This window comes from Thalassovita sp. (genome assembly GCF_034670005.1).
In the GTDB taxonomy this organism is placed as follows: Bacteria; Pseudomonadota; Alphaproteobacteria; order Rhodobacterales; family Rhodobacteraceae; genus Thalassobius.
Map to the genome: position 1 here is coordinate 55,479 of NZ_JAXMOH010000005.1, position 56,863 is coordinate 112,341.

A 56,863-nucleotide genomic window follows, 5' to 3' on the forward strand; every position below is an offset into this window, starting at 1 on the left:
AGGATCGAGGAGCCCGAGGGCCGAGCGGTTGTCGCGGACCCATGACTCATCGCCTTCCGCTTCGTCATAAATTATTCGCCGCGTTGCGGCAACCGGGCGAAAGTACCGTATCGCAGGAATTGGTGGTTATCCTGCCCTTATTTGCTCTTCTTGCCAGACCATATTGACCCGCGGAACGCCGAACAGATGCCCTTGCAGGCAGTCGATTCCATGATCGGACAGCCACAGCGCTTCTTCGCGGGTTTCGACGCCGCAGGCGACGGTCAGCATCTCGAAATGTTCCGCGATCATCCGCAACCCCGACACCAATACCTGATTGTCGGGGGTCCGGTGGATCGACCGGCTGAACCCGCCGTGGATTTTCAGGATGTCGAAACTGAAGTCGCGCAGATGGCTGAGTGACGTGATCCCGGCACCGAAATTATCCAGCGCGAAAGCGACATTCTTACCCCGTACATGATCCATGAACGGGGTTACCAATTCCGGCACCATCATCGCCGAGGCTTCGCTGATTTCCAGGATCAGCCGTTCCCCAACCGTGGCATCCCGGGCCAACCCGCGCTCCAGACTTTCCATCCAGCGCGGATAGCCCGCCGAACGGAGCGACATATTGACGGAAAGACGGACATGCGGGTGATCGGCCAGGGTTTGCAGCCCCTGTTCCAGCGCAACGCAATCGATCAGCCGCCCGACTTCGGTGTCTTCGACATGGTCCATGAATTCGCGGGCCGGAATGACCCTTTTGGTGTCATCGAAGATCCGCATCAGCCCTTCGTAGAAGGCGATTCGACCGGTGTCGCCCGCCTCGACCACGGGCTGAAATGCCAGCGCCGCTTCGTTATGGCGCAGGGCATTCTTGACCATTTCCAACACGTTGCGGTCACGTTCAAACACGGCATAGGACAGCGCGCTGTCCTGCCCGTCCGGAACGTCTGCCATTTCCCCGAATCTTCTATCCGACATAGTCACCCCCTTCTGATGCTAGGCAGGGGTACCGTGCGGCAAAGGTTCTAATGGTGCCTTAAAATTAAAATTTGAATGTTTTTCAGACTCAAATCTCCATTTTTTCTACCAAGGCATCGCGAAACACCTGCGGTCGCGATGCCAGATCGGTCAACTTTCACTGGCGATCAGCGCTTCGATTAGTGCCCGCGCCTCGGTACCGCTCCAGTCCGCATCGCCCATCAAACGGCCGATTTCGCGTCCCTCAGGATCAAGCAACACCGAAACTGGCAATCCCATCACGGCCATGCCGCGCGCCAGCATCTGCTTGGGATCGCGGTGCAGGGGCAGGTTTTCAACCCCGGCATCGGCAAAGAATTTCTTCATGGCCGGCGGCGGATTGTGACCGGTGGCGATGGTGACAACCTCGAAGCGATCACCGCCATAGCTTGCCTGCAATGCGTCCAGCATCGGCATTTCGGCCCGGCAGGGCGCGCACCAGGTAGCCCAGAAATTCACCAAGACATACTTGCCTTGATAATCCTGCAGCCGGGCCTCTGCACCGGTTTCCGACATGAATCCCACATCCGGCAGCGGTTTTGGCGTGCTGTGGAAATTCATTTTCTTCATGTCGCCCTGGCGCAGCGCCGACAGCGCGGCGGTGTCCGCCGCCAGCGCGCCATTTGCACCAAGCAGAAAGGCCGTATAAAGGACCAGTGAAACGATTTTGCGCATATAACCTCCCAAGGGGCAGACATGAGTGACACTTCCTCGAACCAGATGTGGGGCGGCCGCTTTGCCGCCGGTCCGGACGCGATCATGGAGGCGATCAATGCCTCTATCGGGTACGACCAGCGCATGGCAGCGCAGGATATCGCGGGTTCAAGGGCCCATGCCGCCATGCTGGCGGCGACGGGCATCATAACTGATAGCGATGCCGACACCATTCGGGAAGGGCTGCTCACGGTCTTGTCAGAGATCGAGACCGGCACATTCGAATTTTCCACCGCGTTGGAAGATATTCACATGAATGTCGAGGCGCGGCTGAAGCAGATCATCGGCGAACCGGCGGGCCGGCTGCACACCGCGCGGTCGCGCAACGATCAGGTCGCGACCGATTTCAAACTCTGGGTCCGCGATCAGATCGACGCCGCAATCGAGGGGATCAGGGCGCTGATCGCCGCGCTGATCGGTCAGGCCGAGATTGGCTGCGATTGGGTGATGCCCGGATTTACCCATTTGCAGACCGCACAGCCAGTGACCTGGGGTCATCATATGATGGCCTATGTGGAAATGTTCGGCCGCGACCTGTCCCGTTTTCAGGATGCCCGCACGCGGATGAATGAATGCCCGCTGGGTGCTGCGGCGCTGGCCGGGACCTCTTTCCCGATCGACCGCCATATGACTGCCGCTGCCTTAGGGTTTGACCGGCCCAGTGCCAATTCGCTGGACGCGGTGGCGGATCGCGACTTCGCTTTGGATTTCCTCGCCAGCGCCTCAATCTGCGCCATGCACCTGTCACGCTTTGCCGAGGAACTGGTGATCTGGTCCTCGGCCCAGTTCCGCTTCGTTACCATGTCGGACAAATGGTCGACCGGGTCCTCGATCATGCCACAGAAACGCAATCCGGATGCGGCGGAGCTTCTGCGTGCCAAGATCGGCCGCATCTTCGGGGCCAACGTGGCGCTGATGACGGTGATGAAGGGGCTGCCCCTGGCCTATTCCAAGGACATGCAGGAAGATAAGGAACAGGTGTTCGACGCCGCCGACAACCTGATGCTGGCACTGGCCGCAATGACCGGAATGGTCAGCGACATGACCGGAAATCGCGATGCATTGGCCGCCGCCGCGGGATCGGGTTTTTCCACCGCGACCGATCTGGCCGACTGGCTGGTGCGGACGCTGAACATGCCATTCCGCGATGCCCATCACGTCACCGGATCGCTGGTGGCGCTGGCCGAATCCAGGGGTTGCGACCTGCCTGACCTGACGCTTGAGGATATGAAATCGGTGCATGGCGCGATCACCGCTGCCGTATTTGACGTGCTCGGGGTTGATAATTCCGTCGCCTCGCGCATGTCCTATGGCGGTACTGCCCCGGCACAGGTGCTGGTGCAGATCAAGCGTTGGAAAAAGGTGCTGGAATGAAACCTGTCCTGATCGTGATTGCGTTGTTGGCTCTGGCCGGTTGCGGGGCCGATGGTGAACCGACGGCGCCGGCGCCGAAAACGTCTCAACCCGGCATCACAATCAGCGGCGAAGCCACGATTGGGGTCGTGCTCTGATGTCGCCGCTGCGACTGGGATATCTGATACTGGCGATCTGGGGGGCGGTGCATCCGCTGGCGCTGCTGCTGCCCTGGCTGCGACAAAACGGCCTTGATCTTGCGGCGTTGATCGCGGCCTGGCAGGCCAATGGCGCTGTGGCGGGTCTGTTTTGGGACCTGACCATCACCGCCATCGCCCTGACCCTGTGGATTTTCGCTGAGGTCAGCATTCGCCGCAACTGGTCGGCGCTGCTGGCCGTCCCGGCAACCTTCCTGATCGGGGTCAGTTGCGGACTGCCGCTTTACCTCTTCCTGCGCACCCGTCCGGTGTGAGACGCCCATTGGGGGCCAGCCCCCAAACCCCCGGGATATTTTTGAACAGAAGAAGGGGATTGGGGCGCCCGTTTCACGCTGATGTATATGTGCCTGCCGGAGGCGAAACAGCTATGGGCACACCAGGGGCGTGCCTTTTGATCAATTGAATTGCGGCGCGGCTCTGGCTAAGAGGCATGAGACGCAAGCAAAGGGCGGGTGAAATGGATCATTTCCTGTATAAAGACGGGGCGCTATACGCCGAGAATGTACCGGTGGCCGAGATTGCCGCTCAGGTCGGCACGCCGTTCTATTGTTATTCCACCGCCACGCTGTTGCGCCATTTCCGGCTGTTCGACGAGGCGCTGGCCGGGATGGACCATGTGGTCTGCTACGCGATGAAGGCGGCCAGCAATCAGGCGATACTGACCACGCTGGCGCAAGCGGGCGCGGGGATGGACGTGGTTTCGGGCGGCGAATACGCCCGCGCGATCGCAGCCGGTGTACCGGGGGACAAAATCGTGTTCTCCGGCGTTGGCAAGACCCGCGATGAAATGCGCGCCGCGCTGGCGGGGGGCATTCGGCAGTTCAATCTGGAATCCGAACCCGAAATGGAGGTGCTGAACGAGGTCGCCACCGCGATGGGCGTTGTTGCGCCGGTGACGGTGCGGGTCAATCCGGATGTGGATGCCAAGACCCATGCCAAGATCGCCACCGGCAAGAGCGAAAACAAATTCGGCATCCCGATCGCACGCGCACGCGCGGTCTATGCCCACGCTGCGCGTCTGCCGGGGCTGAAAGTGGTCGGTATCGATGTGCATATCGGCAGCCAGCTGACCGAACTGGAGCCATTCCGGCAAGCCTATCGCAAAGTGGCCGACCTGACCCGGACCCTGCGCGCCGATGGCCATGGTATCGACCGTCTCGATCTGGGGGGTGGTTTGGGAATTCCCTACACGCGTTCGAACGAAGCGCCTCCTCTGCCAATAGAATATGGTGCGATGATCCGCGAAGAACTGGGCGATCTTGGCTGCGAAATCGAAATCGAACCGGGGCGGCTGATCGCGGGCAATGCCGGGATCATGGTGTCCAAGGTGATTTACATGAAATCCGGCGAGGGCCGCGATTTTCTGATCCTTGATGGGGCGATGAACGATCTGGTCCGTCCGGCGATGTATGAGGCGCATCATGATATCATCCCGGTGATCGAACCGGATGCCGGGGTCGAACAACGCCCCTATGATATCGTCGGTCCGGTTTGCGAATCCGGAGATACCTTCGCCAAGCAGCGGATGATGCCGCCGCTGGCGGCTGGCGATCTGGTCGCCTTCCGCTCGGCCGGGGCTTACGGTGCGGTGATGGCCAGCGAATACAATACCCGGCCTCTGATCCCAGAAGTTTTGGTGCATGAAGATCAATTTGCGGTTATTCGCGCACGTCCGACCTTTGACGAAATGATAAATCGAGATACCATTCCCGAATGGCTGTAGCGCGATCCCCGCGTATGGCCGTTGGGATCAGGTATGGCGACACCCGAACGCGCGTTTGAAACCACTATCCGCTGGCCGCTGCGACTGACCTGGGCTGGGTTGATCGCTGAACGTGCGACCCGCGCCTTTTGGCCGTTGTGGAGCATCGCAATGGTCTGTCTGGCGCTGCTGATGCTGGGTCTGCAGCAGTCAATGGCGGTGGAACTGGTCTGGGCCGTGGTAATTGTGGCCGCGCTGGCGCTGATCTTGGCCGGCCTGTATGGGCTGTGGACATTCCGCTGGCCGCGGCGCGCCGACGCGGTAGCGCGGCTGGATGCCACACTGGCCGGGCGGCCCCTGCAAGCGGTTCACGACGCGCAGGCCATCGGTATCGGTGATCCTGCGTCCCGGGCGTTGTGGCAGGCCCATCAGGCGCGCATGACAGCGCGGCTGAGCGAGGCGCGCGCGGTGCGGCCGGATCTCAAGGTGTCACGCAACGATCCTTTCGCGTTGCGCTATGTCGCCTTGATGGGGATTGCGGTCGGGATACTTTTCGGGTCGCTGGACCGGGTGGGCGAAGGCGGCACGCTGTCCCCGGGTGGCGCGGCTCTGGCGGCTGGACCGTCCTGGGAAGGCTGGATCGAACCGCCAAGCTATACCGGGTTGCCGGTTCTGTACCTGCCGGATCAGACCGGCGAATCGCTGGATATTCCGCAGGGCAGCCGCATCATCCTGCGCTTTTATGGTGCTGTCGGCCGTTTGACCCTGGCCGAAACCGTGTCGGGGCGCCGCGGTGAAGTGCCGCCTGCCTCGGACCCCGAACAGCAATTTACCGTCGCGCAGGGTGGCCGGTTGGATATCAACGGCACCGGCGGCCGGTCCTGGGATGTCGCCCTGTTGCCGGATGCTGTGCCCAGCGTGGCGCTGACCGGTCCGTCCGAGACGTCGTTCGATGGGCGGATGAGCCTGCCTTACCGGGCAGAGGATGATTACGGGGTGGAGTCCGGCCAGGCGCGAATCGACTTGGATATTGGCGCTCTCGACCGGCGTTACGGGTTGGCGCTCGATCCCGAATCGCGCCCAGCGATCGAAAGGGACCTGACGCTGCCGATCACCGGTAGCCGGGCGGAGTTCAGCGAAAACCTGATCGACGATTTTTCGCAACATCCCTGGGCCAATCTGCCAGTGACCGTCAGCTTGCAAGTGACCGATGCCGCCGGGCAGACTGGTTTTGCGCAGCCTGTCACGATGGTTCTGCCGGGGCGGCGGTTTTTCGATCCGCTGGCCGCGGCCGTCATCGAACAGCGCCGCGATCTGCTATGGAACCGCGACAATGCCGCACGGGTGGGGCAGGTGCTGCGGGCTGTTTCATGGAAACCCGAAGACCGGTTGTTCCGGTCCGAGGCAACTTATCTGCAATTCAGGGTGATCCTGCGCCGACTGGAAGGTTTTGCCAAAGCCGGGATCAGCGCCGAACAGCGCGATGAGATCGCGCAGGCGCTGTGGAATCTGGCGGTGCAGTTGGAAGATGGCGATATCGACGACGCACGCGAACGTATGCAGCAGGCGCAGGAACGGCTGAACGAGGCGATGAAGCGCGGCGCCAGCGAAAACGAAATAGCCGAACTGATGCAGGAATTGCGCGACGCGACACAGGATTACATGCGGCAATTATCGCGTCAGGCGCAGCAACAGCAACAACAGAACGAAAATTTCGACAGCGCCGAGAACCAACAATCCATGCAGATGGATATGAATGATCTGCAACGCATGATGGACCGGATTCAGGACCTGATGGAACAAGGCCGCATGGCAGAAGCGCAGCAGGCGCTGGAAGAGCTGCAACAGTTGATGGAAAACATGCGGGTGACGCAGGGTGGCGAAGGGCAACCTTCGCCCGGGCAGCAGACGATGGACAATCTGGCTGAAACCCTGCGCGATCAGCAGGGCCTGTCGGATCAGTCGTTCCGCGATCTGCAAGAGCAATTCAATCCCGGTGCCAATCAGGGCCAGTCGCAGAACAATCAGGGCCGCAACGGCGGCGAAGGACAGGGACAGTCACATGACGGTCAGGGCGACGGTCAGCAAGGTGAAACCGGCCAGCCTGGGGAACGCAGCCTGGCCGAACGGCAGAACGATCTGCGCGAAGAATTGAACCGCCAGCGCGGCAACCTTCCGGGACAGGACACTCAGGCGGGGCAGGCCGCCCGCGACGCCTTGGAACAGGCCGACCGCGCCATGCGCGGGGCCGAGGATGCGCTGCGTCAGGACGATTTGGCCGGTGCGATTGACCAACAGGCCGAAGCGATGAACGCCTTACGCGAAGGGATCCGCAATCTGGGTGAAGCACTGGCCGAAGCTGAACAGGAACGTCAGGGCGGACAGGGTCAGGCACAGGGCAATGCCCGGTCGGCAGAACGCGATCCGCTGGGCCGCAGCCCGGGGACCGGCGGGGCGCTGGGGGGCGATCAGGACCTGCTTCAGGGCGAAGATGTCTATCGCCGGGCGCGTGAATTACTGGACGAAATCCGCCGTCGGTCCGGCGAAGGGGCCAGATCGCGCGAAGAGCTGGATTATCTCAAGCGGCTGCTGGAGAGATTCTGACCTGCCCGGCGATCGGCAGATCAATCCACAATTCACAACTGTCAGCGTGCCGTTTACCGGTGCCGACACCGATGCGACCGTTCATCGCCTTTGCATAAGCGCCTGCAATTGCCATCCCTATCCGGCTGTCCGCCCCGAGATTGAAGCTCGTATCAAGCGGTTCGTCGAACCGGAAAAGGTTTTCGCGTTCGCGTACCGGTATGTTTGGGCCATTATCGCTGACCGAAAGCCGCATGATTTTGTCGCCAGAGATCAGCTCAATCCTGATCTGTCCACCCTGTGTCGCGTTGCTAATTGCGCGGTCGATCAGATGGAACAGGGCTTCGGTCAGCATGGCGGGATCGGCAAGGACACGGATCCCCTCGGCCTTGATGATCTTTACCTTGATTTCTTTCAGTGCAATGTCGTCTTGTAATCTTTCGATGGCCTGTCCGACATGGTAGTTCGGATTGACCTCCTGCGGCACGGCTTGCACCGATCCGGACAGCAGGCGTGTAAGAGCGGTGGTGCGCTCGGTCTGCGCCAGAATATCCAGCCCGGCGCTGCAAATCGCTTCGGCGGTGCGCCGGATTTCAGGCGGCGCATCGGGGTGGTTCTGCAACAGTTCCGACGCTCCGATGACCGCATTCAGCGGCGTCCGTATTTCGTGACTCATCGAAGACAGAAAGGCGGTCTTAGAGCGCCCCGCTTTCTTTTCTGCGCGCAGAGCCTTGCGCAGGGCCAGATCGTATCGCTGTGCGATCCAGTTATAGAGAGTGAAATCCAGCAACACGAAAATCACCGTATAGGCCGCATAGACATAGCGATAAGCGACTGCCTGATCTTGCCCAACTTCGACATAGGCCAGATTGCCGAAATTGGTCGCCTGCAGGATCAGCCAGCAGATGATCGGCAGGATGGCGAAGGCCAGGACCAGCGCCCTGTTGTCACGCCACGACAGGACCAGGAAAGGCAAACCGACATAAAGATAGAAATGATACCAGTAGTTGCTGTCGGGATGGATGGTCAAACTGCCCAGTAAGGCGCCGAGATTGAGCATGCTAAGCAGTATCAAACGTGCACTCAGGTGCCGGCCACGGCGATGCAGGAAAACCCCGGCCACCGCGCCGATCAAGACCAAGAGGCTGCCAATCGCCGTCATATATGCGCCCGCTACGAACAGGGTCAGCATTTCGATGAAGGCAATGATCGCGATACTGATGGCAATGTTGAACGCGGCGCGAACCTGGCGTCGGTTCCTGGCCGGTTGCGGATAGAACCGAAGCGTACCGTTATCAAAGCGCTCGAACACGTCTTGCTTGCCTCCTGTTGGTTCGCGTTACCATCGCGTCGCGCGGCTGATTGTTTGTGTAACTCTAGTTAAACGTCAAATCCGCATTTTTTTTCAGGCGACCGCCGGTATCAGGCACGGCCAGCGCCGTGGCGCTTCGTTTCATTGCGGAAAAGCGACTAATTGTCAGCAATCGGCAGCTCGACCCAGACATGGGCGCCGCCATCTGCACAGCTGCTGATTCCGATATCGCCCGACATTGCTTCGACATAGGCTTTGGCGATGGTCAGGCCAATGCCACCGCCCGGTTCCGTCCCCAGAGATTGTTCCAGACGTTCGAAGGGTAAAAACACCTTCTCTCGTTTGTTCCGCGGGATGCCGGGGCCGTTATCCTTGACCGAAATGCGCAATTTGTGGTCCAGCCCATGAGCTACAACGATCCGGATTTTGCCATTTTCCGGCGAATATTTTGCTGCGTTGTCAACTAGTTGAGAAAGCGCTTCCTTAAACATCCGGCTATCGGCCAATACCAGATCGAAACAGGTCCGCGTGGTATCGATATGGATATTTTTCGATTGGACGAGGTCCTTGGACTGGTCAAGAACCGAAGAGATCAATTCCATTGGATCTTCGTGCCGCAGCGTGACATTAACCTCGCCGCCGCTGATACTGGCGTAGGACAAGCTTTTTTCCATCAGGGACAGGATGTCCTGTCCGGCTTGGCCGATATAGGTCGCCAGCCTGAGCGTGTCCGCGGTCGCATCGGGATGGTTGCGCAACAGCTCTGCGCCGCCAATAATGGTGTTCAGCGGTGTCTGCAGTTCATTGTTCATTGATGACAAGAACGCGGTCTTGGCCCGGCCCGCCTTTTTCTCTGCGCTCAGAGATTGGCGCAACGCCTCGTAATAGCGATGCGTCACGAAATCGAAATAGCCGAATTCCAGCGCGAGGAAGACAAACACCAAGAAGGAATGCCAGTAGGAAAAGGCCTTTGACGTCTCAACATCAATCTCGACATAGGCACCGTTGCCATAATTGGTAATGAGCAGAATGTTCCACAGGATCAACGGCAGGACCGACAGGCCCATCACGACTTTCTGGTTCTCGCGCCAGGAAAAAACGATGAAAGGAAGGCCGACAAAGGCCAGCATGATCAACGAAGCATTGCCGACCGGGTCTTCGAAATAGCAGGATACAAACAGCAGCAGGTTGGAAATCAGCAGCATCAGAACCCGCCCGGCGGTATGGAGGCCGACGCGGCTCAGCAGTCCCGAAACAGCAAGTCCAACCAATCCAGCCACTGACAAAGCGGTCGAAACCGGCGCGCTCAGCAGCGCGTTAGTGATTATCGAGTAAACCGCAAAACCGATCAGGATCAACAGGACCGTATTCGACGTCTTCTCCCGCCGCCCGAAACGGGCCGGCACGGGCAAGGAGCGATATTCGCCGAAGTTGAATCGCTGGAACACCGCTTTTCACTCCTAATAGCAGCAACACAAAAGCCTGGCGCAGCATTCCAAGACCTGGTGAAAGGTCCGGAAAGGCGTCCAAGCCCACTCAAAATCAGAGAGATAATAGCATTTCCGGAAACAGGGGAACGAAAATATATACCAAAGGGTTAAAAAAGAAGCCCCGGGAGAACCCCGGGGCTGTCTAATGGATGCATCGCGATTGGATCAATGAACGTCTTTGTAGTTAATCTCCCGGCGGTCTCCACCAGGCGATGTTTTTTCACGTCTTACGATCAATCTGTTAAGGGCGTGTATATAGGCTTTCACGCTTGCCACAACCGTATCCGTGTCGGCCGATTGTCCGGTCGCGATTCTGCCGTCTTCTTCGATTCGGACCGAAACCGTGGCCTGTGCGTCGGTGCCTTCGGTGACCGCATGGACCTGATACAACTGCAACTTTGCATTGTGCGGGTACAGCATTTTGACGGCGTTGAAGGCTGCGTCGACCGGGCCGTCGCCAGTGGCGTCGATGGTCTTTTCCTCGCCATCGACACTCATCGTCAGTTCGGCTTCCTGCGGGCCCTCGGTGCCGCAAACGACCCGCAGCCGCTTCAGTTGCAGCACGTCCGTGCCACCCTGCACGACCTCGTCCTGCACAAGCGCGATCAGATCATCGTCAAAGACTTCCTTCTTGCGATCGGCCAGTTCCTTGAACCGCACGAAGATGTCATTCAACTGATTGGCAGCCAGATCGAAGCCAAGCTCGTTCATCTTGGCGCGCAGCGCGGCGCGGCCGGAATGTTTGCCCAGCGGCAGTGAAGTGCCCGCGATCCCCACATCTTCGGGACGCATGATTTCGAAGGTTTCCGCGTTTTTCAGCATACCGTCCTGGTGAATGCCGCTTTCGTGGGCAAAGGCGTTTTTACCGACGATGGCCTTGTTGAACTGCACCGGGAATCCCGACACGGTCGCGACCCGCCGCGAGATATGCATGATCTTGGTGGTGTCGATCCGGGTCTGGTAGGGCATGATGTCGTTGCGCACCTTGAGCGCCATCACCACTTCTTCCAGCGCGGTATTGCCAGCCCGTTCACCCAGACCGTTGACGGTGCATTCGATCTGCCGCGCGCCCGCTTCGACCGCGGCCAGCGCGTTGGCGGTCGCCATGCCAAGGTCATTATGGCAATGAGTGGCGAAAATTACCTCGTCGGCACCGGGTACTTTTTCGATCAGCATCCGGATCAGATCGGCGCTTTCGCGCGGCGCGGTATAGCCCACGGTGTCGGGAATGTTGATCGTTGTAGCACCGGCCTTGATCGCGATCTCGATCACCCGGCACAGGTAATCGTGTTCGGTGCGCGTCGCGTCCATCGGCGACCATTGAACGTCGTCGCACAGGTTGCGCGCGTGGGTCACCGTGTCGTGGATTTTCTCGGCCATTTCATCCATCGACAGGTTGGGAATGGCCCGGTGCAGCGGCGATGTGCCGATGAAGGTGTGGATGCGCGGCTTTCCAGCGTGTTTCACCGCTTCCCAGCAACGGTCGATATCCTTCAAATTGGCACGCGCCAGCCCGCAGATCACGGAATTCTTCGACCGCTCGGAAATCTGTTTCACCGCTTCGAAATCGCCCTCGGATGCGATCGGGAAACCGGCTTCGATAATATCGACGCCCATATCATCCAGCAGCTCGGCGATTTCCAGTTTTTCGTCATGGGTCATGGTTGCGCCGGGGCTTTGTTCGCCGTCGCGCAGGGTCGTGTCAAAGATCAAGACTTGGTCTTGCTTGGTCATATCGGTCATGTCGGGTCTCTTTATCTAATCTTGCTTAAGCCTGGGCGCGAAGGAACACATCCTCTGAGCGGTCGCGCCGGGGCTGGCACGCTCAGAGGCGGCTTAGCAATAGCAGGGCAGCAAGCGACAGCGCGCCGTCAATGCGGCGTGGTGCGGTCGTGATATGGCCCTTGGTCATCATGGGATCATTTTATAGCCGCTGAGCTGTGAAAGAAAACCCTCAATCGATAGATTCTCCACTCCGCCATATCCAGATGGATCAACGAAGGAGGCGTTCTTGGGGTTTTACCTTTGCCCGGAATAGAAAAACCGCCCCGGTATGGGGGCGGTTATCAATCGAAACTTCTGTGGCTCGAGGCTCAGAGCAGGCTCAGATCCACCGCGCTTTCACGACCGTCGCGGCCCGATTGCAGATCGTAGCTGACCTTTTGATCGTCTGCCAGCCCGGTCAGGCCGGACCGTTCCACTGCGGAAATATGGACAAAAATGTCCTTTCCGCCGTCGTCGGGGGCGATGAAGCCATAGCCTTTGGTGGTGTTGAACCATTTAACAGTGCCGGTGGGCATGTCGTGTCTCCTTTGATAGTGCTGCCCGCGGAATTGCGGCAGCTCGGCTCGTCAGTCCAAGATCGAAAAACTGAGCCGTCAAAGGGCCGTGGTCGATAGAGAGTAACGTCGCCCTGAAAATATGAGCGCAGTATTGAGTCATGGCAAGTGTGATCTTGATCTGTGGTCTTGTCGTTTTGCCGGGGCTTATTATATTCGAAAATGAATATATGAACAAAGGAGGCCGTGATGGCGCCGAAAAAAATCACCTGCCTGGACTGCGGTCAGGTCAACCGCGTTCCCGAAGATAAACTCACCGCAGCGCCGAAATGCGGAACCTGCGGCGCAAAGCTGATTTCCAGCAAGGCGGTCGAGATTGATTTCGACACGCTGCAAAAGGCAGCGCGCAACGACGACCTGCCTCTGGTGGTTGATTTCTGGGCACCGTGGTGCGGTCCCTGCCGGATGATGGCGCCGGAATTTTCCAAGGCGGCCGGGGTGTTGAACGGTCAGGCGCGGCTGGTCAAGCTGAACACCGAAGCCCACCCCAAGGCCGGAGCGGCCTATAATATTCGTGGCATTCCGACCATGGCGGCCTTTGCCAACGGTCGTGAAAAGGCGCGCCAATCGGGGGCAATCCCGGCCCCGGCCATTGTCGATTGGGTCAAAGCTGCGGTTTGACTTGATCGGTTTGGCCCTACAGCGTCGTCAATTGAAACTGTAGGCCACGTCATACATGACCGGCTCGAAGCTTTTACACAGATCGGCAATCTTGCGATTGCGGCTGCGCATCTCCTTGGTGCGCAGCATTGCTTGAAAATCCTCGCGCTTGCGCCATTGCGAATAGCTGGCGATCCGGGTCTGCGCATCATTCACATGCAAACCCGCAGCGATGAACCCCGGTTGCTTTGAGATGAAGCTTTGATAGGCATCCGTCAGCGCCTCAAGCAGGTCCTGACAGGTGCCGGGCGTCATTTCAAAGGTGGTGAGGACCGTCTGAAAATCATTATCTTGCGAGATCTTGGGCATTTTTTTCCTCCCTTTGATGCCTTAGCCTAGCACCGGGGCAGGAAAATCCAAAAGCGCGAAATCTTTAATTCGCTATTTACTAAAATCCGTCAGAGTTTGCGGAGGAGCGGAGCGATGCGCAAAATCCTCTTGGCGATCTGTTTTGGATTGATCCCCGTTATAGCCCCGGCGGGGGCGTGGCTACGTGAACAGGGAACGGGTTTCTTTTCTTCAAGCGTTTACCTGATCGATCCCAATTCGGGCGGCAATCACTATGCCGGTCTCTATCTGGAATATGGGGTGGCGCCGCGGCTGACCTTGGGGCTTGATCTGGGTCGCGGCGTGTCGGGCAATACCAAAACCATCGGTTTCCTGAAATTTCCCATCGGGTCGACACAGGGTCCGCATCATGTCGCGCTGGATTTGGGATTCGGGGAAATCGCCGGCAATCCGACATTCCGTCCTGGATTATCCTATGGACGTGGGTTTTCCAGCCGCTTCGGGGACGGATGGATATCGCTTGAAACCGCGATCGAGCTGAATCTGCGCGATGAAACCTCCGATTTCAAAGCCGACCTGACCTTCGGGTTGAACCGCGATGACCGCCATAAAATCATGCTGCAACTCCAAAGCGGCAAAGCGGTGGGCGATCCCCCGTTCTTGCGACTTGTTCCCTCGGTGACACGCGCAATCGGCAACGGCTGGCTGTTGGAACTGGGCGTTACCCAAGAAGTGATCGGCGGCACTGCAAGCGGGTTGAAATTCAGCCTGTGGCGGGATTTCTGAACTCCGGCGGGGCAGGGCGCATGGCCGCCCTTGTCCTTCAATCGTCATCGCCCTAGCGTTCTCCCATGCCTGATCTGATCCGACCGACCGATGACGACGCCCGCCAATTGGCCCGCGATCTGCTGGACAGCGCCCGTTACGGCGCACTGGCCGTGCTCGAACCCGACAGCGGTCAGCCGCTGGTCAGCCGTGTTGCCGTGGGAACCTCGCCACAGGGGCAGCCGGTCAGCCTTGTTTCGGACCTGGCGCATCACACCCGTGCCCTGCAGAAAAACCCCGCCTGCTCTCTGTTGGTGGGGGAACCGGGGGACAAGGGCGATCCGCTGACCCATCCGCGCCTGACATTGCAGGCGCAGGCCCGTTTTCTGGGCCATGGCGACCGCGGACATGCCGAATTGGCCGCGCATTATCTGCGCGACCACCCCAAGGCAAAGCTCTATATCGGCTTTGCCGATTTTTCATTTGTCTTGTTCGACGTATCCGGGGCGTTTCTCAATGGCGGGTTCGGTAGGGCCTTCACCCTGACACCTGATGATTTGCGCCTCTAAACTCAATCATTGTCCATGCGCACGGTGACCGCGACACTGCCCTGAACCGGTTGCGACCAGAACAGTTGTATCTGGTCCCGATCAGCCCCCTGTTCGACGGCTATATACGGCATGTCATAGACGGCGACATTCGCGGCATTCTTGATCTTGGACCGTGTCACCAGACTTTGAACGTTCTGGGCGTAGCCGCCAAAGGGTAGCGGGCCTTCGCAACCAATGGTCCAGACACCGGCTTCGGTATTCTGCTCGAACTGCAAAACGGCCGGATTGGAGCAGCCCTGGCTGATCGCATTGAACATATTGCCTTGCACGGTGATGTTGCGCATGCGGCTGTAATCCAGATCGGAATAGGTCGTGTCCACATGTTCGACCCGGTCCAAGGTGCCATGGATCGCCCGGAAAATATTGCCGGTGATGTTCAAGCCGCTCACAAAATGGCCCGCCCCATGTGGTTTGACCACGATGAAGCGGAACCAGGGCGCCGACCCGATGGATTGGAAAATATTGTCGGTAATGCTTAGCGCGCTGAAGGAAAATTCATTGCTGAAACCCGGTTCGTGGTCATGTTCGTTGGTCCATTCGACCGAACAGTTGTCGATATAGTTGCCGTTGATCGTGGCGCGGTTATGCGGGCTGGTCAGAACCAGCCCGGCGGTGCGCACGCCTTCGTCCTCATCGTCGCCCTGAAACCAGTGATTGCCGGTGATGATCGAACTGGTCCCGCCAAGAACCGCGAAATGGCGGAACTGAGTGATCCGGTTGCTGCGCAGCTTGACGTCATTGGCGTTGGCGTTCAGCGCGATCGACACCCGGTCCTGCACCCGCATCCCGGTTTCGTTCGACAAAAACTGACAGCGGTCGATCAGCATGCCCTGACAGCCTTCGCCGATTGAAGTGATCCCCCGGTTCCGGGGCGCGGTCATGAAACAGTCCCTGAGGTGAAAAATCAGCCCGACCGGGGCCAACATGATGCCGCTGGCCCGCCCATTGCACAGAAATTCGATATCCGACATCGAAAATTTTGACAGCTTCTGAAAACCGCTGAAATCCAGCAGGTATTTGTAGCGGGTGAAGGTGTAGGTCTGGGTCCCCACCGCATCGAAAATTGGGGCTGACAAGGTGATTTGCTGGGCGGCCACGTTTTTGGCGCGGACATAGACCTCGCGCCCGACCCCATTCCCGGTGACCAGCGCACCGATAGGGATATTGGCGACGTTGGCGACATTGCTCAACCGCAACGGATCGGACGTTGAATAGCTGGCGGTCGAGGTGAAAACCTCGGTGTCCCAATCGCTGGATTCTTCGCAATAGAACTGACCGTTGCGGATATGACGCCGCTGGGCAAATTCGGTGCGGTTGGGCACCGCTGCCTGCATGTCGATCGGCCCGGTAACGCTGATCCTGAGCCCGCCCAGATCCAGCGATTCATGATCGGAATTGTTCAGCAGTGATTGAAACGCTTTGCGGAAGGCCTGCATTTCATCGCCGAAAGCATCCACATAGGTCGGCAGGTCGAAATTCTTGGTCAGTGACAGGATCGCGCTGTCGGGCATCACCAGGGTGCCCTCGAATTGGGTCGGGGCGGACAGTGTCACGCTTGATCCCAGATAATAGCTCCCCCGCGACACCAAAACCCGGCGTCCGGCGGCGGCGTCGTTCGCCGCTTCAAAGGCGGCGCTGTCATCGGTGACCCCATCGCCAACAGCACCGTAATCGCGCACATCGACCCAGTTCATCAAATTACGGTGGAACACGTTGGTGATATCTTCGATCTCGATATCGTCGATCCTGATCACGCCGCCATTTGGCCCGGTCAGGTCCAGCCCGAAATGGGCGTAAACCGGCACATTGCCCCAGACCATATCGACCCCGCCACGATTGCCCGATCCGACAATTGCACTGACCTCTACGACCTGACCATAATCGGTCAGCGTCACGCTGGGTCCGGCCTCGGTCAACCCGGTGACATGGGTTTCGCTGCCGGTCCCGGCCCAGCCCGCGATTCTGACCGACGGCAGGTTGCCGCTGATGGCCTTGATCCTGGCGCGTATCCGCAGATAGCACCCCGGAAAAAGCGGCGTCTGGCCCATATAGCGCAGCTTCTGCGAAGATGCGGTTTTCTGCAATTCCAGACACCCGGCGAAATCGGCATCGGCGGGCACATAGGCGGCATTCGCCGCGTTTTCATATGTATCCGATCCTGGCGTGCCGTCACCGCTGGACCAGACATCCAGCCCGAATTCAAACGCGGGAGGCATGAATACCACCCCGTCGGTAATCGCCTTGTTCATACTCTGTCCTTTTCTCAGGCCCTCACGCGGTCAGGCGCAGTGCCGGGCATCCTTGCGTAATCCGGGTCGTTCCCGGGCTGGTGAGGGGATAACAAATGAGGCGTTAACGACAGTTGAGACCACCGTGACGCGGGGGGCGACCTTGAATCGACAACTGGAATGAATAGATGACAAGAAATTCCGAAATTATAGCGCAAAGACAATGGCCTATCGCCTGACCCGCAAAGACAATTCACTGCAATCCGCACTGCGCCGGATCGCGTTGGAACAAATTGATGCAGGATTGCGGGAACTGGCCGACCCGGCAATGGATCGAAAAATCTTGGTTCACAACCTGCGCAAACGATGCAAGAAACTGCGCGGGCTGATCTGGCTGGTGCATCGCGGTTTCCCACAGGCCCGGCGAGAAGACCGCGCGATCCGCGATCTGGCGCGCCTGTTGGCGGATCGCCGTGACCGGACGGTCCTGCTGGACACCCATAGCCGTCTCGGTGGTGATGCGGTGTCATTCCAAGAGAAATCTCTACCCAATGAGGTCGGGGGCCGTTTGCGCGCCCTGCGCGCCCGCGCGGCCCATTGGACGCTCAAGGGCAAGGATGCCGCCATCCTCAGGGCTGGCCTGACCGAAGTGGCGGGGCGGATGAATGCCGCTTTGAAAAAGGCGTTGAAAAAGGACAGCCCGGAAAACCTGCATCAATGGCGCAAATGGGCGAAGTACCACTGGTATCATGCCCGGCTGATGCAATCGGCCCGGCCCGGCCCGATCCGCGCCCGCCGGTTCGAGGCGCAGGCGCTGGCCGAGGCGCTGGGCGATCATCACGATCTCTCAGTTTACCGCAACAGGCTGGATGGGCAGCCGGCCGCGGATCGCGACGCGCTCGACGCCCGCGCGCACAAGCGGCAGAAGAAGCTGCAAAAACGCGCCTTCGATCTGGGCCGCGGTTTCCGGGCCGACAGGCCGGAGAATCTGGCCAAACGTTGGGTCAAATGGTGGGCACTCAGCCGCCAAAGCTAGGCGCCACGAACCGGAACGCCCGCCGCAGCATGGCCGTCCGGCGGCGGTCAGCAGGATTGTGTGCGCCTTTCGGCGCACGCTTTATGTCTCAGAAAAATGCTTCCAGCCTTTTTCTTCGGACTTTGCCTCCGGCGGGAGTAGTTGGGCCAAGAAGAAGCATGAAAACACCTTTGTGTTTCTTCTTGGTGAGAAACTCCGGGGGTTTGGGGGCTGGCCCCCAATCTGCTTTGCCTATGGGGAAAGCAGACACGGCGCGCCCTGAAAGAGCGCACCGCTTGGCGTCAGAAAGGGCAGGGTGCCCGGCTTAGCCCAGATCGCCTGCCAGCGCCTTGTCGATCAGCGCGATGGTTTCCTCGATGCCGTAAAGCGCGATAAAACCACCGAAACGCGGGCCTTGGCTGGCGCCCAGCAGAACTTCGTACAGCGCCTTGAACCAATCGCGCATCGGGTCGAACCGTTCGCGGCCGACGCTGAATACCAGCCCCTGCAGTTCCTCGGCATCCAACCCGCCATCCCATTCGGCCAGCTTGTCGCGCAGCTCGGTCAGCGCTTCGCGTTCCAGATCGCTCGGCGCGCGGAACACCTTGGTGGGTTTGACGAAATCGTTGTAATAGCGCACCGCGAACCCGGCCGCCTGATCCATATCGGCATTGGTTTCGGGCGACGCATCGGGCGCATAGCGGCGGATAAAACCCCACATGGTTTCGGTGTCCTCGGCGCCGGAAACAGAGGCGAGGTTCAGCAGCATCGAGAACGGCACCACCATGGTCGAGGCCGGCGGGTTGCCGCCGTGGATATGCCAGACCGGGTTGTTGACCTTCTGCGCCGCGTCCTGATCTGGATAGGCGCGCAGCTGCTGGTGATACTCGTCCACCGCCTTGGGGATCACGTCGAAATGCATCCGCTTGGCGGTTTTCGGCTTCTGGTACATGAAATAGGACAGCGACTCGGTCGAGGCATAGGTCAGCCATTCGTCGATGGTCAGCCCGTTGCCTTTTGACTTGGAAATCTTCTCGCCGTTCTCATCCAGGAACAGTTCATAGGTGAAGTGCTCCGGCTTCTTGCCGCCGAGTATTTCACAAATCCGGTCATAGATCGGCGTGTTGGTGCTGTGATCCTTGCCATACATTTCGAAATCCACGTCCAGCGCCGCCCAGCGGGCGCCGAAATCGGGCTTCCATTGCAGTTTCACCTGGCCGCCGGTCACCGGCAGGGTCCATTCGCGGCCGTCTTCGTCGTCGAAGGTGATGGTGTAATTTTCCGCATTCACCTCTTTCATCGGCACGTAAAGCACGCGGCCGGTTTCGGGATGGATCGGCAGGAAGATCGAATAGGTCTGCTGGCGTTCTTCACGCAAGGATTTCAGCATCACTTTCATCACGTCGTCATAACGTTCGACGGCACGTTTCAGTACCTCGTCAAACTGGCCCGACTTGTAGAATTCGGTGGCCGAATAGAATTCGTATTCGAATCCGAACGTGTCGAGGAACCGGCGCAGCATCGCGTTGTTGTGGCCGCCGAAACTGTCATATTCGCCGAACGGGTCGGGCACGGCGGTCAGCGGCTTCTGGATATTGGCGTGCAGCATGTCCTGGTTCGGAACGTTTTCCGGCACTTTGCGCATGCCGTCCATGTCATCGGAAAAACAGATCAGGCGGGTCGGGATGTCACTGATCAGCTCAAAGGCGCGGCGGATCATCGTGGTGCGCGCGACCTCGCCGAAGGTGCCGATATGGGGCAAGCCCGACGGGCCATAACCGGTTTCAAACAGGACATGGCCTTTCTCGGGCGCCTGTTTCTCGTAACGCTTCACCAGCTTCCGGGCTTCTTCGAACGGCCAGGCTTTCGATTTCAGGGCGGCGTCACGCAATTCGGACATCGGTAGTCTCCAACAGGTCAGGGTCCGCCCGCGCCCCATGCGCGGCAGACCGCCGTTTCCTATGTCGCAACGGAACGCCAGTCAACATGGCCGCGACGCAACAGATTGCCCCATTGCGGGGCGCAGCGTTGGCAAAGGAATGAACCCCTATGACAAAACCCGTGCCGTGGCGTCGCGATACCTTGTCGGCAGCAGGTCGAAGGCTTATCTTTCCTATGAAAGCGCCCCGGTACATTGATCGGGCGAAAACGGAAGGAAAACCGGTGTCCGAACAGATTTCTCATCCACTTAGCCCGCAGGATTGCCTTGTTGCGGTGATGATTGCCGTGTCGGCGTCGGATGAAAACATGCGCACCGCCGAATTGCTCAAGATTCAGAACGCGGTCAATCACCTGCCGGTTTTCGCATCCTACGATATCGACCGGATGACCAAGATGTCACAAACAGTGTTCGATCTGTTTTCCGAAGAGGACGGTCTCGATGCCCTGTTCGGCCTGATCCGCGATAACCTGCCGGAACATCTGTTTGAAACCGCTTATGCGCTGGCTTGCGATGTGGCCGCTGCGGATGGTCATATTCTGGAACCGGAATTGCGCCTGCTGGAAGAGATCCGCTACGAGCTGAATATTGACCGTTTGCACGCCGCTGCGATCGAACGTGGTGCCCGCGCCCGGCATCTGAGCGGTTAATCCCCCTTCTGTCAGCAGCAACCATTCTCGGCCATCCCCCGGTCAGGCCCCGTAAAGCGTTCCCCAGCGTTCCAGCAATGTCTGTTGCAGCCGCTTGGATTTCCGGATCCAAGTGCGGCTGCCCGTGGGCCGTTCCCGGTCGTCTTTGCCCAACGCGCTGCGTCTTTGCTGATCGGCGGTGAAAATAGCAAATGCCAGTTCCGATCCGTCAGTCGCGGTCACATATCCGGCCAGGGCGCTTGCGAAATTCAGCGTGCCGGTCTTTGCCACGACTTTCAGCGGATGGTTTTTATTAGGTTTGCCATCGGCATGGCGCAGGGTGATCTGTTTCAGGATCGGCTTCAACTGCTGTCTGGCCACCGGGGTATCGAGCGCGCGAACCATGTCGGCGGCAGTCACCCGCGACGCATCCCCCAAGCCGGAATGATCGACGAAACGCGCTTGGGTCATGCCCAGATTGGCGCGGGCCCAGCGGGTCATCGCCTGACCCGATGCCACCAGGGACGCGGCTTTGGGGTCTTCCACCCGGGTCGCGGCCAGACCGATCATTTCCGCGCTCAGGTTGGTCGAATATTTCAGCATCAGACGCAGTATATCGCGCAGCACCGCGCTTTGATGCGTGACCACCGTGGTCCCGGCTGGCAAAGCGTCCGTGATGGTTTCCGTCTTCAATTGGATGCCATGAGCGCGGGCCAGGGTGCGGAACACGTCGCCGGCATATTTGTCAGGCCGCCGCACCGGCAACCAGCGCGATCCGCCATTGCCCAGCGCGCCACTGGCCACCGTCCAGTGATCGGTGCCGCCCCGGCTTTCATAGGTATAGACCGGGAGCTGCCGGTTCTTGACCGTCATTTTAGCGACCACGACGTCCGGGCGATATTTGGCGCTGCGCGCATCCATGCTGACACCCCAGCCCTTGCCGCTGCGGCGCCATTCGAAATGGACCCGGTTGAAATTCAGCGCCAGTCCGGAAATGGACGGGTTATAGCCGACATGGTCGGGCTGATTCTGGTCGATTTTCCCGACATAGGGCAGCGTCCCGGCCCAGACTTTGAACTGGCCGCGAACCTCTCGCACACCGGCGGCCTTCAGTTTGCGGGCCATATCGGCCAAAGCATCGGTGTCGAGCGTCGGATCGCCGCCGCCCGCCAGGACCAAATCCCCTTTCAACACGCCATTTTCCACCGGCCCGGTCGCGATCAGCCGGGTGCGGAACCGATGTGTCGGCCCCAGCTTTTCCAACGCATAAAGCGTAGTGATTGATTTTGTCACGCTGGCAGGGGGCAGGCCCAGCGACCCTTCGTGGCTTTCCAAAACCCGTCCGGTGGCGGTGTTGGCGACGGCAAAACCGATCTGCCCACTCAGCCCCGCTTTGCGGATCAATGCCTCGGCTGCCGGAATCGCCTGTTTATGCAATCCAGACGGGCGCGTATGGGGGCGCAGGGAAATTCCCGGCGGTGCGGCCCAGGCCGGCACTGCTGACGCTGCAGCGAGAACGGTCAGAAAACCGCGTCGGGAATAGTTTTGAACCATAGCGGAATTCTAACCTCAGCCGCGCCTGCTGGACAAGCGCTGCAAACGCCATGCCGTTTCGATTTTATTCCCAATCGCCCCGTTCGCGGATCATTGTTGACGAAACCGCAACCATCGGCACATTCACGAAACACCAGCACGGGGCCGGGCAATGGCCCAGCAGATGACTGGCCCGTGCAGGAAGCCGCGCAGCGCGGAACATCCGTGCGGCTTTCGACGACCGGGCCGAGATTCGCCGCCGGGGCCGTGCCAGAACGCCAATCGGCACCCGCGCCACGATATCCTGCCAATCCTGCCATTGATCAAATTGCACCAGGTTATCCGCCCCCATCAGCCAGACGAATTTCACATCCGGCCGTTGCCGCTGCAGCGCGGCGATGGTTTGGGCGGTAAACCGGGTTCCGATCTGGGCTTCGAAATCGCTGATCTTGACGCGCGGATGATCGATCATCCGGCGCGCCATTTCCATCCGCCGTTGCAGGTCGGCAGGGCCCCTTGCCTTCAGCGGGTTGCCCGGACTGACCAACCACCAGACCTGATCCAGACCGAACCGTTTCAGGGCTTCGCGGGTGATATGGGCATGACCTTCATGAGCCGGGTCGAAAGACCCGCCCAGCAGCCCGATCACCTGTCCGGCACGTGCATATGGCAATTCGTAACGCATTGCGTTTCCTTGGCCTTTCGCGGCTTGCGCTGTCAATGGTCAAGGCGCCGCTTGACGCTGCGAAAAAGTTGTCCTAGGTAAATCAAAAATGGTTTACCAGAGTCAACGATCATGCCGCAAGACCCCGTCGCCCGCATACGCCGCTTCAACCGTGCTGTCACCCGCGAAACCGGCGCGCTGGACCAGTCCTTCCTCGGCCGTGGCCGCCCGCTCGGCCCGGCGCGGGTGCTGCACGCCATCGGCCCGGACGGCACCGATCTGGAAAAAATCCGCGATTACCTCGACCTGGAAAAGGCGCTGCTCAGCCGTTTCCTGAAAACCTTGCAGGATGACGGGCTGATCTCGCTGGCCAAGGACCCCGCCGACGGCCGCCGCCGCATCGCGACGCTGACCGAACAGGGCAGGGCGGAACAGGACGCCTATAATGCGCTGTCTGACACCCGCGCCCGCGCCCTGCTGGACCGCCACCCGAAACCCGAAGCATTGCTGGCGGCGATGGACCTTGTCGCCTCGGCGCTGGGCCGCGACCGGGTGGATCTGACCGAGGCCGACCCGCGCAGCACCGACGCCGTCTATTGCCTCTCCGAATATTACGCCGAGTTGGGCCGCCGGTTCGACACCGGCTTCGACGTCAATCTCAGCCGCGACCCCGAGGCCACCGACATGATGCCCCCGCGCGGCAGCTTCCTGATCGCCCGCTCCGACGGGCTGCCGCTGGGCTGCGTCGGGCTGAAGGGCACCGACAAGGGCTACGGCGAAATCAAGCGGCTCTGGGTCTCCCCCGCCGCCCGCGGCCTCGGCATGGCCCGTCGGTTGATGGACGCCGCCGAGGATGCGGCCCACGCCCTCGGCATCACCCTCCTGCGGCTCGATACCAATTCGGCCCTGCCCGAGGCGGTGGCGCTTTACCGCAATTCCGGCTGGACCGAGATCGAGCGATTCAACGACGACCCCTACCCGGATCATTTTTTTGAGAAGCGGCTGGGCTGATTCCCGGGATCGCCAGCGATCCGGTTCGCGCCTTTGAGGTCAGAACCCGCCCGGCACCGCCGGGCAGCGCCTACCTGCCCCCCGGCAGGCGCTTCATACCTCGAGATTGAGGATGTCGCACCGCATTTCATTTAGGTCCCGCGCTTGGCTCGGTTCCGCATATGCGCCCGCCCAGGCAGGCGCTGCCCTCTCCCACCTTCAACGATTGCCCCCATCCCTGCACTCAGTTATCACACCGTCCAACGTGAAATCCCTGCAACGGAGCGACCCTGATGGCCTCTTACCAGTATGTCTACCACATGTCCGGCGTCTCCAAGACCTATCCGGGCGGCAAGAAATGCTTTGAAAACATTCACCTGAACTTCCTGCCCGGGGTCAAGATCGGCGTCGTAGGCGTCAACGGCTCGGGTAAATCGACCCTGATGCGGATCATGGCCGGGATGGACAAGGATTATCAGGGCGAAGCCTGGGCCGCAGAAGGGGCCAAGGTCGGCTACTTGCCGCAGGAACCGGACCTCGATCCCAACCTCGACGTGCGCGGCAATGTGATGCTGGGCGTGGCCGCGAAAAAGGCCATTCTGGATCGCTATAATGAACTGGCGATGAATTACTCGGACGAAACCGCCGATGAAATGGCCCAGCTTCAGGACGAGATTGACAGCCAGAACCTGTGGGATCTCGACAGTCAGGTCGACATCTCGATGGAGGCGCTGCGCTGCCCGCCCGACGATGCCGATGTGGCGTCGCTTTCGGGCGGTGAAAAACGCCGCGTGGCGCTGTGCAAACTGCTGCTCGAAGCGCCTGATATGTTGCTGCTCGACGAACCGACCAACCACCTGGATGCCGAAACCATCGCGTGGCTGCAACAGCACCTGATCGACTACAAGGGCACCATCCTGATCGTCACCCACGACCGCTATTTCCTCGACGATATCACAAGCTGGATTCTGGAACTCGACCGCGGTCGCGGCATCCCCTACGAAGGCAACTATTCCAACTGGCTGGAACAGAAGGCCAAGCGGCTGTCGCACGAAGCCAAGGAAGACAAGGCGCGGCAGAAAACGCTGGAACGCGAACTTGACTGGATGCGGCAGGGCGCCAAGGCACGGCAGGCCAAGTCGAAGGCCCGGATTCAGTCCTATAACGATCTGGCCAACCAGTCGGAGCGCGAAAAGATCACCCGCGCCCAGATCGTCATCCCCAACGGCCCGCGGCTCGGGTCGAAAGTGATCGAGGTGAAGGGCCTGAAAAAGCACATGGGCGACAAGCTCCTGATCGAAGACCTGTCGTTTGATCTGCCGCCGGGCGGCATCGTCGGCGTGATCGGCCCCAACGGTGCCGGTAAGACGACGCTGTTCCGCATGCTGACCGGGCAGGAACAGCCCGACGAAGGGACCATCGAATACGGCGACACGGTGCAATTGTCCTATGTCGATCAAAGCCGCGACGACCTGAAAGACGACGAAACCGTGTGGGAAGCGATTTCCGGCGGTGCCGAGCTGATCGAACTGGGCGACGCGCAGGTCAATTCGCGCGCCTATTGTTCAAGCTTCAACTTCAAGGGCGGCGACCAGCAGAAGAAACTGAACCTGCTGTCGGGCGGGGAACGCAACCGGGTCCATATGGCGCGGCTGCTGAAAGAAGGCGGCAACGTGCTGTTGCTCGATGAACCGACCAACGATCTGGACGTCGAAACCCTGCGTGCTTTGGAAGACGCGCTGGTCGATTTCGCCGGCTGCGCCGTGGTCATCTCGCATGATCGTTTCTTCCTCGACCGGATCTGTACCCACATCCTCGCCTTCGAGGGCGACGCCCATGTCGAATGGTTCGAAGGCAACTTCGACGATTACGAAGAAGACAAGAAGCGCCGGCTGGGACCGGACGCGCTGGAACCCAAGCGGCTCAAGTACAAGAAGTTCACGCGGTGATAAGAAGGCGGCCTCCGGGCCGCCTTTTCCTTTTTAGAGAGCCTTTTATAGTCAGATTTAGAGACCTTCGGTTTTGGCTGAATCATGCTTTGTGGTTTGTACCTAGCGAGCCGTGGACTGCGTGTTCACATGCACCCTCCTTGCCCAACCACACCCCGCCCGGAATAAAGTCGCGCTTTGCGCGCCGCCGGGCATCGCCCGACCGCCCCATGGGCGGGCGATTTTGCACCGCCATCGCGACGCCCCGGCGTGGGCCATTGATTGTACCATAAACCGCTGCCGACTGGCCGTCGGATCGCCCGCCCGCGCTCGGGCGATGCCCGGCTCGCCCCCTCAATCCTTTTCGAAATACCCCTTGTTCCAGTTCTTGCTGGAACATTTGGCGGTCATCGTCATTGATCTGCGGGCCGGGGCAGACGACGCGGTCAGGCTCACATCCACGAAGCGGGGCGCGAATTCGATCTGAACCCGGTTGCGTTCCATCGTCGGCAATCTGGCAATACCGGCGCGGAACGTCGCATATCTACCGGTTGTCAGGTCCCGCACCACGAACATGTCGTCCTGCATATCGCACAGGTTGTTGAGCTTGATTTTGGCCTCAATGCGGGACGGCGGCCCCGAAATCAGGTCCACGATATCGTCACGCAGCATGAACGCCACGATAAGGCCTGACAGGCCAAGACCCAAGCCGATCCAAACGCGGGGCAAATTCATCGAAACCCTTTCCTCAGGAATAGATTCATTCCGGGGAAATGGAATAATCCGATGCTGTTCATTATTAAAACGGCTTCAAGACGATTTTTTTAAGAGAATTCCCGACGTCACGAACAACCTGACCTGTGTCAAAGTTTGCCGGAACAAGCTGTGGCACCGTGTCTGCGGAAAAGAGGAGAAACCGCGATGTATGAAAATGTTCTCGTCCCTGTGTCGTTCGAAGAAAACCGCGACTCGATCGGGGCACTGGAAATTGCCGATGCGATCCGTTCGGATACCGGGAAAATCACGCTATTGCATGTGATGGAAGAAGTGCCGGGCTATGCGCTGACCTATATTCCCGCCGATTTCCACGACAATGCACGGCAATCGATTGCCGAGGAACTGGTGAAGATTGCCGGCGATATGAAAGACATGGACGTCCGTGTGGTCGATGGGCATTCGGGCCGCACGATCGTCGATTACGCCGAAGAAAACGGGGTCGACTGCATCGTGATCGCGTCGCACCGTCCGGGCATGCAGAACCTGCTGCTGGGCAGCACGGCGACTCAGGTCGTGCGTCACGCCCAATGCGCGGTCCACGTTCTGCGCTGATCGCCGCCTTTACTGAATAAAAAGACCCGCCTTTCGTGGCGGGTCTTGTCGTTTTCGGGGCAGGGCGATCACCGTTTCAACAATGCGCTTGCGATGGCCGCTTTCATCGCATGGCGAAGCAAACGGCCATCCGATAAAGCGTCACACGACCTTACATCTTCGCCACGCGATAGATCGCCGGGATCACCAGCACCGTCAGCGCGGTCGAGGTCAGCAGACCAAACAGCAGCGAAATCGCCAGACCCTGAAAAATCGGGTCCATCAAGATCACTGCCGCGCCGATCATCGCCGCCAGCGCGGTCAGCAGGATCGGCTTGAACCGCGTGGCTCCCGCCGCGATCAGGATATCGATACTGACCTCGCCATCGTCATCGGCGTTGCGGATGAAGTCCACCAACAGGATCGAGTTACGCACGATGATCCCGGCCAGAGCGATGAAACCGATCATCGAGGGGGCCGAAAACGGCGCGTTGAACAACCAGTGGCCGAACATGATCCCGAGGAAGGTCAGCGGCACCGGCGTCAGGATCACCAGCGGCAGGCGGAAGCTGCCGAATTGCGCCACCACCAGGATGTAAATGCCCAGCAAAGCCACGCCAAAGGCTGCTCCCATATCGCGGAACGTGACCCAGGTCACTTCCCATTCCCCGTCCCACAACAGCGTCGGATGCGTGGTCTCAGCGGGCTGGCCGTGCATCGAAATTTCCGGCTTCACGCCTTCGGGCCATTCCATGCCGTCCAGAATGTCGCTCACCGCCAGCATCCCGTAAAGCGGTGCTTCGAACCGGCCGGCCATTTCCCCCATCACCATGATGGTGTCGATGCCGTTATGGCGGAAAATCGGGTAGGATGTCTTTTCCTCCGTCACCCGCACAACATCACCCAACTCGACAACCCCGCGTCCCCCCGGCAGCGCATCGGCCGGGACCGGTGTCGACAACGCGGTGGCGTCCAGCACCCGTTCGGAACGGTCGCGCGACAGCACGATCGGGATCGGCCGCCGGCCGCCATCGCGATGCGAATAGCCCACCTTGCCGGACCCATAGAGCAGCGACAGCGTGGTCAGCGCATCGGATTCCTGAACCCGGTAGAAATCCAGATCCGAGGGGTCCAGCACGACCCGCACGCGGCGCGCCTGTTCGCCATAATTGTCATCGACGTCGACCACGTAAGGGATCTCTTCGAAGGCCGACCGCACCCGTTCGGCCACCATGCGACGGGTTTCGGCATCAGGTCCGTATATTTCCGCCATCAGGGTTGAAATCACCGGCGGGCCGGGCGGTGGTTCGACGGTCTTCAGAACGGTGCCTTTGGGCACTTTCAACTCGTCCAGCCGGGACCGCAGATCCAGCGCGATATCGTGGCTGCTGCGATCCCTTTCACCTTTCGGTGCAAGGTTGATCTGCACATCGCCCATTTCGGGGTTCATCCGCAGATAATAATGCCGCACCAGCCCGTTGAAATTGAACGGCGACGCGGTGCCCGCATGGGTCTGAACCGATATCACCTCCGGCAGCGCCAGCGCGATCCGCGCCACTTCCTGCGCGACCGCATCGGTCGCCTCGACGGAACTTCCCTCTTGCAGGTCGATCACCACCGACAGTTCGGACTTGTTGTCGAACGGCAGCAGCTTAACCGTCACATCGCGGGTATAGAGCGCGGCAAGCGACCCGAAGGACAGAACCGCCACGACCAGCAGGAAAAACACCGAGGTCGATTTGCGCTTCAGCAATGGCCGCGCGATTGCGGCATAGGCACGGCCCAGACCGCCACCGGGCACCCCATCCTTGTCTTCGGTATGGTGCAACGGCGCACGACCAGCGATTTTCAGCATCAGCCACGGGGTGATGATCACCGCCACGAAGAACGAGAAAATCATCGCCGCCGAGGCGTTGGCCGGAATCGGGCTCATATAGGGGCCCATCAGCCCGGACACGAACAGCATCGGCAGCAGCGCAACCACCACGGTCAACGTCGCCACGATGGTCGGATTGCCGACCTCGGCCACAGCCGCAACGGTAGCCCCGAACCGACTCTGTTCGGCGCTTTTTTGCGACCAGTGCCGGGCGATATTTTCGATCACCACGATCGCATCGTCCACCAGGATACCGATTGAAAAAATCAGCGCGAACAACGACACCCGGTTCAGCGTATAACCCATGATCCATGCGGCGAAGAGAGTCAGCAGGATCGTGACGGGGATGACGATTGCCACCACCAACGCTTCGCGCCAACCGATCGCCAGCAGCACAAGAACCACGATGGACAGCGTCGCTAGGCCCAGATGAAACAGAAGCTCATTGGCTTTTTCATCTGCGGTTTCGCCATAATCCCGGGTCACTTCAACCTCGATCGAGGACGGAATGATATCGCCCTCCATCGCATGAACCCGGTGCAGGATTTCCTCTGCGACCACGACCGCGTTGGCCCCGGCGCGCTTGGCCACGGCCAGCGTGACGGCCGGACGGCGCTCCACGCTGTCGTCGCTACGGGTCAGGGTCGACACGTAATGCCCGCCGATATCCGTTTTCAGCGATACCTCGGCCACGTCGCGCACGTATATGGTGCGCCCGTCGCGGGCCGTCAGTTCAAGATTGCCGATATCTGTCGGGGTCGTCAGCGTTTCGCCGACCATCAACCCGACCTGTTCGCCATGTTCACGCAGCATCCCCACTGGGATAGAGGTGTTGGCCCCCTCGATCTTGCCCCAGAGCTGTTGCAGCGTGACCCCGTAAAGCGCCAGCTTCGACGGGTCCGGATTGACGCGCAGTTGCGTTTCGGTGCCGCCAATGATGTAGGTCAGGCCGACATCGTCGATCGCGGCAAGCCGGGTTTCGACTTCTTTCACGGTTTGTGTCAGATCGGCGGATGTAACTGCATCCTGCCCTTCAACGGGCGCAAAGGTCAGCGCAACGATCGCCACGTCGTTAATGCCCCGACCGACGACCAAAGGTTCGGGAATGCCGACCGGGATCCGGTCGAGATTGGCAAGGATCTTGTCGCGCACGCGCAAGATCGCGGTATCGGCGGACACCCCGACCATGAACCGCGCCGTCACCATCACGGCGTCGTCCCGGGTTTCGGAATAGACATGTTCGACGTCGTCGATGCCCTTGACGATGGTTTCCAGCGGTTCAGTCACCAGCTTGACCGCGTCGCCGGCCTTCAGCCCGACCGCCTGAACATGAATATCAACCAGAGGCACCGAAATCTGCGGTTCTTCTTCGCGTGGCAGCGCAGCAAGCGCAATCAGCCCAACCGCGAGAGAGGCCAGCAGGAAAAGCGGCGTCAGCGGCGAAACAAGGAAAGCACGGGTCAGGTGACCGGCGAGTCCGAGGGCCCCGGTTGGGCCGGAACCTTGATTACTCATTGCCAATCACCACGCGGTCGCCTGCTTCCAGACCGGTCAGGACCTCGCGCCAGACGGCGCCGTCCCGCATAACCTCGATGCCGGGGATGATCACGCGGCCAACCGGGCCTTCCGGCGTTTCGATGGTCACGAAATCAAGCCCGCCTCCACGGCTCAACGCCGCCTCGGGGATCAGGATCACCTGACGTTCCCCGACCGGCAGCCGCACCGGCAGCCGCAGGCCAAGATAGCGATCATCGAGGTCCGTTACCTCGACATCCGCCTGTACCCGGCCACCTTGGATTTGCGGATAGAGTTTGGCAATCGTACCGGTACGCTGCCCCGCGCTGCCTTCGATCTGGATCTCGTCGCCTTCCTCAAATGCGCCAGCAAAGCGTTCCGGGATCGACAGGCGCAGGAACACGCCGCCGCTGCCGATCTGAGCCACCGCTTCTCCCGGTCCAAGGACCGATCCCTGCGAAACCGGAACCGCAAGCACGATCCCCGCTTCCGGGGCCAGAACGTCGCCTTCTTCGATCTGGCGACGGATCACCTGGCGTTGCGCTTCGGTCGAACTGATCTGACCGACAAGAACATCCACCGCCGTTTGCAGCGCGTCCAGACGCTGTTCGGTTATTGTGCCACGTTCCAGCAATTGCTTGCCGCGCGTCAGTTCTGCTTCGGCGTTGGTCATCTGGGCTTCCAGAGAATCGAGGTTGGCGTTCAAGGCGTCGATCTGCACGCCCAGCTTGTCATCCTCGATCGTCGCAATGACCTGTCCGGCTTCGACCCTGTCCCCTTCGGTCACCGCGAGTGACACCAACGTGCCGGAAATCCGCGCCCGCGCCGGCAGCAGATTGCGCGCCTTTATCTCGCCGTAGACGGGCTTCCATTCCGTGACAGGCTCAAGCCTGACAGCCAGAGTTTCGGCCGACAACGTCGATCCAAGGAAGAGTAATAGCATCGAAATATATGAAAATTTCATGGGAACCCCAGCGACGAATCATGTTATATTCATTATTTAGCATGTTTAAGCGGGCTTTAAATACCAGTTCTGAAAAAACGCTAATAACGACAGTCTTGTACCGGTCGCATATCATGTCGGTCCGCGTGATTTCGCGGCCTTCTGCGGTCAATACTTGCGGCACTCAGAGAGGCGACGACTATGTGCTCCTCTGACTACTCCCATCCTGTACATTGGGGTGTGGTCCGTCAACAACTGGAATGCACCACACATTTCCGAATTCGCCGGCGTCGCTTCATGGCCGCATCGGTCATGACGGGTCCGCAATCGCCGTCACCGGCGGGCGGTAAGGCCCGCCGCGCAAAAACGGACCAGGTGCTGAATTTGATCGTCTTCGGGTGCCGCGGTGCCGCCAAGCGCGCCGATCCGTCCCTGTGAGGTCAGCAGCGCCAGCATCGCCGAGACACAGAATACGAACCCTTCGGCGGCCTCGTGGCGGGGCACACCGGGCGCGAGGCCGACGATTTCCGACAGGAAAACCTCGGCCGTGGGGTCGAAGCATTCCTGCGAAATCATCTGCCAGCGGTCGTCAGCCGATGCAAAGGCGACAAGCCGGGCATAGTCGCGCCAGCGGGGGTCTTCCCGGGACAGGTCGAAAAACGGTCGTATGAAGGCCGACAGCAGCGTTTCCATCGTTAACGCGCCCTCATCGCGCAGCCGGGTCAGCGCATCGAGGCGCGCGCGCGACAGCGGCTCGGCCCGGCGCGCGACCGTCTGATGAAACAGCACCTCCTTGCCGCCACCATGATGATGCACCGACCCGACCGGTTCACCGGCTTCGGATGCGATGTCGCGGATGGTCGCCCCGTCGAATCCCCGGTCTGCAAACACCTTCTCGGCGGCATCTAGAATCCGTTTTCGGGTTGCCAGAGACCGCTTCGAAGGCGCTCTTTTACGTTTGGCATCAAATGGTTCTGTGGTGGTCATGAAAATATCTTGCCTTATTTTGAACAACTGTTCAAGTTAAGAGTATCTAAGGGAGGATACTATGATCGAAGCGCGCGACCGGCTCGCCCTGATAGGGGCGGGGCCGATGGGTTTGGCAACGGCGCAGCTGTTGGCCGAGCATGGGATCGATTTTCAGGGCTTTGAGTTGCATACCGATGTCGGGGGGCTGTGGGACATCGATGCGCCGCGTTCCACGATGTATGACTCCGCGCATTTGATTTCGTCCAGGAAGATGACGGAATTTGCCAATTTTCCCATGCGCGACGACGTGGCGGAATACCCGTCGCATCGGGAACTGAAGCGGTATTTTCAGGATTACGCCCGCCATTTCGACCTCTACCGGCATTACAGGTTCGGGGCCGAGGTACTGTCGTGCAAACCGTTGGGTGGGTCCGGCGACGGTTGGGAACTCACCTGGCGCGACGCCGGGGGCGAACACACTCAGACCTTTGCCGGGGTGCTGATCGCCAACGGCACACTCAGCACGCCCAACATGCCCGAATTCAAAGGCGACTTCAGCGGCGAGTTGATCCATTCTTCGGCCTATCGCAACGCCAGCCAGTTCGACGGCAAGCGGGTTCTGGTGATCGGGGCGGGCAATTCCGGCTGCGACATCGCGGTCGACGCGATCCATCATGGCACGGTCTGCGACCTGTCGATGCGGCGCGGCTATTACTTCGTACCCAAATACGTTTTCGGCAAACCGGCCGATACGCTGGGCGGTGCGGTCAAGTTGCCGATGGCGCTGAAACGGGTCGTGGATGGTCTGATCCTGAAATGGTTCGTCGGCAATCCGCAGAAATACGGCTTTCCCAAACCCGATTACAAACTCTACGAAAGCCACCCGGTGGTGAATTCGCTGGTGCTCTATCATGCGGGTCATGGCGACATCAAGATTCGACCCGATATCGACCGGTTCAACGGCAACACGGTGCATTTCAAAGATGGGACGCAGGCGGATTACGATATGGTCCTCGCCGCCACCGGCTACAAGCTCGACTATCCGTTCATCGACAATGCGCTGCTCAACTGGCAAGGCGATGCGCCGCATCTCTACCTCAACTGCATGCATCCAGACCGCGACGACCTTTTCGTGCTTGGCATGGTCGAGGCATCGGGCCTTGGCTGGCAGGGGCGCTATGAACAGGCCGAAATGGTTGTCCGCTATATCGAAGGATTGCGCGACGGCAACGCGGCGGCCCGCAGCTTGCAGAAAACCAAACATGACGGCTTTGTCCGCGCGACAGGGGGAATGAACTATATCGACCTGCCGCGCATGGCCTATTACGTCGACAAGGCGACGTATCGCAAATCGGTTTGCCAATGGATCGGCAAGCTTGAAGGAGCCTCGGCATGATAGACGAGGCTGTTCTGAATTTTGCGCCCGGCTCGCTGATGCTGCTGAACGCGATCCTTGCTGTTGTGATGTTTTCCATCGCCATCGATCTGCGGCCTAGCGACTTCAAGCTGCTGGTGCAGGTGCCCAAACCGCTGCTTGTCGGGCTGCTGTCGCAATTCATCGTGCTGCCGCTGCTGACCTTCCTGATGATCCTCGCGCTTCAGCCACAGGCGTCGGTGGCGCTGGGTCTGACGCTGGTGGCGGCCTGTCCCGGGGGTAATATTTCCAACTTCATCACCCACCGCGCCGGTGGCAACACCGCATTGTCTGTGTCGATGACCGCGCTGGCGACGGTTGGGGCCATCGTGTTGACCCCGTTCAACATTGCGTTCTGGGGCGGTCTTTATGAACCCTCAGCGGCGATCCTGCGCGCGACCGAAATAGACCCGGTGCAGATCGCGATCACGGTCGGGTTGATGCTGATCCTGCCGCTGGTGCTGGGCGTGACGCTGAATGCCAAACGGCCCGGGCTGGCGGCGCGGATGCGGCGCCCGCTGCAATGGCTGTCGATGGGGATTTTCGTGGCTTTTATCGTGCTGGCTCTGGCGGCCAACTGGGCGCAGTTTCTGGCCTATGCTGGCGGTATCGCGGGGCTTGTGGTGTTGCATAATGCGCTGGCCTTTGGCGGCGGCTATGCCACCGCCACGGTGGCTGGGCTTTCGCCCTTCAACCGCCGGGCTGTCACGATCGAAACCGGCATCCAGAATTCGGGCCTCGGACTGGTGTTGATCTTCAGCTTCTTCGGGGGCTTGGGCGGCATGGCCGTGGTCGCGGCATTCTGGGGGATCTGGCACGCCATTTCCGGCATCGCGCTGGCCGCTGTCATGAACCGGACGAAGGCGCGCCGATGACCAATATCCTGATCACCGGCGGGGCCGGAATGGTGGGCCGGGCCTTGGCTGACGAATTGCCATATGCCGATATCGTCGCCACCGATCTGGCGCGGGGAAAATTGCCGGACGCGGTGCGGTTTCGCAGGATGGACGTCACCGGCGCCGACCCCGCGCGGATCATCGCGGAAGAAACCCCCGACGTCGTGGTGCATCTGGCGTCGATCGTCACCCCGCCGCCGGGGATGACCCGGCAAGACGCCTATGCCGTCGACGTGACCGGAACCCGCAACGTGCTCGACGCCTGCGTGAAACAGGGGGTGAAACGGCTGGTGGTGACCAGTTCGGGCGCCGCCTATGGCTATCACGCCGACAACCCGGTGCCGCTGCGCGAAACCGATCCTTGCCGGGGCAATGCCGAATTCGCCTATTCCGACCACAAACGGCTGGTCGAGGAAATGCTGGCCGAGGCGCGCAAAACGCATCCCGACCTGGAACAGGTGGTGTTGCGGGTCGGAACCGTGCTGGGGGCAGGGGTCGAAAACCAGATCACCGCGCTGTTCCATCGCCCGCGAATTCTGGCGATCCGGGGCAGCGACAGCCCGTTCGTTTTCATCTGGACCCGCGATCTGGCCCGGATCGTCAAACGGGCGGCGACGGACGGCCCGCCGGGCATCTTCAACGTGGCGGGTGACGGTTGGCTCAGCGTCGATGATCTGGCCCGCGCCTTGGGAAAACCGGTGCTGCGACTGCCTGCCTGGGCACTGAAGGCGGCGCTTGGGGTTGCGCATCCGCTACGCCTGTCGCGCTATGGACCTGAACAGGTGCGGTTCCTGCAATACCGCCCGGTGCTGGCCAATGACCGGCTCAAGCAGGTGTTCGGCTATGAACCAGAACTCAGCTCTGCCGCGGTGTTCACCCTGTGGAAACGGGGGGCAGGTCTATGAAGACGGCGGTGATTTCGGGCGGCAATGGCGGGCTGGGACGGGCTTTGGCAGCAGCGCTGGAAGCCAAGGGATGGCACTGTGTGCTGATGGACGTGAATATCGACGGGCTGGACCCGGGCGAAACCCGGACACCGGTGCAAGTGGACCTGACCGACGCGGCAGCCCTGCGGCAGGCAGCGGCGAAGGTGATCACGGCGCGCCCCTCCATCGACATGGTGATCTATAATGCCGGGGTGTCGCAGATCGGTCCCTTCGCCGGGACCGATGAGGCCAGTCACCGGCGGGTGTTCGAGATCAATTATTTTGCCGCAGTGGGCATGGCCCGCGCCTTTCTGTCGGCCGTGCGCCAATGCGGCGGTACCCACCTGGCGATTTCATCGGTCGCAGGCTTTGCGCCGCTGCACAACCGTACCGCATATGCTGCGTCGAAACATGCGTTGGAGGGGTTCTTTGGATCGCTACGTTCCGAAGAAGCCCCCTTCGGTGTGCGTACGCTGATCGCTGCACCCAGTTTCGTGGCGACCAATATCGGCAATGACAAACGCTCCGGCGATGGGATCATGCGGCCCGGCGCGGCGGCGGACGGGGTCGATTACATGCTGCCCGATGATGCTGCGGCGGTGATCCTGCGCGGTGTCGAAAAAGGCCGGGAATTCATCCCGGTGGGCCGGGTGGCAAGGCTGGCATCGTGGATGATGCGTGCCTCGCCACGGTTTTATCAATGGGCAATGCGGCGCAACATCAGCGGTCAGCATTGAGCGACCCTGCGCCCCGGCGCGTTTTTCGCCGTTCCACCCCGGGGCGAGGGCTTGACACTTCGCGGCACAGCCAGTCCTCTCGCGTCGAAAGGCAGGGAAACTCATGCACACCAAATTCGACAGGGAACTCGAAGATCGTCTCGTCCGCTACGCTGCAATCGACAGCCAGAGCGACGAAGACTCGTCCACGTCCCCCAGCACGGATATTCAATTCGATATTCTGCGATTGCTGGAAACCGAACTGACCGAAATCGGGGCGCAGGATGTCCAGCTCACCGATTACGGCGTCGTTCTGGCAACGATCCCGGGCACTGTTGACGGGCCGACCGTCGGGTTGCTGGCCCATGTCGATACTGCGCCGCAATTCAATGCCACCGGCGTCAAGCCCCGGGTCATCCGGGGCTATAATGGCGGCGATATCAGTTTCCCCGACGACGCATCGCTGGTGCTGTCGCCGCAAGTGTCGCCCTATCTGGCTGGCAAGCAGGGGCATGACATCATCACCGCCTCGGGCACCACGCTGCTGGGCGCAGATGACAAGGCGGGTGTGTCGATCATCATGACTGCCGCCCGCCACCTGCTGGAAAATCCCGATATTCCGCATGGCCCGGTCCGCATCGCCTTCACCCCGGACGAAGAAATCGGGCGCGGCGTGTCCCAGCCCTTGCCCAAGGATCTGGGCGCCGATTTCGCCTATACCTTTGACGGCGGCAAGGTGGGCGAGATCGAGTATGAAACCTTTTCCGCCGACGGGGCCGAAATCACGATCACCGGCGTGTCGATCCATCCCGGTTTCGCCAAGGACAAGATGGTGAACGCCATCCACCTTGCGTCCAAAATCATCCAGACCCTGCCACAGGCCACCATGACGCCCGAAGTCACCGATGGGGTCGAGGGATTCATTCATGCCACCGAAATGACCGGCGGATCGTCGGAGATGAAGATCAAGCTGATCCTGCGCGATTTCGAACGCGAAGGTTTGGCCGAAAAGGGTGAATTGCTGCGACAGGTCTGTGCTGCGGTGCAGGCCACCGAACCGCGCGCCACCATCACCTGCAATATCCGTCCGCAATACCGCAATATGCGCTATTGGCTGGAAAACGACATGACCCCGGTCGACCTGGCCCGCGATGCCTGCCGTGAACTGGGAATGGACCCGGTTTCGGTGCCGATCCGGGGCGGCACCGACGGGTCGCGGCTGACCGAAATGGGCGTGCCGACACCAAACCTGTTTACCGGGATGCAGAATATCCACGGCCCGCTTGAATGGATTTCGGTGCAGGACATGGCGGTTGCGACCGAATTCTGCCTGACGCTTCTGGGGCTGGCCGCGAAAGGCAATAAGTGACCCCGACAGGCAGGCCATGGGCTGGTGTCGGTATCGCAATTTGAACGGCTGAAGGGATAGACGCGTGGACCTGACCGGAATTCGTCACAGCCCGTATTGGCTTGAACAGGTGGGGCCTGCCCCGGATACGTCCGGGCCGCTTCCGGCCAAGGTGGATGTTCTGGTGGTCGGCGCGGGCTATACCGGCCTGAACGCGGCGATCATGACCGCGCGCGGTGGACGTTCGACGCTGGTCGTGGATGCCGAAGATCCCGGATTCGGCTGCTCAACCCGAAACGGCGGTCAGGTCAGCACCAGCGTGAAACCTTCGCTGCAGGCACTGTCGGCGAAATTCGGGGCGCATAAGGCGCGCGCGATACGCGACGAAGGTGCGCAGGCGTTGGACTGGATCGGGGATTTCGTGGCTTCTGAAGGGCTGGATTGCGATTTCCGCCGCTCCGGGCGATTTCATGCGGCGCATACGCCGGGCCATTACGAAGCGCTGGTGCGCGACGCAGAGCTGATGCGCCGCCGCGAAGGCATCGAAAGCTTCGCTGTCCCCCGCCATGACCAGCGCAGCGAACTTGGCACGGACAGCTATTTTGGCGGCGTCGTATTCCCGCGTCACTGCGCCTTGCAGCCGGCGAAATATCATCGTGAACTGCTGCGCCTCGCCATCGCGGCGGGAACGCAGGTGGTCGGGCACTGCACCGTTTCAGACATCGAAAGGACCGGCGCGGGATTTGCTGTAAAAACCGCCAATGGCACGGTTTTGGCGCGCGACGTGATCGTTGCCACCAACGGCTATAGCGGCAAACTGGTGCCTTGGCTGGCTCGTCGGGTGATCCCGATCGGCAGCTACATCATTGTCACCGAAGACCTGCCGGAACAACTGGTCGATGACCTGTTTCCAACCGACCGCGTTGTCGGCGATACCTGTAAGGTCATCTATTACTACCGCGCAACACCGGACCGCAGGCGGGTTTCCTTCGGCGGTCGCGTTTCAGCCGGAGAGATCGACCCGCATATCAGCACCCCAAGACTTTATCAGGCGATGTGCCGGATTTTTCCCGAACTCCGCGAGTATCGGGTGTCGCACGCTTGGAACGGTATGGTGGCCTATAGTTTCGACGAATTGCCGCATATCGGCATCCATGACGGGGTACATTACGCGCTGGGCTACTGCGGGTCCGGGGTCTCGATGGCAGGCTATTTGGGGATGCGGTTGGGTCAGAAAGTACTGGGCCTGTCCGAAGGCAGGACGGCTTTCGACGATCTGCGTCATCCGACCCGCCCGTTTTATACCGGCAAACCTTGGTTCCTGCCCGCAGCGGTGGCTTGGTACAGATGCAGGGATCAGGTGCAACACCACTGGGCGCAGCGGATGAAGTAAAGCTGTTCGATGGAACCAGACTTGCGAAACACCGACCCGTGCCGTTCACGTTTTCGGTGAAAACTTTCAGACTGGGTGCCCGTTGTTCGGGCACCCATTGTTTTCTGACTGGCGCAGGGTCAACTTTGGTTCGCGGGCAGCAGGAAGCGTTCGAAGAAATCCGACAGATATTCACGCGCCTCCAAAGGCAACACATGGGCGATGTATTGATCGGGACGGACCACGATCATGCAACCCCGGTCGCGGTCAATGCCGCGCATGTCAAAAATGTCACCCGCCCCTTTGTGATCCACGCAGAAGATTTTCGAATGATCCTGCAAACCCAGTTTGCCCGTTCTGGGCTTGAGCAGTGACGGCATGTCCTCATAGGCAAGCTGGTCGAAGGTCTGTTGGAACACCGCCCGCAGGTCGATGACCGCGTCGATATCTTCATCCGCGCGGGTGAATTTCACCACCGGCGAGGCCGGATCGGATTCAAGCCAGTCGGCAAGCGTGTGGATCTTCGACCCGCGATCCGAACTATCGTCTTTCCCGGCAAAGGCGTAAATCCGCCACCGGCCATCGGCTTCTGCGGCATGGCCAAGCTGCATCTGCTTGGCATCCGACAGCCGCACCACCGGGGCCGAATGGAACCGGCGACCGATCTCTTCGCCGGTGGCCAGACCCTGATGGGCCGGGGCGCCAACCAGTGCCGATTGATGATACTGCACCGCCAGCCCACCGGTGAATTCAAGGTTCTCGATGAACTGTTTCTGAAACCTCGGCATGTCGGACCCGTCGAGTTCGGATTCCCCCGGCGGGGCGGACATGATCCTTGCCCATTCGTGGTCGGTATCGACCAGCCGCTTGGCTTCGGCCCAGCGTTCCGCCGAATAGCTGTGCAAAAGGTGCGGCTCGGACCGGCCCTGCAGCACATGCGCCAGCTTCCAACCAAGGTTGAACGTGTCCTGCATCGAAACATTCATTCCCTGACCCGCCTTGGGGCTGTGGGTGTGGCAGGCGTCACCGGCGGTAAAGACGCGCGGGAAACGGGTCTCGGCTTCGCCCTCGGGCACGTCGTCGAACTTGTCGGTCATCCGGTGCCCGATTTCGTAAATCGACCACCACACCACCTCTTTCACGTCGATCGTGTAGGGCTGCATGATCCGGTTTGCCGCCACGATCATGTGCTCGGCGGTGAAATTGCGGCTGCTGACGCGCTCGTCTTCGTTCAGCTTGTCCAGTTCCACATACATCCGGAACAGGTACCCGCCCTCGCGCGGCAGGATCAGCACGTTGCCCTCATGCGCCGATGTGATCAGGCATTTCTGTCGCACGTCGGGGAAATCGGTATTGGCAAGGATATCCATCACGCCCCAGGCCTGATGCGCGGCATCGCCATGCAGCGTGCCGCCGATCGCCTTGCGAACATTCGACCGTGCCCCGTCGCAGCCGACCACGTAATTGGCCCGCACGGTTTTCGTCGCGCCCGCGTTCACCCCGGTATTTTCCAGCGTCACGGTGACCGGGTGATCATCGGTCGTGGTGTCGATGGTCAGATCCCGAACCGCCCAGCCATAATCGGGTTCCAGCCGCGAAGCCGAATTTTTCATCACGTCAAGGAACAGTTCATGCACCCGCGCCTGATTGATCAGAGTGTGGGGCATTTCGGATGAATCGTCTGCCACATCCTGCACCCGGCCAATCCGCCTGATATGCGCGGGATTTTCCGGGTTGGGGGTCCAGAAGGCGGTCTGGTTCACCCAATAGCTTTCGCGCTTGACCGTTTCGGCGAAGCCGAAAGCCTGGAACATCTCCATCGTGCGGGTGTTGACGCCATCGGCCTGACCCTTTTCGATCGGGCCGGGTTTGCTTTCGACGATCATCGTGTCGATCTCAGGAAATTGCGACAGTTGAGCCGCAAGGCAAAGCCCCGCCGGCCCGCAGCCCGCGATCAGCACGTCGACCTTTTCGGGCAATGGCGCGAAGGGACCGCGATCGCGGCGGCACGGAGCTGCGGTCTTGATGTCCGGGTCACCCCCACGAAATCCGTCCACATAGAATTGCATTTCGGTTCCTCCTCGTCCTGCGGTCTGCGCAATAGGTCTGAATGCGACAATTAGTAATTGCACTACCTAACTTGAGTCAAGCATTAATAAGCGTACGACTTATTAATGCAGAATGCATCGGCTTCAGCACCGTGACCAGTTGCCCCCTCCAAGCATGGCGCGCCTATACTGTCGGCGCGCAAGGTGGGCGGGATCGGGCTGGAATCCTCTCGATCACCCGGCGCCCGAACGATTTGAACGGCTTGACAGTTGTCTTGCGCGGGACGCGCCTGAGCGCGCGCCGCGCCGACGATCTGGGTCTGACCGGGATTTGCCCCCCTTGCCGGGCTATCGGATCATGTGAGCGACAACAGGGCTTCGCACACTTTTACCGGATCGTATCGCTGCGGATTGTCCGCCTTCTTCAGGGGCAAAGCCACCAAGGGAAGGCCGAAACGCGCCTTGAGTTGCGCGGTTTCTGCGGCGTCGAAACTGTCGCCATCGCACAGCACCACGCTGATCAGATCCGCGACCGGACAATCCGCACCGGCATCCGCCCGCAAGGCAGCAAGGATCGCCGCCACCTGATCGGTCAGGCTCATACCGGGGCATTCAGGATCGGAGCCAAGGCTGGGCAGGTAAACCTTGGGCACGCGCCGCTGCGCGATCGACCGTCCGGTGTGTTTCGGCAGCAGGTTCGCAATCACGCTGCTATACAGACTGCCGGGCGGGTAGCAGATCAAATCGGCCTGCCCGATAAGCTTGCGGTTGCGCTTGGGCAGGACAACGTCGTCGCGCGACAGCCGGGCACCGTTCTGCGACAGGAACAGCTCGCGGATTGGCGCGGTGATCGGGGCCACTTCCTTTCCGGTCATCAATCGTTGCGTCGGCACCATGCTGCCATCGCTCAATACCGCCCCGATATCGAGATTTTGGTCCACGATCGCCCGCACGGTCCCCTGTACCGCCACCATCTTGGACATCAGAAACAGAACCGGTTCCAGCGCCCGGTCATTGGCCAGATACCCGCCCGCCAGTATCAGGTTGCCGACGCTGGCCCCGGCAAAATCGAAATCCGTTGGGCACTGGGCCGCAAAGACCTTGATTTGCGACAGGATCAGGCTTCGCATCGGTTGGGAAATCGCTTTCATCAAGCGGTGGCACCCGTCCAGAAGTTCAGTGAATTCCGCCGACAGTTCCGCCGCTGACGCCCGCGCCGGCAACCGATAGGAAAACAGCCGGAAAATATCAGGCTGACCCAGCACGGATTCGTCGGCCAGCGCCATCAGGCGGCTGCGAAGATCACCGACCGCAGGCATCCCGAACGCGTCCCGCAGAACCTGAGAACTGCCACCGCTGTCGAACGGGGTGATCAGATGGATCGAATTATGAGTGTAAAGCTTGAGAACCTGAGCGATCTCGTTCAGCGCGCTGCCGCCCGAAAAAAACAACATCAGCGGCCCCAGATTGGGCAGGCTCCGGGCCCGTGCCACGCGCAATGTGTCGGGAAATTCCGCGTTGCGGGTGATCTGAAGGTCTGACATTCTCGAAGCCTCCCGAAGACCCGCGCATCCGATACAATTCTGTTTCATTTGGACTTTACCACCCATGGACAAGACGTCGAATGGATTTCTTGCAGGCCTGCGTCCCTGCGCGCGGGCGGTGATCGTACGGAACGGAGAATTGCTGGTGCAGGTCAAATCCAAACCGGCCCGCGGGAAATACCTGTCTCTGCCCGGCGGCAAGCAGGAACCGGGCGAAACGCTGATCCAGTGCGTGATCCGCGAATGCGCCGAAGAAATTGGCGCGACCGTCACCGTGGGGCCTTTGCTGCATGTGGCCGAAGTTTTCCGCAACAAGACCGGCCAGCGCCGTCACCAGATCGATATTTTATTCGCCTGCTCAGTCCCTGCGGATTACGTGCCCCGGCTTGGCCCGTATCCGGACCGGTCACAGATCGCGACCGCATGGGTGCCGGTGCAAGAGGCCGCACAGCGGCTGCACCCGGCCTTCGGTGCCGCACTGACCGACAGCGATCCCGCTGTTTATCTGGGCGTCTATGATGACTAAACTGCCCCGTGGTGTGCGCGAAAACCTTCATTTCCTCTGCGCCGAACTGGATGGGCAATTGTCCAGTGCCGAATCCTATTTCGAAGCCCCCGATCCGGCCAGGGCGCAAAACGTCATCCTGCGGGCGGGCTATTCCTATAACCTGTGGTCGCGGGTGCAAAGCGCGGCCTTGCGCGGCCTTGCCGCCAAGAAAACCACCCGCGAAGCGCAGGCACAGTTGCACAATGCGGCGCTGGTGGCGCGCAATCTCGATCTGATCGCGCGCATGGCGCGGCGCAGCCTTGAACATGCCGAAGAGGTCGAACACAAGGCCCTGCTGCGTCCCGAAGCCTATCCCAAGATCATTCGGCGCGTGCGCAAGCGGATCAGGGCGATCCTGCCCGCGATCGAATCCCGCGACAGCGAAATGGCGATCAAGATCGGCCGGACCAAGGCCGAACTGGATGCGCACTATGACCAGTTGTTCCGCACCTATACCCGCGACATGCGCAAATCCAAACATACCGAGGATCTGGCGATCAGCCTGCTTGCGGCAAATGAAATTCACCGTATGGGCAACGCGTTGCAAGCGACGAGCGAAGCGATCTTGTCGGCAAGCATCGGGCAATCGGTTCATTTCGACCGCTATTTTTCGCTCCGTAACATGCTGTCTGACGCCGATGGAGCGCCGGGCGATCTGGAACTCGAACCGCTGGCCGAAACCCGTTCGGGCAGCACCATCGCGGGGGTCCGGGCCAGGGACACGGCGGGCGACAGCTTCGACGCGGTGTTCAAGGACGGAGACCTGGGCAAGGTCCGCGAAGAACGCGCTGGCGTGAAACGCTGGGATTCGATCTATCCCGGCTTGGCCCCCAAGATCCTGTCTTATGAAAAAAGCGGCCAATCCGCCGCGCTGCTGATCGAATATCTGCACGGACAGACCTTTGAACAGGTGCTGCTGGGCGAAAGCGACGCCGATCTGGAACAGGTGCAGGTGGTTCTGGCCAAGACGCTGCGCGACATCTGGAAACGCACCCGGACCGACGAACCGGCCGACATGGCATCAATGAAGCAGTTGCGCAAACGCCTGCCGGAGGTCTACCGGGTGCATCCGGAATTCGAAACGACCGCGTCGCGGATCGGCGATCTGGGGTTGGACGGGTTCGAAACGACGGTACGCCGCGCCGCTGACCGTGAAACAGGTCTGCCCGCGCCTTTTTCGGTCCATATTCACGGCGATTTCAACCTCGACAACGTGATTTTCGACGCGACCGAGAATAAAATCCATTTCATCGACCTACACCGGTCGCGGTTCATGGATTACGTGCAGGACGTGTCGGTCTTCATGGTGTCCAATTACCGGCTTCAGGCGCATGATGCGCAAACCCGGCGCCGGGTGGCGCAGGTGGCGTCCAACGTGCATGACATGGCCGCCAGATTTGCCCGGTCTCAGGGCGACAAGACCTTCGAATACCGGCTGGCCCTGGGCCTGGCGCGCAGTTTTGCCACCTCGACCCGTTTCGTTTATGACAAATCCCACGCCCGGCGGATGTTCGTGCGGGCGCGGTTCCTGCTGGAAACTGCCATCGCCTGTCCGCCGGGCAAAGAAAGCCGGCTGAAACTGCCGATTAAGGAGCTTTTTCGTGGCTGAACCTAAAATCGGGATCATCGGTATCCCGGGAAAATGGTCGACCGAGGCACTGGCCGACGCGGTCGCAGCGCGCACCGGAATACGCCGGGTGATCGACATGAGCCGGGTGATGCTGGATCTCGACAGCGGCGCGCTGATGCATGACGGCGAAGACCTGTGCAGCTATGACGCGCTGATCGTCAAGAAGATCAGCGAAACCTACTCTCCGCACGTTCTGGACCGGCTGGAACTTTTGCGCATGGCCCAGGCCCGCGGCGTTCGCATCTTCTCTAACCCCGAAGCGATCCTGCGGCTGATCGACCGGCTGGCCTGTACCATGTCGCTTCGGTTGGCCGATATCCCGATGCCGCGCACCCGCGTGACCGAAGATCTGACCGAAGCCGAAGCAGCGGTCGATCTTTACGGCAGCGCGGTGTTCAAACCGCTGTATTCCACCAAGGCGCGCGGCATGTATGTGATCGAAAGCGGGGCAGGGGCTGCCGCGCAGATCCGCGATTTCGCCGCCGGGAACCCGGTCATGTATATTCAGGAAAAACTGGACCTCTCGGGACAGGACCTTGGAATGGTGTTCCTGAACGGCGATTACCTGTGTACCTATGCGCGGGTCTCGGCCTCCGATACCTGGAACACCACCATTCACAGCGGCGGAAAATATGCGCCCTATGACCCGGACCCCGACCTGATCGACCTGGCGCGCCGGGCACAGGCCCCGTTCGGGCTCAGCTTCACCACCGTGGATGTGGCGATGACGGCGCAGGGTCCGATCGTGTTCGAAGTCTCGGCCTTTGGCGGGTTTCGCGGCGCGCGCGACGGCTGCGGCATGGATGCGGCGGCGCTATTGGCCCGGCATGTCATCAAAGAGGTCGCAGCATGACCCTGCTCAGTGTTTCCGATGTACTCGACAGGCTCGACCGGGCGGCCTTGCGCGACACCCCGCCGATTCTGATCGCGGTCGGCGCCCTGCGCTTGCGGATCAATTGTCTCGACCCGTTGCGGAGCCAACTGGCGCAATATTTCTCCGAAATCCTGACCACGGACGGCCCGGCGGATATCGAGATCGATATCCTTGACGGTCAGACGCTCGACCCGGCCCCCGATTGGATCGACTGGGCGCGCGATCCGGGTAAAACCGGGCGCAAGGACGCCGTTCACGACCTTGCCGATGGGCGGCTGATCCACAAACGGCGTACCGGCGTGACCTTCCTGCAATCGCGCGCGGCGCTGGTGGCGTTCGGCCCGGTGCATGACAATCCCAGCCAGATGATCAATTTCGCCAACACTCAGGTTCTGAACGCTTGTCTGCGCGACAATTGGCAGATCTGCCATGCGGCGGCGGTCACCACCGGGACCACGACGCTGGCCGTTGCCGGGTTGTCGGGCGGCGGAAAGTCGACCTCGGTGCTGCGGAAGATGGATATTCCCGGCACGGCTTTCGTGTCCAACGACCGCCTCATGGTGCGGTCGGGCGATCCCGTGCCTCAGGCTCTTGGCATCCCCAAGCATCCCCGGATCAATCCGGGCACCATTCTGCACAATCCACGCCTGCACCCGCTGCTGCCGGAGGATCGTTTGGCTGAACTGGCCGCTATGCCGCCCGGCGACCTGTGGGATCTGGAAGAAAAATACGACCTGATCGTGCCCGATATCTATGGACCCGGCCGGATGCAGATGGACGCGCCTCTGACCGATTTCTGGGTCCTGAACTGGCAGCGCGACGGCGCAACGCCGACCGCGGTAACCGAAGTTACGCTGCCCGACCGACCTGACCTGCTTGCCGCGATCATGAAAAGCCCCGGACCGTTCTACGAAGATGCAGGCGGGCGGTTCCTGACCGACCGCACGCCGCTTGATCCCGCACCATACTTGCACGCCCTGCACGGGGTGCGGGTCAGCGAAGTGTCCGGCCGGGTCGATTTCGACGCGCTTTTCGCCATCGCGGACCGCCTGTTGGGTTCCGGCGGATGAACGGGCGCATTGTCGCCCTGATACGGCACGGCGCCTATCATCAGCGCCCGGACACGCCAAGCGCCCTGCAACCTTACCCGTTGACCGAAACAGGCATCGCGCAGGCCCGCACCTGCGGCGACGGGATCGTCCGGTTGCTGGATGAAAACGGCTGGCGGCTTGATCCGGTCGCCCATTCGTCGCTGCAATTGCGTGCATGGCAGACGGCGCAGACCGTGGCCGAAACCCTGATATCCGCAGGCCACGCCCTGCGGATTGAACAAACGCCGGACCTGTCGGAACGCGCACTCGGCAGCGCCGCCAACCTGACGATTGGGGAAATCGAGGAGGTGCTGCGCCGCGACCCGCGCTTTGACGTGCCGCCGCCGGGCTGGAAGGCTGACCGGGACTACCAATTGCCGCTGCATGGGGCGGAATCGCTGAAAATGGCCGGGGCGCGGGTCGCGGCATGGCTCCGTGATCTGGTGGCGCAGCCCGCCGTAGCGGACCCGCCCCTGCTGACGCTGGTTTTCGGCCACGGCGCTGCGTTCCGGCATGCGGCGCATGATCTGGCTGTGCTGACCCTCGCGGAAATCGCCAGATTCAGCATGTATCATGCCCAACCGTTACTCCTGTGTTACAAAGGCAATGATACTTGGTCCCATTGCGGTGGCGCCTGGAAGCCCCGCCGCAGTCAGGAAACTGCGCTGGACTGAGGACCTCACCCTTGGCTGACCAAGATTTGATGCGGCAGCGCCCTGCCGCGCTGTTGCCAACCGTATGCGATGCCTTTTGCGATTTTGCGACGCTGCCCCGGCGCTGCACGGCGTGGCCGCTGGCCGAAGGGCATTCCGGGGGCGGCACCCATGCCAGCCTGCGCGATGTGCAGCAAAGCTTGAAAACCGCCGCCACCCACGGGCGCTGGCAATGGCCCGGCCGCCCGATCGTATTCCTGTCCGATCCCCATGCCGACGCCGAAGGGTTCCTGCGCTCGCTGGCGGCGGCGGGTACGATCCGCCGCATTGGCCCGCGCCCGGCGGATTTCGCGCTGACCCGGTTCGGGTGGCAGGCGCAGATCGTGGTCGGGGGCGATTGTCTCGACAAGGGGCCAAGCAATCTGGACATGCTCGACGCGCTGGCCGCGCTTCTTGCCAGCGGCGCGGATGTGCATTTGCTGGCCGGCAATCACGATCTGCGCTTCATGCTGGCGGTGCAGGCGCTGACCGGGCCGCGCAGCACGTTGAGCGAACATCTCTTCGTGCGGATGGGGCGCAAAACAGTTCCCTTGCTGCGCGAAGTCTGGGACCGGTTCCCGACCGCCGACCTGATGCATGATCTGCCCGACGAAGCGACCTGCCGGGCCCGGATCTTTCCGTCGAAAAAATGGGCGCGGGCCTTCCCGGACCGTGCCGCCGCGCATCTGTCCACCTCCGCAATCGGCAAGGAACTGCGCCGCCTGCGGTCCAAGCAGGGCCAGTTCGACACCGAAGTCGCCAAGGCCGGGATGACCATGCGGATGGTCTATGCCGCCGCGCTGATGTGCAGGGACCTGTTCCTCGCGCCCGGCGGGGCCTATGCATGGTTCTATGACCGGATGGAGATGATCCAGCGCAGCGGGTCGCTGCTGTTCGTTCATGCCGGTCTGGATGATGCAATGTGCGCCTTGCTGGCCGCGGGCGGACCCGACGCGGTCAATGCCCGGTTTCGCCATGAGGCCCGCAGGGATCCCTTTGCCTTCTATTTCGGACCTGTGGCCAATCTTGTCCGCACCAAGTATCGTGAAACCGACAAGCACCTGACCGACGCCGGAGTGCGTTGTCTTCATGCGAAAGGGATCAAGATGGTCGTGCAGGGACATGTGAACAACCACCACGGTCAGCGGCTTCTGGCCAAGCGCGGGTTGCTGCATCTCGAAGGCGACGTGACGCTTGACCGCGCATCGCGCCGGCTGGAAGGGCTGTCCGGCATCGGCGCGGGCGCGACGCTGATCCACCCCTCCGGCGATATCATCGGATTGAGCGCGGATTTCCCGCAGGCGAAACATTTCCATCCCGAACACAGCGCCATCGGCAGGTTGCCCGCATGAGCCATCCAGACGGCAAGTTCCGCCACGAGTCGCTGCAGGACCGCAAGACGATCAAGACACTGCTGAATGCCCTGACCAAAGGCATCGCAGCAGGAGAGATCACGCTGAGCGATGGCGACAAGGAATTGATCCTGCCGCTTGACGGATTGATGACAATGCGGATCAAGGCGGACCGGCTGGACGGGGCCTGCCGGGTCGATCTGCGGATTTCCTGGACCGAAGATTCCGCCGACACCAGCAAGACCGCGCCGCAGATCAGGTAAGGCCCCGCCTTTCAAAGTTGAAACTTGACCTCCGCCCGCCGCTGGGTCACCTCTGAGGCAACTGACAATAAAGGGCCGGATGATGGCGGGCAGCACTGCACCTTTTGCACCTTTCGAATGGATGATCGCCTGGCGCTACCTGCGCGCCCGCCGCGCCGAAGGCGGGGTCAGCGTGATGACCTGGATTTCGCTGATCGGCATCACGCTGGCGGTCTTTGCGCTGATTGCCACACTGGCGGTGCGGTCAGGTTTTCGGGCCGAATTCGTCGATACCATTCTGGGTGCCAACGCCCATGCCACCGTCTATACCATCGGCACCGTCGATCCTGCGACCGGCCGGATTGATCAGACCATCGCCGATTATACCGGCATGGCCGACCGGCTGCGTCAGGTCCCCGGCGTCACGCGGGTGGCGCCCTTGGTCAAGGGGCAGGTGATGGCCAGCGCCCGCGATCGCAATGCCGGGATCGAAGTCTTTGGCATTGCGCTTGACGATCTGAAAACCATCCCCCGCATCGTGGCCGAAGATACCGGCCGTGGCGATATCTCCCGGTTTGCCGACGGCATCGCCATCGGGTCGGGCGTGGCCCGCGAACTGGGTGTCACTCTGGGCGACAAGATCAAGGTGATTTCGCCCAACGGGGTCAAGACCGCCTTTGGCACCTCGCCCCGGGTCAAGGCGTTCGAGGTCGTCTATATTTTCTCTGCCGGGCGCTATGACATCGACCGGGTCCGGGTCTACATGCCTTTTGCTCAGGCACAGAGCTATTTCAACCGCGATGGCGTCGCCGATGAGATGGAGGTGATGCTGTCGGATCCCGAAAAGGTCGACGATCTGACCCTTGAACTGCTGCAAGCGGGCGGCGCGGGAACACAGGTATGGACCTGGCGCGATGCCTCGGGCGGCTTCTTGCGGGCGCTGGATATCGAAGACAACGTCATGTTCGTCATCCTGTCGATCCTGGTGCTGATCGCAGCAATGAACATCGTGTCCGGCCTGATCATGCTGGTGAAAAACAAGGGTCGCGATATCGGCATATTGCGCACGATGGGACTGACCGAAGGCTCCGTGCTGCGGGTGTTTTTCATCTGCGGTGCCTTTACCGGGCTGATCGGCACTCTCTTTGGCGTGCTGCTGGGCTGCCTGTTCGCGGTCTATATCGACCCGATTTTTTCACTGGTGAATTATGTCGCAGGCGGCGGTGTCTGGGACCCGGCGGTGCGCGGCATATACCAGCTTCCGGCGCAGCTGCGACTGGGCGACGTGCTCAGCGCGGTGTCGCTGTCGCTGGGGCTGAGCTTTGTCGTCACCATCTTCCCCGCCCGCCGGGCGGCACGCATGAACCCGGTAGAGGCGCTGCGCTATGAATAAACCCGCCCTGATCCTGTCCGGCCTCACCAAGACCTATAATCAGGGCCTGCCCGGCGCGGTCGACGTGTTGCGCGGGATCGACCTGACCATCGCGCATGGTGAAGTGGTCGCGCTGGTGGCCCCGTCGGGCGGGGGCAAATCGACCCTGCTGCATATTGCCGGGCTGCTGGATACGCCCGATGCCGGAACGGTGCAGATCTGCGGTAAGGACATGACCGGGCTGCCGGACCGCAAACGCACCGCCGCACGGCGCGAAGATGTCGGGTTCGTCTATCAGTTTCACCACCTGTTGCCGGAATTCACCGCGCTGGAAAACGTGATGCTGCCGCAGCTTGCCAATGGCTGTAACCGCGCCGAAGCGACATTGCGGGCGGCGGACCTGCTGTCGCGGGTCGATATTGGCGACCGCGCCGATCACCGACCGGCGGAATTGTCTGGCGGCGAACAGCAGCGTGTGGCGTTCTGCCGGGCACTGGCCAATGAACCCAGCCTGCTGCTGGCCGATGAACCGACCGGTAATCTGGACCCGGACACTTCGGATCACGTCTTTGATACCTTGATGGAACTGGTCCGTTCGACCGGCATGTCAGCACTGATCGCCACTCATAACCTGGACCTGGCGCATCGCATGGACCGGGTGTTGCGGCTGGACAAAGGTATGCTGGTTGCAGGGTGATCTCTTGGTTTTGGGGATCACCTGCGCGTGCGCGTCCGGCTAAACCTTGCGCGCCAGATACAGACCCAGACACATCGTCGCGACCCCCAGAGCCCGTTTTAACGTCAACGGGCTTAGCGCTGCGCCGAACAGGCCGAAATGATCAATCGCGGCGGCACAGAAAATCTGTCCCAGAAGCACGAAAAACACCGCGTTTCCGATTCCGAATTTGGGCGCGATGATGGTCACGGACAACACGTAGAACACTACGAACAATCCGGCCAGAAACAGGTGTTTCGGTGCTCCCCACGCCTTGGCCAACGGGGCTGGCCCATGCACCAGAAGCACTGCTGCGGTGGCAAGCCAGGCCACGGTGAACAGGATGGCAGCTGCGGCCACCGGCGATCCGATCCGGGTGCCAAGCGCCGCGTTCAGCGCCGCAAGAATCGGAATGCCGACACCGGCGGCAAACATGATCAGGGCATATGTGGTGGTCTGGGGCACTTAAGGGCTTCCTTTCTGAAGGTTTGCCGGGACAATGGGCAAAATCCGCCCGCTTGTCACCCGTGTTGGGGCCGCCGCACAAGGGGGATGGCGTCCGTCCAGCGGGATGATAAGGGTAACGAAACGAGAGGGATATCCTGATGAAGCGACTGATCGCGGTTCTGTTTGTGGCTGCGTGCAGCGAAACCCCCGACCCCAACGGGCAGGACCTGTTCAGCGCCTATTGCGTGATGTGCCACGGATCTGCCGGGCGGGGCGACGGCAAGCTGGCGGGCGATCTCGATATCCCGCCAGCCGACCTGTCTCTGCTGGCCGATCGCAACGGCGGGGTGTTCCCGCGCGATCTGGTGATGGAAACCGTCTATGGTTATCCGGGCAAGTTTCAAAAGGCCGCGATGCCGGAATTCGGGCCGCTTTTGTCCGGTCCAACCCGGGTGCTGCGCAGTCAAAGCGGGGCGCTGATCGAAACCCCGCAGGCGCTGATCGCGCTGACCGACTATGTCGAAAGCCTGCAACAGCGCTGATCCGGGCTATATGATACGTGTCAATGTGGTGCACCCTGGTCTGTGTCAGACTGGAACCGCGCACTCTGCACAGAGAAGGAAATGGCGAATGTACAAAACACTCTTTGCCGCCACGCTGATCGGGATGATTACCACCGGTGGTATGGCTCAGGAAATCGACACGTCCCAAACGGTCGAAGCGGGGCGCGACCTCTACATGCGCCATTGCGCCACCTGTCACGGGCTCGAAGCCAATGGCGACGGGCCGATGGCACCGATTCTGCTGATTCAGCCCAAGGCGCTGGCAAAGCTGAGCGCGGAAAACGGTGGTGAGTTTCCGATGATCCGGATGATTCAACGCGTTGACGGGCGCGATCCGCTGGTCAGTCATGGTAGCTCAATGCCGGTTTACGGCGAATTTTTCGAAGGCAACGATACCGCGCTGAAAACATCGACCGGTCAGCCGGTTATGACCAGTCGCCCGATTGCCGATCTGGTGGCATATCTGCTAACCATTCAGGAATGAAGCACGGATCGGAGACGCGGATGAAACCCAAATTGATCTTGACGGTCGTGGCCACATTGGCCCTGTTGGCCGCCTGCGTCGAAACCAGCATGCCCGAAGCCGACGAGGGGGCCGCGCTTTATGCCGACAACTGCGCCATCTGTCACGGCGCTGCGGGGCGCGGCGACGGCGAACTGGCAAAAACGCTGCGCCCGGCCCCGGCGGATCTGACCACCATCACCCGGCGCTACGGAACATTTCCCGGCGCGCATGTGCTGTCGGTGATCGACGGCTACACCAGAATGGAAAATCCCGGCGAAGACATGCCGGAATTCGGGCTGCTGCTCGAAGGCAGCACCGTGCCGGTCGATATCGGCGATGGCACGTTTTCACCGGTGCCGCGCCCCTTGGCTGCGCTGCTGGTCTATCTCGACTCCATTCAGCAATAAGGGCTGGCGGCGGCTCTAATCGCAAATCCCGCGCGTTTGCACCCCGCGCCACGGCACCACCGCCAAGGCATCCACCCGGCTTTGCAGCCGCGCCACCGGCAGTTCCTGCGCCAGCAGATCATGCAGCCGCCCGGTACGCGCCGCCTTGGGCGCGAGCGCCCGGCAGCAAACGAATTCCTCCACGATCGAGGCCTGCTGTTCATAGGGATAATCCAGAAACCGCGCATCGCTTTGCAGATTGAACAGGTAGGGGTCGCTTCCCCCGCCATGTTCCTGCGCCGCTTTCAACGGATTGTAATGGGTCCGTTTGCGGTTTTGCCATTGCCAGACATGCGCCATTTCATGGGCGAACAGCATCAGGGCATAGAGATTGGTGCCGGGAACGAATTCCTCGGTATAATCTTCCAGGAACAGGTCCTGGCGCAGAAATATCCGGTTGAACAGCGTTGTGGCCGCCGGTGAGGAGGTGACGATCTCTTCCTCGACCGGCGGGAAAATCCGTTCCTGACAGGTCACACGCGGCCGTTTGGCATAGCGGAAGGTAAAGCTGCGGGCGAAATGCCCATCCACCAGCCGCACCCGGCTCGGGTCCAGCTGATCGCCGTAAAGCGTCGTGGCGAATGACATTTCCCCCGTGGTCAGGGGGCGGCCGCAGGCGGCAAGACACAACAAGAGAACCCAAGCGAAACGCATGGGCCGATTAGGCACAGCGCGTGACGCGTCGTCCAGCCCTTATCGCTGCACGATATGCGGGAAACTGCCCGCAACCGGGGGCGAAGGAATGGCAGCGGTCGGCATCAGCAGCGACAATGCCGTAACGGCAAGCGCAAGGCCCAGAATCAAAGGGATCATACGCATCTTAAAATTCGCTTTTCAAAAAAACCCGGCGCCCTGAAATACTGTGGCGCCGGGTCAGGTTTCAGGCCTATCCCACAGTCACCTGTGGCAGCGAACTGGAATCGGTCTCGGGGATCCAGGTCAAAGCAGACATGGCCGAGGCCGCGATAATCCAGCCCAATACGATCGGCAGAAATCGCATGTTTGTCCTTTCGGAGTTAGGTCTTCGGTCGTGAGTTGAGCTGATTGCAAATTACCTGCCAAGCCGCTGCCGGGACAGTGAGGAATTCCTGACCTGTGACCGCTATGTCGCAACCCGGACCAGGCGCGCGGTCAGCGGCATCCGGGTGAAGATGTTCAGCACAGGTATCTCGGCGTCTTTCTCGGCCACGGTTGGTCCTGGTCTCGGAGACGCGCTCGAAAACGTAATTGAAAAATGCATGATATTGCACGTTTGGCTTGTGGGGTGTGAAGCTCTTGGTGAATAGAACGTAATAGTTTGTATCTAATATATTTTACGTTCGAATAATTGTTTGTGGTGCTGCGGGTGTTTTTGGATTTAGCCCAAAAAAGTCGATCAATCTGGCCGAAAAGCGGCACTTAACCCGTCAGTGAATTTGAAAGAAATTGCATTATAATGCGAATTGTGAAAAAAGAATCTTAGCAAGTCAGCGATGACGCGCTATGGTCCAGCGAGAAGTTGGCAAAAAATGCTTCTAAATGGAAGTAACGGGAGGAAATATGACTACACGTAGAAAGCTTTTCGGCTTTGTTGGTGCGGCCGCGGTTGCGGCAGCGGCCAGTTTTGCTGCACTCCCCGCTCAGGCGGCGGACGTAACCCTGACAATGCATCAGTTCCTGCCACCGCAGGCGAATGTGCCGAAGCTGGTTCTGGATGTTTGGGCCGATAAGGTCGAAGAAGCCTCCGGCGGGCGGATCGAAGTCGAACGCTATGCGTCGATGGCGCTGGGCGGCAAGCCGCCAGAACTGATGGATCAGGCGATTGATGGCATCGCCGATGTGGTCTGGACCGTGGTCGGCTACACCCCCGGTCGGTTCCCGCGTACCGAAGTCTTTGAACTGCCTTTCTTCGTCGAAGATGCCCGCGCAGCGTCCCACGCGTATTGGAAACTGTTCGAATCCGACATGAAGGATTCCGATTTCAAGGACGTGAAAATCCTTGGTACCTGGGTGCACGGCCCGGGTCTGCTCCATACCAACAAGCCGGTTAAAGTGCCTGGCGATCTGGCGGGTATGAAAATCCGTGGCGGTTCGCGTTTGGTCAACGATCTGCTGACCCGTATTGGTGCCACGCCTGTCGGTATGCCGGTGCCTGCGATCCCCGAAGGTCTGTCCAAGGGCGTTCTCGATGGCACCACCATTCCTTGGGAAGTGACCACCGCGTTGAAAGTGGCTGAACTGGTGCACAATCACACCGAATTTGATGGTCCGGCGCTGTACAACCTGACCTTCGTTCTGGCGATGAACAAAGACAAATACGAATCCCTGCCCGATGACCTGAAGAAGGTGATTGATGATAATTCGGGTCTGGATTTCTCGATCTTTGCCGGTGGCACACAGTCGGATTCGGATGGTCCCGCGCGTCAGATCGCAGTTGATTTGGGTAACAACATCATCACCGTCAGCGAAGAAGATGCCGCCGAATGGCGGGCTCTGGCAGAACCGATCTATGCGGATTGGATCGCAGACATGGATTCCAAAGGCATCGACGGTCAGGCCCTGATCGACAATGCCCGTAAGTTGATGGACGAATATACCGCCGCCAACTGATCGGAAATCCTTGATTATAAGGGCCGCGGCGTTCTGCGCCGCGGCCCTTTTGCATTTTGCCGCACTATTTGCCCTTCGCCGTCAAATCCTGCGACATCCCGTTCAGGGGGCGCATTGGCGAAACAGGGGCGGCAGGCGCCACCCAGTCGCGCCGCATCAAGAGATATGCATTAAATTGCACAAAGTATCGCAAAATAATTGCAATACCGTTGTGGTTGATGCAGAATAACGCATAAGACGACTCGTATTTTGGGAGGATCACGTGTCACAGCAGCAATTCAATGCATTGGTGGGAAAACTGGCCGACAGCATCGCCGGGCTGTCGCTGGATCAGACGCTCGAAGATCGGCTGAATGCCGATTTCGGTGCCGGGTCCGATGATTTTCAGGCCCTGTCGCGGCTCTGCGCCGAAGGCGAAGCCGAAGGCTGGCTGATGTCGCGCGAAGCGGGCGGTATCAAGTTCGGTCGCGCACTCAAGCCGGGCGCGGAGGCGGGAACCTTCAGTGTCGATGTTGTCCGCATGAAGGACGTGCGCGGCCCTCATCACATCCATACCACGGGCGAAATCGGCGCGATCATGCCGCTGGAGGGCGATCCGCGTTTCGATGGAAAGCCAGAAGGCTGGTACGTCTATGGTCCGGGGTCACAGCATCACCCAACTGTTACCGGCGGCGATGCTTATATCCTGTATCTGTTGCCTGAGGGCGCAATCGAATTCACCGGCCAATAGGCCGGGGCGGGGGAGGACGCCATTCATGACAGAAAACAAAAACGCAGCGGTCTGGTTCGTAGATCGCCATATAGACGAAGGCCGCGCCGATAAGGTCGCCTTCCGCGAAGCCGACGGTGCCAAGCGCGACCTGACCTATGGCCGCTTGGCCCGCGAAACGTCGCAATTTGCCGGCGCTCTATATCGCCACGGCGTGCGCCGCGAAGAACGCATCGCCATGATCGTGCGCG

Annotated in this window: 54 protein-coding genes (1 of these 54 running past the window's edge); 34 read left to right on the forward strand and 20 right to left on the reverse strand. The window is 60.4% G+C overall.

Annotated features, from left to right (window positions below; translation table 11 throughout):
• Positions 1-126 precede the first annotated feature (126 nt).
• Positions 127-963 (reverse strand): EAL domain-containing protein, encoded by an 837-nt coding sequence (locus VOI23_RS10945; protein ID WP_323784831.1) that lies wholly within the window; start codon positions 961-963, stop codon positions 127-129.
• A 150-nt stretch (positions 964-1,113) separates the two neighbouring features.
• Positions 1,114-1,677, reverse strand: coding sequence for a TlpA disulfide reductase family protein (locus VOI23_RS10950; protein ID WP_323784833.1), 564 nt, complete (start codon positions 1,675-1,677; stop codon positions 1,114-1,116).
• Between the two features lie 21 nt (positions 1,678-1,698).
• On the opposite strand from VOI23_RS10950, the gene argH reads away from it, so the two are divergent.
• The 5 genes from argH (at position 1,699) to VOI23_RS10975 (ending at position 7,593) form a co-directional block, all read left to right on the forward strand.
• On the forward strand, positions 1,699-3,090 hold the full coding sequence (gene argH / locus VOI23_RS10955) for an argininosuccinate lyase (protein ID WP_323784835.1): 1,392 nt from the start codon (positions 1,699-1,701) through the stop codon (positions 3,088-3,090).
• The gene (locus tag VOI23_RS10960) at positions 3,087-3,227 is read left to right on the forward strand and encodes an argininosuccinate lyase (RefSeq protein WP_323784836.1); all 141 of its coding nucleotides are present in this window, start codon (positions 3,087-3,089) and stop codon (positions 3,225-3,227) included. Before argH ends, VOI23_RS10960 begins: the two co-directional genes overlap by 4 nt.
• Positions 3,227-3,541 (forward strand): DUF2834 domain-containing protein, encoded by a 315-nt coding sequence (locus VOI23_RS10965; protein ID WP_323784837.1) that lies wholly within the window; start codon positions 3,227-3,229, stop codon positions 3,539-3,541. Before VOI23_RS10960 ends, VOI23_RS10965 begins: the two co-directional genes overlap by 1 nt.
• Positions 3,542-3,744: 203 nt before the next feature.
• A complete protein-coding gene (gene lysA / locus VOI23_RS10970) occupies positions 3,745-5,010 on the forward strand; it encodes a diaminopimelate decarboxylase (RefSeq protein ID WP_323785007.1) in 1,266 nt (421 codons plus the stop codon).
• A 33-nt stretch (positions 5,011-5,043) separates the two neighbouring features.
• Positions 5,044-7,593, forward strand: coding sequence for a TIGR02302 family protein (locus VOI23_RS10975; RefSeq protein ID WP_323784839.1), 2,550 nt, complete (start codon positions 5,044-5,046; stop codon positions 7,591-7,593).
• On the opposite strand, the gene VOI23_RS10980 is transcribed toward VOI23_RS10975, so the two are convergent.
• From VOI23_RS10980 to VOI23_RS10995, 4 genes are all read right to left on the reverse strand, one after another.
• The gene (locus VOI23_RS10980; RefSeq protein ID WP_323784840.1) at positions 7,568-8,884 is read right to left on the reverse strand and encodes a HAMP domain-containing sensor histidine kinase; all 1,317 of its coding nucleotides are present in this window, start codon (positions 8,882-8,884) and stop codon (positions 7,568-7,570) included. The genes VOI23_RS10975 and VOI23_RS10980 overlap by 26 nt on opposite strands.
• A 158-nt stretch (positions 8,885-9,042) precedes the next feature.
• Positions 9,043-10,332 carry a HAMP domain-containing sensor histidine kinase gene (locus tag VOI23_RS10985; protein ID WP_323784841.1) on the reverse strand — a complete coding sequence of 430 codons (1,290 nt, stop codon included), beginning with the start codon at positions 10,330-10,332 and terminating at the stop codon, positions 9,043-9,045.
• A gap of 207 nt (positions 10,333-10,539) precedes the next feature.
• A complete protein-coding gene (locus VOI23_RS10990; RefSeq protein WP_323784842.1) occupies positions 10,540-12,117 on the reverse strand; it encodes a 2-isopropylmalate synthase in 1,578 nt (525 codons plus the stop codon).
• A gap of 350 nt (positions 12,118-12,467) precedes the next feature.
• Positions 12,468-12,674 (reverse strand): cold-shock protein, encoded by a 207-nt coding sequence (locus tag VOI23_RS10995; protein ID WP_058263620.1) that lies wholly within the window; start codon positions 12,672-12,674, stop codon positions 12,468-12,470.
• Between the two features lie 228 nt (positions 12,675-12,902).
• Here VOI23_RS10995 and trxC point away from each other — a divergent pair, with 228 nt between their 5' ends.
• Positions 12,903-13,334, forward strand: coding sequence for a thioredoxin TrxC (gene trxC, locus VOI23_RS11000; RefSeq protein ID WP_323784843.1), 432 nt, complete (start codon positions 12,903-12,905; stop codon positions 13,332-13,334).
• A 27-nt stretch (positions 13,335-13,361) separates the two neighbouring features.
• Here trxC and VOI23_RS11005 read toward each other — a convergent pair whose 3' ends face one another.
• Positions 13,362-13,682, reverse strand: coding sequence for an antibiotic biosynthesis monooxygenase family protein (locus tag VOI23_RS11005; RefSeq protein ID WP_323784844.1), 321 nt, complete (start codon positions 13,680-13,682; stop codon positions 13,362-13,364).
• 114 nt (positions 13,683-13,796) lie between these two features.
• Between VOI23_RS11005 and VOI23_RS11010 the strand changes: the two genes are divergently transcribed.
• Together VOI23_RS11010 and VOI23_RS11015 are read left to right on the forward strand one after the other, a co-directional pair.
• The gene (locus VOI23_RS11010; RefSeq protein ID WP_323784845.1) at positions 13,797-14,447 is read left to right on the forward strand and encodes a hypothetical protein; all 651 of its coding nucleotides are present in this window, start codon (positions 13,797-13,799) and stop codon (positions 14,445-14,447) included.
• A 65-nt stretch (positions 14,448-14,512) separates the two neighbouring features.
• On the forward strand, positions 14,513-14,995 hold the full coding sequence (locus VOI23_RS11015; protein ID WP_323784846.1) for a HugZ family protein: 483 nt from the start codon (positions 14,513-14,515) through the stop codon (positions 14,993-14,995).
• Between the two features lie 2 nt (positions 14,996-14,997).
• On the opposite strand, the gene VOI23_RS11020 is transcribed toward VOI23_RS11015, so the two are convergent.
• Entirely contained in the window at positions 14,998-17,286 is a 2,289-nt protein-coding gene (locus VOI23_RS11020) for a glycosyl hydrolase family 28-related protein (protein WP_323784847.1), read from the reverse strand.
• 202 nt (positions 17,287-17,488) lie between these two features.
• Between VOI23_RS11020 and VOI23_RS11025 the strand changes: the two genes are divergently transcribed.
• Complete coding sequence (locus VOI23_RS11025; protein WP_323784848.1) at positions 17,489-18,301, forward strand: CHAD domain-containing protein; 813 nt, start codon at positions 17,489-17,491, stop codon at positions 18,299-18,301.
• 304 nt (positions 18,302-18,605) lie between these two features.
• Here VOI23_RS11025 and VOI23_RS11030 read toward each other — a convergent pair whose 3' ends face one another.
• On the reverse strand, positions 18,606-20,180 hold the full coding sequence (locus tag VOI23_RS11030; protein ID WP_323784849.1) for a lysine--tRNA ligase: 1,575 nt from the start codon (positions 20,178-20,180) through the stop codon (positions 18,606-18,608).
• 263 nt (positions 20,181-20,443) lie between these two features.
• On the opposite strand from VOI23_RS11030, the gene VOI23_RS11035 reads away from it, so the two are divergent.
• Positions 20,444-20,869, forward strand: coding sequence for a tellurite resistance TerB family protein (locus VOI23_RS11035; RefSeq protein ID WP_323784850.1), 426 nt, complete (start codon positions 20,444-20,446; stop codon positions 20,867-20,869).
• A 42-nt stretch (positions 20,870-20,911) separates the two neighbouring features.
• On the opposite strand, the gene dacB is transcribed toward VOI23_RS11035, so the two are convergent.
• Complete coding sequence (gene dacB, locus VOI23_RS11040; RefSeq protein ID WP_323784851.1) at positions 20,912-22,402, reverse strand: D-alanyl-D-alanine carboxypeptidase/D-alanyl-D-alanine-endopeptidase; 1,491 nt, start codon at positions 22,400-22,402, stop codon at positions 20,912-20,914.
• A gap of 64 nt (positions 22,403-22,466) precedes the next feature.
• Complete coding sequence (locus tag VOI23_RS11045; protein WP_323784852.1) at positions 22,467-23,066, reverse strand: nicotinate-nucleotide adenylyltransferase; 600 nt, start codon at positions 23,064-23,066, stop codon at positions 22,467-22,469.
• A 111-nt stretch (positions 23,067-23,177) separates the two neighbouring features.
• On the opposite strand from VOI23_RS11045, the gene VOI23_RS11050 reads away from it, so the two are divergent.
• Both VOI23_RS11050 and ettA read left to right on the forward strand, forming a co-directional pair.
• Complete coding sequence (locus VOI23_RS11050; protein ID WP_323784853.1) at positions 23,178-24,056, forward strand: bifunctional helix-turn-helix transcriptional regulator/GNAT family N-acetyltransferase; 879 nt, start codon at positions 23,178-23,180, stop codon at positions 24,054-24,056.
• Positions 24,057-24,328: 272 nt separating this feature from the next.
• Entirely contained in the window at positions 24,329-25,984 is a 1,656-nt protein-coding gene (ettA, locus tag VOI23_RS11055; RefSeq protein ID WP_323784854.1) for an energy-dependent translational throttle protein EttA, read from the forward strand.
• 333 nt (positions 25,985-26,317) lie between these two features.
• Here the strand turns inward: ettA and VOI23_RS11060 are convergent, their stop codons facing one another.
• A complete protein-coding gene (locus VOI23_RS11060) occupies positions 26,318-26,698 on the reverse strand; it encodes a hypothetical protein (RefSeq protein ID WP_323784855.1) in 381 nt (126 codons plus the stop codon).
• 186 nt (positions 26,699-26,884) lie between these two features.
• Between VOI23_RS11060 and VOI23_RS11065 the strand changes: the two genes are divergently transcribed.
• Positions 26,885-27,292, forward strand: coding sequence for a universal stress protein (locus VOI23_RS11065; protein ID WP_323784857.1), 408 nt, complete (start codon positions 26,885-26,887; stop codon positions 27,290-27,292).
• A gap of 151 nt (positions 27,293-27,443) precedes the next feature.
• On the opposite strand, the gene VOI23_RS11070 is transcribed toward VOI23_RS11065, so the two are convergent.
• The 3 genes from VOI23_RS11070 to VOI23_RS11080 all read right to left on the reverse strand — a co-directional run bounded on the left by VOI23_RS11070 (position 27,444) and on the right by VOI23_RS11080 (position 32,592).
• A complete protein-coding gene (locus tag VOI23_RS11070; RefSeq protein WP_323784858.1) occupies positions 27,444-30,662 on the reverse strand; it encodes an efflux RND transporter permease subunit in 3,219 nt (1,072 codons plus the stop codon).
• Positions 30,655-31,626 (reverse strand): efflux RND transporter periplasmic adaptor subunit, encoded by a 972-nt coding sequence (locus VOI23_RS11075; protein WP_323784859.1) that lies wholly within the window; start codon positions 31,624-31,626, stop codon positions 30,655-30,657. Before VOI23_RS11075 ends, VOI23_RS11070 begins: the two co-directional genes overlap by 8 nt.
• Positions 31,627-31,938: 312 nt before the next feature.
• Positions 31,939-32,592 carry a TetR/AcrR family transcriptional regulator gene (locus VOI23_RS11080; protein WP_323784860.1) on the reverse strand — a complete coding sequence of 218 codons (654 nt, stop codon included), beginning with the start codon at positions 32,590-32,592 and terminating at the stop codon, positions 31,939-31,941.
• Between the two features lie 61 nt (positions 32,593-32,653).
• On the opposite strand from VOI23_RS11080, the gene VOI23_RS11085 reads away from it, so the two are divergent.
• The 6 genes from VOI23_RS11085 to VOI23_RS11110 all read left to right on the forward strand — a co-directional run bounded on the left by VOI23_RS11085 (position 32,654) and on the right by VOI23_RS11110 (position 39,267).
• Complete coding sequence (locus VOI23_RS11085) at positions 32,654-33,970, forward strand: flavin-containing monooxygenase (protein WP_323784861.1); 1,317 nt, start codon at positions 32,654-32,656, stop codon at positions 33,968-33,970.
• Positions 33,967-34,863: a bile acid:sodium symporter family protein gene (locus tag VOI23_RS11090; protein WP_323784862.1), complete on the forward strand. Its 897-nt coding sequence runs from the start codon at positions 33,967-33,969 to the stop codon at positions 34,861-34,863. The genes VOI23_RS11085 and VOI23_RS11090 overlap by 4 nt, the downstream gene beginning before the upstream one ends.
• Positions 34,860-35,789, forward strand: coding sequence for an SDR family oxidoreductase (locus VOI23_RS11095; RefSeq protein ID WP_323784863.1), 930 nt, complete (start codon positions 34,860-34,862; stop codon positions 35,787-35,789). The genes VOI23_RS11090 and VOI23_RS11095 overlap by 4 nt, the downstream gene beginning before the upstream one ends.
• Complete coding sequence (locus VOI23_RS11100) at positions 35,786-36,547, forward strand: SDR family NAD(P)-dependent oxidoreductase (protein ID WP_323784864.1); 762 nt, start codon at positions 35,786-35,788, stop codon at positions 36,545-36,547. Before VOI23_RS11095 ends, VOI23_RS11100 begins: the two co-directional genes overlap by 4 nt.
• Positions 36,548-36,650: 103 nt before the next feature.
• Positions 36,651-37,895, forward strand: coding sequence for a peptidase T (gene pepT / locus VOI23_RS11105; RefSeq protein WP_323784865.1), 1,245 nt, complete (start codon positions 36,651-36,653; stop codon positions 37,893-37,895).
• A gap of 64 nt (positions 37,896-37,959) precedes the next feature.
• Positions 37,960-39,267, forward strand: coding sequence for an FAD-binding oxidoreductase (locus tag VOI23_RS11110; protein ID WP_323784866.1), 1,308 nt, complete (start codon positions 37,960-37,962; stop codon positions 39,265-39,267).
• Between the two features lie 119 nt (positions 39,268-39,386).
• Here VOI23_RS11110 and VOI23_RS11115 read toward each other — a convergent pair whose 3' ends face one another.
• Together VOI23_RS11115 and VOI23_RS11120 are read right to left on the reverse strand one after the other, a co-directional pair.
• Positions 39,387-41,315, reverse strand: coding sequence for an FAD-dependent monooxygenase (locus tag VOI23_RS11115; RefSeq protein ID WP_323784867.1), 1,929 nt, complete (start codon positions 41,313-41,315; stop codon positions 39,387-39,389).
• A 335-nt stretch (positions 41,316-41,650) separates the two neighbouring features.
• Positions 41,651-42,838, reverse strand: a complete 1,188-nt coding sequence (locus tag VOI23_RS11120; protein ID WP_323784868.1) for a GAK system CofD-like protein — start codon at positions 42,836-42,838, stop codon at positions 41,651-41,653.
• Positions 42,839-42,902: 64 nt separating this feature from the next.
• On the opposite strand from VOI23_RS11120, the gene VOI23_RS11125 reads away from it, so the two are divergent.
• From VOI23_RS11125 to VOI23_RS11165, 9 genes are all read left to right on the forward strand, one after another.
• Positions 42,903-43,364, forward strand: coding sequence for an NUDIX domain-containing protein (locus VOI23_RS11125; protein WP_323784869.1), 462 nt, complete (start codon positions 42,903-42,905; stop codon positions 43,362-43,364).
• A complete protein-coding gene (locus VOI23_RS11130; protein WP_323784870.1) occupies positions 43,357-44,994 on the forward strand; it encodes a phosphotransferase in 1,638 nt (545 codons plus the stop codon). Before VOI23_RS11125 ends, VOI23_RS11130 begins: the two co-directional genes overlap by 8 nt.
• Positions 44,987-45,868: a GAK system ATP-grasp enzyme gene (locus VOI23_RS11135; RefSeq protein WP_323784871.1), complete on the forward strand. Its 882-nt coding sequence runs from the start codon at positions 44,987-44,989 to the stop codon at positions 45,866-45,868. The genes VOI23_RS11130 and VOI23_RS11135 overlap by 8 nt, the downstream gene beginning before the upstream one ends.
• Positions 45,865-46,959 (forward strand): HprK-related kinase B, encoded by a 1,095-nt coding sequence (locus VOI23_RS11140; protein ID WP_323784872.1) that lies wholly within the window; start codon positions 45,865-45,867, stop codon positions 46,957-46,959. The genes VOI23_RS11135 and VOI23_RS11140 overlap by 4 nt, the downstream gene beginning before the upstream one ends.
• Positions 46,956-47,654: a histidine phosphatase family protein gene (locus tag VOI23_RS11145; protein WP_323784873.1), complete on the forward strand. Its 699-nt coding sequence runs from the start codon at positions 46,956-46,958 to the stop codon at positions 47,652-47,654. The genes VOI23_RS11140 and VOI23_RS11145 overlap by 4 nt, the downstream gene beginning before the upstream one ends.
• An 11-nt stretch (positions 47,655-47,665) precedes the next feature.
• A complete protein-coding gene (locus VOI23_RS11150; protein ID WP_323784874.1) occupies positions 47,666-49,024 on the forward strand; it encodes a metallophosphoesterase family protein in 1,359 nt (452 codons plus the stop codon).
• On the forward strand, positions 49,021-49,287 hold the full coding sequence (locus tag VOI23_RS11155; RefSeq protein WP_323784875.1) for an amphi-Trp domain-containing protein: 267 nt from the start codon (positions 49,021-49,023) through the stop codon (positions 49,285-49,287). The genes VOI23_RS11150 and VOI23_RS11155 overlap by 4 nt, the downstream gene beginning before the upstream one ends.
• Before the next feature lie 82 nt (positions 49,288-49,369).
• Positions 49,370-50,659 carry a lipoprotein-releasing ABC transporter permease subunit gene (locus tag VOI23_RS11160; protein WP_323784876.1) on the forward strand — a complete coding sequence of 430 codons (1,290 nt, stop codon included), beginning with the start codon at positions 49,370-49,372 and terminating at the stop codon, positions 50,657-50,659.
• Positions 50,652-51,335, forward strand: coding sequence for an ABC transporter ATP-binding protein (locus tag VOI23_RS11165; protein ID WP_323784878.1), 684 nt, complete (start codon positions 50,652-50,654; stop codon positions 51,333-51,335). Before VOI23_RS11160 ends, VOI23_RS11165 begins: the two co-directional genes overlap by 8 nt.
• A 39-nt stretch (positions 51,336-51,374) precedes the next feature.
• Here the strand turns inward: VOI23_RS11165 and VOI23_RS11170 are convergent, their stop codons facing one another.
• Complete coding sequence (locus VOI23_RS11170) at positions 51,375-51,788, reverse strand: DMT family transporter (protein WP_323785008.1); 414 nt, start codon at positions 51,786-51,788, stop codon at positions 51,375-51,377.
• Positions 51,789-51,958: 170 nt separating this feature from the next.
• On the opposite strand from VOI23_RS11170, the gene VOI23_RS11175 reads away from it, so the two are divergent.
• The 3 genes from VOI23_RS11175 (at position 51,959) to VOI23_RS11185 (ending at position 53,275) form a co-directional block, all read left to right on the forward strand.
• Positions 51,959-52,342 (forward strand): cytochrome c, encoded by a 384-nt coding sequence (locus VOI23_RS11175; protein ID WP_323784879.1) that lies wholly within the window; start codon positions 51,959-51,961, stop codon positions 52,340-52,342.
• Between the two features lie 88 nt (positions 52,343-52,430).
• A complete protein-coding gene (locus VOI23_RS11180) occupies positions 52,431-52,847 on the forward strand; it encodes a cytochrome c (RefSeq protein WP_323784880.1) in 417 nt (138 codons plus the stop codon).
• Between the two features lie 20 nt (positions 52,848-52,867).
• Positions 52,868-53,275, forward strand: a complete 408-nt coding sequence (locus tag VOI23_RS11185) for a c-type cytochrome (protein WP_323784881.1) — start codon at positions 52,868-52,870, stop codon at positions 53,273-53,275.
• 15 nt (positions 53,276-53,290) lie between these two features.
• Here VOI23_RS11185 and VOI23_RS11190 read toward each other — a convergent pair whose 3' ends face one another.
• Positions 53,291-53,902 (reverse strand): hypothetical protein, encoded by a 612-nt coding sequence (locus VOI23_RS11190; RefSeq protein WP_323784882.1) that lies wholly within the window; start codon positions 53,900-53,902, stop codon positions 53,291-53,293.
• Between the two features lie 105 nt (positions 53,903-54,007).
• Complete coding sequence (locus VOI23_RS11195; protein WP_323784884.1) at positions 54,008-54,133, reverse strand: hypothetical protein; 126 nt, start codon at positions 54,131-54,133, stop codon at positions 54,008-54,010.
• 720 nt (positions 54,134-54,853) lie between these two features.
• Here VOI23_RS11195 and VOI23_RS11200 point away from each other — a divergent pair.
• The 3 genes from VOI23_RS11200 to VOI23_RS11210 form a co-directional block, all read left to right on the forward strand.
• Positions 54,854-55,903, forward strand: a complete 1,050-nt coding sequence (locus tag VOI23_RS11200) for a TRAP transporter substrate-binding protein (protein WP_323784885.1) — start codon at positions 54,854-54,856, stop codon at positions 55,901-55,903.
• A gap of 262 nt (positions 55,904-56,165) precedes the next feature.
• Entirely contained in the window at positions 56,166-56,633 is a 468-nt protein-coding gene (locus tag VOI23_RS11205; protein WP_323784886.1) for a DUF4863 family protein, read from the forward strand.
• Positions 56,634-56,658: 25 nt separating this feature from the next.
• A protein-coding gene (locus VOI23_RS11210) for a benzoate-CoA ligase family protein (RefSeq protein ID WP_323784887.1) crosses the window boundary here: on the forward strand, positions 56,659-56,863 show its 5' portion. It continues 1,334 nt past the right edge of the window; the window shows 205 of its 1,539 coding nt (coding positions 1-205); its start codon is at positions 56,659-56,661; its stop codon lies beyond the right edge, outside the window.

What these genes read in the sequence shown, in the direction of transcription:
- VOI23_RS10945 (WP_323784831.1), bottom strand. Translation starts at nt 963, where the DNA reads ATGTCGGATAGAAGATTCGGGGAAATGGCAGACGTTCCGGACGGGCAG.
- VOI23_RS10950 (WP_323784833.1), bottom strand. Translation starts at nt 1,677, where the DNA reads ATGCGCAAAATCGTTTCACTGGTCCTTTATACGGCCTTTCTGCTTGGT.
- argH (WP_323784835.1), top strand. Translation starts at nt 1,699, where the DNA reads ATGAGTGACACTTCCTCGAACCAGATGTGGGGCGGCCGCTTTGCCGCC.
- VOI23_RS10960 (WP_323784836.1), top strand. Translation starts at nt 3,087, where the DNA reads ATGAAACCTGTCCTGATCGTGATTGCGTTGTTGGCTCTGGCCGGTTGC.
- VOI23_RS10965 (WP_323784837.1), top strand. Translation starts at nt 3,227, where the DNA reads ATGTCGCCGCTGCGACTGGGATATCTGATACTGGCGATCTGGGGGGCG.
- lysA (WP_323785007.1), top strand. Translation starts at nt 3,745, where the DNA reads ATGGATCATTTCCTGTATAAAGACGGGGCGCTATACGCCGAGAATGTA.
- VOI23_RS10975 (WP_323784839.1), top strand. Translation starts at nt 5,044, where the DNA reads ATGGCGACACCCGAACGCGCGTTTGAAACCACTATCCGCTGGCCGCTG.
- VOI23_RS10990 (WP_323784842.1), bottom strand. Translation starts at nt 12,117, where the DNA reads ATGACCGATATGACCAAGCAAGACCAAGTCTTGATCTTTGACACGACC.
- VOI23_RS10995 (WP_058263620.1), bottom strand. Translation starts at nt 12,674, where the DNA reads ATGCCCACCGGCACTGTTAAATGGTTCAACACCACCAAAGGCTATGGC.
- trxC (WP_323784843.1), top strand. Translation starts at nt 12,903, where the DNA reads ATGGCGCCGAAAAAAATCACCTGCCTGGACTGCGGTCAGGTCAACCGC.
- VOI23_RS11005 (WP_323784844.1), bottom strand. Translation starts at nt 13,682, where the DNA reads ATGCCCAAGATCTCGCAAGATAATGATTTTCAGACGGTCCTCACCACC.
- VOI23_RS11010 (WP_323784845.1), top strand. Translation starts at nt 13,797, where the DNA reads ATGCGCAAAATCCTCTTGGCGATCTGTTTTGGATTGATCCCCGTTATA.
- VOI23_RS11015 (WP_323784846.1), top strand. Translation starts at nt 14,513, where the DNA reads ATGCCTGATCTGATCCGACCGACCGATGACGACGCCCGCCAATTGGCC.
- VOI23_RS11020 (WP_323784847.1), bottom strand. Translation starts at nt 17,286, where the DNA reads ATGAACAAGGCGATTACCGACGGGGTGGTATTCATGCCTCCCGCGTTT.
- VOI23_RS11025 (WP_323784848.1), top strand. Translation starts at nt 17,489, where the DNA reads ATGGCCTATCGCCTGACCCGCAAAGACAATTCACTGCAATCCGCACTG.
- VOI23_RS11030 (WP_323784849.1), bottom strand. Translation starts at nt 20,180, where the DNA reads ATGTCCGAATTGCGTGACGCCGCCCTGAAATCGAAAGCCTGGCCGTTC.
- dacB (WP_323784851.1), bottom strand. Translation starts at nt 22,402, where the DNA reads ATGGTTCAAAACTATTCCCGACGCGGTTTTCTGACCGTTCTCGCTGCA.
- VOI23_RS11045 (WP_323784852.1), bottom strand. Translation starts at nt 23,066, where the DNA reads ATGCGTTACGAATTGCCATATGCACGTGCCGGACAGGTGATCGGGCTG.
- VOI23_RS11050 (WP_323784853.1), top strand. Translation starts at nt 23,178, where the DNA reads ATGCCGCAAGACCCCGTCGCCCGCATACGCCGCTTCAACCGTGCTGTC.
- ettA (WP_323784854.1), top strand. Translation starts at nt 24,329, where the DNA reads ATGGCCTCTTACCAGTATGTCTACCACATGTCCGGCGTCTCCAAGACC.
- VOI23_RS11060 (WP_323784855.1), bottom strand. Translation starts at nt 26,698, where the DNA reads ATGAATTTGCCCCGCGTTTGGATCGGCTTGGGTCTTGGCCTGTCAGGC.
- VOI23_RS11065 (WP_323784857.1), top strand. Translation starts at nt 26,885, where the DNA reads ATGTATGAAAATGTTCTCGTCCCTGTGTCGTTCGAAGAAAACCGCGAC.
- VOI23_RS11070 (WP_323784858.1), bottom strand. Translation starts at nt 30,662, where the DNA reads ATGAGTAATCAAGGTTCCGGCCCAACCGGGGCCCTCGGACTCGCCGGT.
- VOI23_RS11075 (WP_323784859.1), bottom strand. Translation starts at nt 31,626, where the DNA reads ATGAAATTTTCATATATTTCGATGCTATTACTCTTCCTTGGATCGACG.
- VOI23_RS11080 (WP_323784860.1), bottom strand. Translation starts at nt 32,592, where the DNA reads ATGACCACCACAGAACCATTTGATGCCAAACGTAAAAGAGCGCCTTCG.
- VOI23_RS11085 (WP_323784861.1), top strand. Translation starts at nt 32,654, where the DNA reads ATGATCGAAGCGCGCGACCGGCTCGCCCTGATAGGGGCGGGGCCGATG.
- VOI23_RS11090 (WP_323784862.1), top strand. Translation starts at nt 33,967, where the DNA reads ATGATAGACGAGGCTGTTCTGAATTTTGCGCCCGGCTCGCTGATGCTG.
- VOI23_RS11095 (WP_323784863.1), top strand. Translation starts at nt 34,860, where the DNA reads ATGACCAATATCCTGATCACCGGCGGGGCCGGAATGGTGGGCCGGGCC.
- VOI23_RS11100 (WP_323784864.1), top strand. Translation starts at nt 35,786, where the DNA reads ATGAAGACGGCGGTGATTTCGGGCGGCAATGGCGGGCTGGGACGGGCT.
- pepT (WP_323784865.1), top strand. Translation starts at nt 36,651, where the DNA reads ATGCACACCAAATTCGACAGGGAACTCGAAGATCGTCTCGTCCGCTAC.
- VOI23_RS11115 (WP_323784867.1), bottom strand. Translation starts at nt 41,315, where the DNA reads ATGCAATTCTATGTGGACGGATTTCGTGGGGGTGACCCGGACATCAAG.
- VOI23_RS11120 (WP_323784868.1), bottom strand. Translation starts at nt 42,838, where the DNA reads ATGTCAGACCTTCAGATCACCCGCAACGCGGAATTTCCCGACACATTG.
- VOI23_RS11125 (WP_323784869.1), top strand. Translation starts at nt 42,903, where the DNA reads ATGGACAAGACGTCGAATGGATTTCTTGCAGGCCTGCGTCCCTGCGCG.
- VOI23_RS11130 (WP_323784870.1), top strand. Translation starts at nt 43,357, where the DNA reads ATGACTAAACTGCCCCGTGGTGTGCGCGAAAACCTTCATTTCCTCTGC.
- VOI23_RS11140 (WP_323784872.1), top strand. Translation starts at nt 45,865, where the DNA reads ATGACCCTGCTCAGTGTTTCCGATGTACTCGACAGGCTCGACCGGGCG.
- VOI23_RS11145 (WP_323784873.1), top strand. Translation starts at nt 46,956, where the DNA reads ATGAACGGGCGCATTGTCGCCCTGATACGGCACGGCGCCTATCATCAG.
- VOI23_RS11155 (WP_323784875.1), top strand. Translation starts at nt 49,021, where the DNA reads ATGAGCCATCCAGACGGCAAGTTCCGCCACGAGTCGCTGCAGGACCGC.
- VOI23_RS11160 (WP_323784876.1), top strand. Translation starts at nt 49,370, where the DNA reads ATGGCGGGCAGCACTGCACCTTTTGCACCTTTCGAATGGATGATCGCC.
- VOI23_RS11165 (WP_323784878.1), top strand. Translation starts at nt 50,652, where the DNA reads ATGAATAAACCCGCCCTGATCCTGTCCGGCCTCACCAAGACCTATAAT.
- VOI23_RS11170 (WP_323785008.1), bottom strand. Translation starts at nt 51,788, where the DNA reads ATGTTTGCCGCCGGTGTCGGCATTCCGATTCTTGCGGCGCTGAACGCG.
- VOI23_RS11175 (WP_323784879.1), top strand. Translation starts at nt 51,959, where the DNA reads ATGAAGCGACTGATCGCGGTTCTGTTTGTGGCTGCGTGCAGCGAAACC.
- VOI23_RS11180 (WP_323784880.1), top strand. Translation starts at nt 52,431, where the DNA reads ATGTACAAAACACTCTTTGCCGCCACGCTGATCGGGATGATTACCACC.
- VOI23_RS11185 (WP_323784881.1), top strand. Translation starts at nt 52,868, where the DNA reads ATGAAACCCAAATTGATCTTGACGGTCGTGGCCACATTGGCCCTGTTG.
- VOI23_RS11190 (WP_323784882.1), bottom strand. Translation starts at nt 53,902, where the DNA reads ATGTCATTCGCCACGACGCTTTACGGCGATCAGCTGGACCCGAGCCGG.
- VOI23_RS11195 (WP_323784884.1), bottom strand. Translation starts at nt 54,133, where the DNA reads ATGCGTATGATCCCTTTGATTCTGGGCCTTGCGCTTGCCGTTACGGCA.
- VOI23_RS11200 (WP_323784885.1), top strand. Translation starts at nt 54,854, where the DNA reads ATGACTACACGTAGAAAGCTTTTCGGCTTTGTTGGTGCGGCCGCGGTT.